General features: G+C 71.8%; 53 protein-coding genes (2 of these 53 only partly in view). 28 read left to right on the top strand and 25 right to left on the bottom strand.

Translation table 11 applies throughout. The features are described from left to right. On the top strand, positions 1–388 hold the 3' portion of the coding sequence (locus tag ACYBSK_RS32920; protein WP_457480912.1) for a SigE family RNA polymerase sigma factor. Its footprint begins 377 nt before the window's first position; 388 of the gene's 765 nt are visible here — the last part of the coding sequence; the start codon falls outside the window, past its left edge; its stop codon occupies positions 386–388. Positions 389–640: 252 nt separating this feature from the next. On the opposite strand, the gene ACYBSK_RS32915 is transcribed toward ACYBSK_RS32920, so the two are convergent. Continuing rightward, positions 641–1,273, bottom strand: a complete 633-nt coding sequence (locus ACYBSK_RS32915) for a uridine kinase family protein (protein ID WP_457480911.1) — start codon at positions 1,271–1,273, stop codon at positions 641–643. A 126-nt stretch (positions 1,274–1,399) separates the two neighbouring features. Here ACYBSK_RS32915 and ACYBSK_RS32910 point away from each other — a divergent pair, with 126 nt between their 5' ends. Next, positions 1,400–1,810 (top strand): hypothetical protein, encoded by a 411-nt coding sequence (locus ACYBSK_RS32910; protein WP_457480910.1) that lies wholly within the window; start codon positions 1,400–1,402, stop codon positions 1,808–1,810. Positions 1,811–2,035: 225 nt separating this feature from the next. On the opposite strand, the gene ACYBSK_RS32905 is transcribed toward ACYBSK_RS32910, so the two are convergent. The 3 genes from ACYBSK_RS32905 to deoC are packed head-to-tail and all read right to left on the bottom strand — an operon-like array spanning position 2,036 to position 5,324. Continuing rightward, positions 2,036–2,935 (bottom strand): aldehyde dehydrogenase family protein, encoded by a 900-nt coding sequence (locus ACYBSK_RS32905; RefSeq protein ID WP_460244285.1) that lies wholly within the window; start codon positions 2,933–2,935, stop codon positions 2,036–2,038. Then, on the bottom strand, positions 2,928–4,364 hold the full coding sequence (locus tag ACYBSK_RS32900) for an aldehyde dehydrogenase family protein (RefSeq protein WP_460244284.1): 1,437 nt from the start codon (positions 4,362–4,364) through the stop codon (positions 2,928–2,930). Before ACYBSK_RS32900 ends, ACYBSK_RS32905 begins: the two co-directional genes overlap by 8 nt. 6 nt (positions 4,365–4,370) lie before the next feature. Continuing rightward, positions 4,371–5,324, bottom strand: coding sequence for a deoxyribose-phosphate aldolase (deoC, locus tag ACYBSK_RS32895; protein ID WP_457480907.1), 954 nt, complete (start codon positions 5,322–5,324; stop codon positions 4,371–4,373). Between the two features lie 165 nt (positions 5,325–5,489). On the opposite strand from deoC, the gene ACYBSK_RS32890 reads away from it, so the two are divergent. Next, on the top strand, positions 5,490–6,113 hold the full coding sequence (locus ACYBSK_RS32890; RefSeq protein WP_457480906.1) for a PH domain-containing protein: 624 nt from the start codon (positions 5,490–5,492) through the stop codon (positions 6,111–6,113). Positions 6,114–6,222: 109 nt separating this feature from the next. On the opposite strand, the gene ACYBSK_RS32885 is transcribed toward ACYBSK_RS32890, so the two are convergent. The 3 genes from ACYBSK_RS32885 to ACYBSK_RS32875 form a co-directional block, all read right to left on the bottom strand. After that, complete coding sequence (locus ACYBSK_RS32885; RefSeq protein WP_460244283.1) at positions 6,223–7,878, bottom strand: phospho-sugar mutase; 1,656 nt, start codon at positions 7,876–7,878, stop codon at positions 6,223–6,225. Positions 7,879–8,110: 232 nt separating this feature from the next. Further along, entirely contained in the window at positions 8,111–8,935 is an 825-nt protein-coding gene (locus ACYBSK_RS32880; RefSeq protein WP_457480904.1) for a purine-nucleoside phosphorylase, read from the bottom strand. A 128-nt stretch (positions 8,936–9,063) separates the two neighbouring features. Next, positions 9,064–9,501: a gamma-glutamylcyclotransferase gene (locus ACYBSK_RS32875; RefSeq protein ID WP_457480903.1), complete on the bottom strand. Its 438-nt coding sequence runs from the start codon at positions 9,499–9,501 to the stop codon at positions 9,064–9,066. A 141-nt stretch (positions 9,502–9,642) separates the two neighbouring features. On the opposite strand from ACYBSK_RS32875, the gene ACYBSK_RS32870 reads away from it, so the two are divergent. Together ACYBSK_RS32870 and ACYBSK_RS32865 are read left to right on the top strand one after the other, a co-directional pair. Further along, positions 9,643–11,091 (top strand): NAD(P)H-quinone dehydrogenase, encoded by a 1,449-nt coding sequence (locus ACYBSK_RS32870; RefSeq protein WP_457480902.1) that lies wholly within the window; start codon positions 9,643–9,645, stop codon positions 11,089–11,091. A 210-nt stretch (positions 11,092–11,301) separates the two neighbouring features. Continuing rightward, entirely contained in the window at positions 11,302–12,216 is a 915-nt protein-coding gene (locus ACYBSK_RS32865) for a DeoR/GlpR family DNA-binding transcription regulator (protein ID WP_460247144.1), read from the top strand. Positions 12,217–12,491: 275 nt separating this feature from the next. On the opposite strand, the gene ACYBSK_RS32860 is transcribed toward ACYBSK_RS32865, so the two are convergent. After that, positions 12,492–13,037: a TetR/AcrR family transcriptional regulator gene (locus ACYBSK_RS32860; protein ID WP_457481934.1), complete on the bottom strand. Its 546-nt coding sequence runs from the start codon at positions 13,035–13,037 to the stop codon at positions 12,492–12,494. Between the two features lie 159 nt (positions 13,038–13,196). On the opposite strand from ACYBSK_RS32860, the gene ACYBSK_RS32855 reads away from it, so the two are divergent. Further along, the gene (locus ACYBSK_RS32855) at positions 13,197–14,189 is read left to right on the top strand and encodes a response regulator transcription factor (RefSeq protein ID WP_460244282.1); all 993 of its coding nucleotides are present in this window, start codon (positions 13,197–13,199) and stop codon (positions 14,187–14,189) included. Between the two features lie 92 nt (positions 14,190–14,281). After that, positions 14,282–15,007 (top strand): hypothetical protein, encoded by a 726-nt coding sequence (locus tag ACYBSK_RS32850; protein ID WP_460244281.1) that lies wholly within the window; start codon positions 14,282–14,284, stop codon positions 15,005–15,007. Between the two features lie 71 nt (positions 15,008–15,078). Here the strand turns inward: ACYBSK_RS32850 and ACYBSK_RS32845 are convergent, their stop codons facing one another. Further along, the gene (locus tag ACYBSK_RS32845) at positions 15,079–16,851 is read right to left on the bottom strand and encodes an acetyl/propionyl/methylcrotonyl-CoA carboxylase subunit alpha (protein ID WP_460244280.1); all 1,773 of its coding nucleotides are present in this window, start codon (positions 16,849–16,851) and stop codon (positions 15,079–15,081) included. Between the two features lie 471 nt (positions 16,852–17,322). Here ACYBSK_RS32845 and ACYBSK_RS32840 point away from each other — a divergent pair, with 471 nt between their 5' ends. Further along, positions 17,323–17,808: a hypothetical protein gene (locus ACYBSK_RS32840; RefSeq protein ID WP_460244279.1), complete on the top strand. Its 486-nt coding sequence runs from the start codon at positions 17,323–17,325 to the stop codon at positions 17,806–17,808. Here the strand turns inward: ACYBSK_RS32840 and ACYBSK_RS32835 are convergent. From ACYBSK_RS32835 to ACYBSK_RS32820, 4 genes are all read right to left on the bottom strand, one after another. Continuing rightward, a complete protein-coding gene (locus ACYBSK_RS32835) occupies positions 17,780–18,391 on the bottom strand; it encodes a nucleoside triphosphate pyrophosphatase (protein WP_460244278.1) in 612 nt (203 codons plus the stop codon). The genes ACYBSK_RS32840 and ACYBSK_RS32835 overlap by 29 nt on opposite strands. Before the next feature lie 25 nt (positions 18,392–18,416). Next, positions 18,417–18,545: a morphogenic membrane protein MmpB gene (gene mmpB, locus ACYBSK_RS32830; RefSeq protein WP_457480896.1), complete on the bottom strand. Its 129-nt coding sequence runs from the start codon at positions 18,543–18,545 to the stop codon at positions 18,417–18,419. A 96-nt stretch (positions 18,546–18,641) separates the two neighbouring features. Next, positions 18,642–18,848 carry an acyl-CoA carboxylase subunit epsilon gene (locus ACYBSK_RS32825; protein ID WP_457480895.1) on the bottom strand — a complete coding sequence of 69 codons (207 nt, stop codon included), beginning with the start codon at positions 18,846–18,848 and terminating at the stop codon, positions 18,642–18,644. An 11-nt stretch (positions 18,849–18,859) separates the two neighbouring features. Then, positions 18,860–20,464, bottom strand: coding sequence for an acyl-CoA carboxylase subunit beta (locus ACYBSK_RS32820; protein ID WP_457480894.1), 1,605 nt, complete (start codon positions 20,462–20,464; stop codon positions 18,860–18,862). A gap of 162 nt (positions 20,465–20,626) precedes the next feature. Between ACYBSK_RS32820 and ACYBSK_RS32815 the strand changes: the two genes are divergently transcribed. The 5 genes from ACYBSK_RS32815 (at position 20,627) to hutH (ending at position 26,719) form a co-directional block, all read left to right on the top strand. After that, on the top strand, positions 20,627–21,499 hold the full coding sequence (locus ACYBSK_RS32815) for a biotin--[acetyl-CoA-carboxylase] ligase (protein ID WP_460244277.1): 873 nt from the start codon (positions 20,627–20,629) through the stop codon (positions 21,497–21,499). A 329-nt stretch (positions 21,500–21,828) separates the two neighbouring features. After that, complete coding sequence (locus ACYBSK_RS32810; protein WP_457480892.1) at positions 21,829–22,950, top strand: adenylate/guanylate cyclase domain-containing protein; 1,122 nt, start codon at positions 21,829–21,831, stop codon at positions 22,948–22,950. 38 nt (positions 22,951–22,988) lie between these two features. After that, complete coding sequence (locus ACYBSK_RS32805) at positions 22,989–23,798, top strand: enoyl-CoA hydratase/isomerase family protein (protein WP_460244276.1); 810 nt, start codon at positions 22,989–22,991, stop codon at positions 23,796–23,798. 149 nt (positions 23,799–23,947) lie between these two features. Continuing rightward, a complete protein-coding gene (locus ACYBSK_RS32800) occupies positions 23,948–25,099 on the top strand; it encodes a GGDEF domain-containing protein (RefSeq protein ID WP_460244275.1) in 1,152 nt (383 codons plus the stop codon). An 81-nt stretch (positions 25,100–25,180) separates the two neighbouring features. Beyond that, on the top strand, positions 25,181–26,719 hold the full coding sequence (gene hutH / locus ACYBSK_RS32795; protein ID WP_457481933.1) for a histidine ammonia-lyase: 1,539 nt from the start codon (positions 25,181–25,183) through the stop codon (positions 26,717–26,719). 27 nt (positions 26,720–26,746) lie between these two features. On the opposite strand, the gene ACYBSK_RS32790 is transcribed toward hutH, so the two are convergent. Beyond that, positions 26,747–27,031: a hypothetical protein gene (locus ACYBSK_RS32790; protein ID WP_457480889.1), complete on the bottom strand. Its 285-nt coding sequence runs from the start codon at positions 27,029–27,031 to the stop codon at positions 26,747–26,749. 109 nt (positions 27,032–27,140) lie between these two features. On the opposite strand from ACYBSK_RS32790, the gene ACYBSK_RS32785 reads away from it, so the two are divergent. The 7 genes from ACYBSK_RS32785 (at position 27,141) to ACYBSK_RS32755 (ending at position 35,866) form a co-directional block, all read left to right on the top strand. After that, on the top strand, positions 27,141–27,497 hold the full coding sequence (locus ACYBSK_RS32785; protein WP_457480888.1) for a hypothetical protein: 357 nt from the start codon (positions 27,141–27,143) through the stop codon (positions 27,495–27,497). Between the two features lie 249 nt (positions 27,498–27,746). Then, positions 27,747–29,006, top strand: coding sequence for a L,D-transpeptidase (locus ACYBSK_RS32780; protein WP_457480887.1), 1,260 nt, complete (start codon positions 27,747–27,749; stop codon positions 29,004–29,006). 178 nt (positions 29,007–29,184) lie between these two features. After that, complete coding sequence (locus ACYBSK_RS32775; RefSeq protein WP_460244274.1) at positions 29,185–30,693, top strand: ABC transporter permease; 1,509 nt, start codon at positions 29,185–29,187, stop codon at positions 30,691–30,693. A gap of 46 nt (positions 30,694–30,739) precedes the next feature. Beyond that, positions 30,740–31,423: an ABC transporter ATP-binding protein gene (locus ACYBSK_RS32770; protein WP_460244273.1), complete on the top strand. Its 684-nt coding sequence runs from the start codon at positions 30,740–30,742 to the stop codon at positions 31,421–31,423. A gap of 281 nt (positions 31,424–31,704) precedes the next feature. Then, entirely contained in the window at positions 31,705–33,810 is a 2,106-nt protein-coding gene (locus ACYBSK_RS32765) for a bifunctional polysaccharide deacetylase/glycosyltransferase family 2 protein (RefSeq protein ID WP_460244272.1), read from the top strand. After that, complete coding sequence (locus ACYBSK_RS32760; protein ID WP_460244271.1) at positions 33,807–35,024, top strand: LCP family protein; 1,218 nt, start codon at positions 33,807–33,809, stop codon at positions 35,022–35,024. The genes ACYBSK_RS32765 and ACYBSK_RS32760 overlap by 4 nt, the downstream gene beginning before the upstream one ends. Before the next feature lie 65 nt (positions 35,025–35,089). Then, complete coding sequence (locus ACYBSK_RS32755) at positions 35,090–35,866, top strand: globin domain-containing protein (RefSeq protein ID WP_460244270.1); 777 nt, start codon at positions 35,090–35,092, stop codon at positions 35,864–35,866. Between the two features lie 48 nt (positions 35,867–35,914). On the opposite strand, the gene ACYBSK_RS32750 is transcribed toward ACYBSK_RS32755, so the two are convergent. Continuing rightward, positions 35,915–36,820, bottom strand: coding sequence for a helix-turn-helix domain-containing protein (locus ACYBSK_RS32750; RefSeq protein ID WP_457480882.1), 906 nt, complete (start codon positions 36,818–36,820; stop codon positions 35,915–35,917). 129 nt (positions 36,821–36,949) lie between these two features. Here ACYBSK_RS32750 and ACYBSK_RS32745 point away from each other — a divergent pair, with 129 nt between their 5' ends. After that, entirely contained in the window at positions 36,950–37,993 is a 1,044-nt protein-coding gene (locus tag ACYBSK_RS32745; protein ID WP_460244269.1) for an NAD(P)-dependent alcohol dehydrogenase, read from the top strand. A 110-nt stretch (positions 37,994–38,103) separates the two neighbouring features. Then, entirely contained in the window at positions 38,104–38,475 is a 372-nt protein-coding gene (locus ACYBSK_RS32740; RefSeq protein WP_457480880.1) for a DUF1330 domain-containing protein, read from the top strand. On the opposite strand, the gene ACYBSK_RS32735 is transcribed toward ACYBSK_RS32740, so the two are convergent. From ACYBSK_RS32735 to ACYBSK_RS32720, 4 genes are all read right to left on the bottom strand, one after another. Beyond that, positions 38,432–41,290: a family 43 glycosylhydrolase gene (locus ACYBSK_RS32735; RefSeq protein WP_460244268.1), complete on the bottom strand. Its 2,859-nt coding sequence runs from the start codon at positions 41,288–41,290 to the stop codon at positions 38,432–38,434. The genes ACYBSK_RS32740 and ACYBSK_RS32735 overlap by 44 nt on opposite strands. 132 nt (positions 41,291–41,422) lie before the next feature. After that, positions 41,423–42,244 (bottom strand): helix-turn-helix domain-containing protein, encoded by an 822-nt coding sequence (locus tag ACYBSK_RS32730; RefSeq protein ID WP_460244267.1) that lies wholly within the window; start codon positions 42,242–42,244, stop codon positions 41,423–41,425. Positions 42,245–42,261: 17 nt separating this feature from the next. After that, on the bottom strand, positions 42,262–43,143 hold the full coding sequence (locus ACYBSK_RS32725) for an alpha/beta fold hydrolase (protein WP_460244266.1): 882 nt from the start codon (positions 43,141–43,143) through the stop codon (positions 42,262–42,264). A gap of 165 nt (positions 43,144–43,308) precedes the next feature. After that, a complete protein-coding gene (locus tag ACYBSK_RS32720; protein WP_460244265.1) occupies positions 43,309–44,406 on the bottom strand; it encodes a hypothetical protein in 1,098 nt (365 codons plus the stop codon). 123 nt (positions 44,407–44,529) lie between these two features. Between ACYBSK_RS32720 and ACYBSK_RS32715 the strand changes: the two genes are divergently transcribed. Beyond that, positions 44,530–45,702 carry a cystathionine gamma-synthase gene (locus tag ACYBSK_RS32715; protein WP_460244264.1) on the top strand — a complete coding sequence of 391 codons (1,173 nt, stop codon included), beginning with the start codon at positions 44,530–44,532 and terminating at the stop codon, positions 45,700–45,702. 18 nt (positions 45,703–45,720) lie between these two features. Here ACYBSK_RS32715 and ACYBSK_RS32710 read toward each other — a convergent pair whose 3' ends face one another. From ACYBSK_RS32710 to ACYBSK_RS32700, 3 genes are all read right to left on the bottom strand, one after another. Then, positions 45,721–45,975, bottom strand: a complete 255-nt coding sequence (locus ACYBSK_RS32710; protein WP_457480874.1) for a hypothetical protein — start codon at positions 45,973–45,975, stop codon at positions 45,721–45,723. Beyond that, positions 45,972–46,451 carry a sigma factor-like helix-turn-helix DNA-binding protein gene (locus ACYBSK_RS32705; protein ID WP_457480873.1) on the bottom strand — a complete coding sequence of 160 codons (480 nt, stop codon included), beginning with the start codon at positions 46,449–46,451 and terminating at the stop codon, positions 45,972–45,974. Before ACYBSK_RS32705 ends, ACYBSK_RS32710 begins: the two co-directional genes overlap by 4 nt. A gap of 75 nt (positions 46,452–46,526) precedes the next feature. After that, the gene (locus ACYBSK_RS32700) at positions 46,527–47,012 is read right to left on the bottom strand and encodes a MarR family winged helix-turn-helix transcriptional regulator (RefSeq protein WP_306318011.1); all 486 of its coding nucleotides are present in this window, start codon (positions 47,010–47,012) and stop codon (positions 46,527–46,529) included. A 175-nt stretch (positions 47,013–47,187) separates the two neighbouring features. Between ACYBSK_RS32700 and ilvA the strand changes: the two genes are divergently transcribed. The 3 genes from ilvA to ACYBSK_RS32685 all read left to right on the top strand — a co-directional run bounded on the left by ilvA (position 47,188) and on the right by ACYBSK_RS32685 (position 50,357). Next, the gene (gene ilvA / locus ACYBSK_RS32695; RefSeq protein ID WP_457480872.1) at positions 47,188–48,420 is read left to right on the top strand and encodes a threonine ammonia-lyase; all 1,233 of its coding nucleotides are present in this window, start codon (positions 47,188–47,190) and stop codon (positions 48,418–48,420) included. Between the two features lie 144 nt (positions 48,421–48,564). Further along, positions 48,565–49,554 (top strand): ATP-binding cassette domain-containing protein, encoded by a 990-nt coding sequence (locus tag ACYBSK_RS32690; protein WP_457480871.1) that lies wholly within the window; start codon positions 48,565–48,567, stop codon positions 49,552–49,554. Next, positions 49,551–50,357 carry an ABC transporter permease gene (locus ACYBSK_RS32685; protein ID WP_457480870.1) on the top strand — a complete coding sequence of 269 codons (807 nt, stop codon included), beginning with the start codon at positions 49,551–49,553 and terminating at the stop codon, positions 50,355–50,357. The genes ACYBSK_RS32690 and ACYBSK_RS32685 overlap by 4 nt, the downstream gene beginning before the upstream one ends. Positions 50,358–50,418: 61 nt before the next feature. On the opposite strand, the gene greA is transcribed toward ACYBSK_RS32685, so the two are convergent. Together greA and ACYBSK_RS32675 are read right to left on the bottom strand one after the other, a co-directional pair. Continuing rightward, positions 50,419–50,916, bottom strand: coding sequence for a transcription elongation factor GreA (gene greA, locus ACYBSK_RS32680; protein WP_457480869.1), 498 nt, complete (start codon positions 50,914–50,916; stop codon positions 50,419–50,421). Positions 50,917–51,095: 179 nt separating this feature from the next. Next, positions 51,096–51,500 (bottom strand): DUF4307 domain-containing protein, encoded by a 405-nt coding sequence (locus tag ACYBSK_RS32675; protein ID WP_457480868.1) that lies wholly within the window; start codon positions 51,498–51,500, stop codon positions 51,096–51,098. A 133-nt stretch (positions 51,501–51,633) separates the two neighbouring features. Here ACYBSK_RS32675 and mca point away from each other — a divergent pair, with 133 nt between their 5' ends. Beyond that, positions 51,634–52,515 carry a mycothiol conjugate amidase Mca gene (gene mca / locus ACYBSK_RS32670; protein WP_457480867.1) on the top strand — a complete coding sequence of 294 codons (882 nt, stop codon included), beginning with the start codon at positions 51,634–51,636 and terminating at the stop codon, positions 52,513–52,515. Further along, the gene (locus ACYBSK_RS32665; RefSeq protein WP_457480866.1) at positions 52,508–52,750 is read left to right on the top strand and encodes a hypothetical protein; all 243 of its coding nucleotides are present in this window, start codon (positions 52,508–52,510) and stop codon (positions 52,748–52,750) included. The genes mca and ACYBSK_RS32665 overlap by 8 nt, the downstream gene beginning before the upstream one ends. Before the next feature lie 73 nt (positions 52,751–52,823). On the opposite strand, the gene ACYBSK_RS32660 is transcribed toward ACYBSK_RS32665, so the two are convergent. Continuing rightward, positions 52,824–55,815 carry the 3' portion of a tetratricopeptide repeat protein gene (locus ACYBSK_RS32660; protein WP_460244263.1) on the bottom strand. 221 nt of this gene lie beyond the right edge of the window, so only the last 2,992 of its 3,213 coding nucleotides appear in the window; its start codon lies beyond the right edge, outside the window; it ends in the stop codon at positions 52,824–52,826.

Raw genomic sequence — 55,815 nt, 5'->3', positions numbered from 1 at the left:
GGACCGGATCAGCGACAAGGCGGCGGTCGGGGGCTACCTCCGCCGCACCATGACGAACCTGCACATCAGCGCGTGGCGCCGCCGCAAGCTGAACGAGTACCCGACCGAGGAGCTGCCGGAGACGGCCGGCGACACGGACGCGATGCGCGGCACCGAGCTGCGCGCGGTCCTGTGGCAGGCCCTGGCCCGGCTCCCCGAACTCCAGCGCACGATGCTGGTCCTTCGGTACTACGAGGGCCGCACGGACCCGGAGATCGCGGAGATCCTCGACATCAGCGTGGGCACGGTCAAGTCCAGCATCTGGCGCTCGCTGCGGCGACTGCGCGAGGACGAGGTGCTGAGCTTCGGCCGCGACCAGGAGGAGTCCTTCGGCGAACTCGTCGCCTGAAGGCTGGGGGGAACGGGGGCCCTGTTCGGGGGAACGGGGCGTACCACGGGGGAGCGGTAAAGGGGGGAAGCGAGCGGGACCGGAAGGCCGGGGGGTCTTTCCGGTCCCGTTTTGCATGCACGCCGACCACACTTCGGGCCGGCCATTCGAGCCCCTGCGGCGATTGAGCAGATCCAGCCCCGCCGGCGTTTGAGGCGCGGGGTCCGGGGCGGAGCCCCGTGGCGTCGACCACGGTGCGGCCGAAAAGAACCGTTACGCGGCGCGCGCCTTCACGCAGCGCCCCGCGGCCGCCGCCGCAACCCTCCCCAACGCCTCCTCCTTGCCACACGCATGCGCCCCCAGCGCCACCTGCCGCGCCACAATCCCCCGCTCCGTCCGCATCAACCGCCACCCCCGCCGCAACAAGAACGGCACGGACTTCCGCCCCTCCCGCAGATCCCGCACCAACCGCCGCCGGAACGTCGTCACCGGCCGCCCCCGCAGACACAGCGCATCGGCGAGCACGCCCAACTCCCGGCACCGCTCCACGATGTCCGCCGCGAAGATCCCCTCCGCGACGAACAGCGGCGTCCGCTCGATGTCCAGCGTCTCCTCGCCCACCCGCGAACTGGACGCGATGTCGTAGAGGGGAACACTCGTCCGCCCCGTCGCGCACAGCGCGCCGATCGCGGCGACCGCCGCCTCGGCGTCCCACGACAGCGGCGAGTCCCAGTCGATGTCCGAAGTGCCGGGCACCAGCGGCAGCGTGGGGTCCCCCGCCTCCTTGTAGAAGTCGTCGAGGCAGAGGACGGGCAGCCCGGAGCGGGCGGCGAACGACGACTTGCCGGAGCCCGAGGGGCCCGTCAGCAGGACGACCCGTGTCGGTATCGGAGGATGCGAACTCACGAGACACCAGTGTGAGGCATCGCCGCCGCGCTGCCTCCCCCGCGTGGTGCCGTTGTGGTACGCACCACCCCAACTACCCTGTGTACCTACGTGATTACACAATCGAAGGGTTTCGGGCAGAACGCCATGGCACGACACGCAGACTCCACGACCTCGACCTCTGTGCGGCGCGCCCTCATGCGCGTCGGACTCACTGTGACCGCGGCCGGTGTGGCTGTCGGGGCGGGGGGTGCCGCGGCGAGCGCGGCGCCGATTCCGCTGCCGCAGTCGGCCGGTGACAGCAATGTCGAGGCGGCGGCCGGGGGTGTTTCCACGGCGCTCAACGCCGCCACGGCGAATGGGGTGGGGACGTTGAAGCGGATGCAGTTGGATCCGCTGGCCGGGACGGGGGTGGATCCGTTGGACAACGCGGTGGGGACGCAGGTGGCGGACTTCAAGCCGGTGAGTACGGAGGCGTTGACCGGGCCGGTCACCTCGGGGGCGTCTCTGGAGGAGCTGCCCGTGGTCGGTGCGGTGGCGGGCGTTCTGCCGGGCTGAACCTACGCCACGGGGCTCCGCCCCGGACCCCGCTGCTCAAGCGCCGCAGGGGCTTGAAGGATCGGGGCTCTGCCCCGGACCCCGCTCCTCAAGCGCCGCAGGGGCTTGAAGGATCGGGGCTCTGCCCCGGACCCCGCTGCTCAAGCGCCGGAGGGGCTGGAAAGAGCCGCGGCGCTTGAGAGAGCCGCGGCGCTTGAGAGAGCCGCGGCGCTTGAGGAGCGGGGGTCAGTAGGCGGAGCCGGACGCGCCCAGGGAGCCCGTCGGGTGCCAGACCGTTTTGGTCTCCAGGAACGTCGCCAGACGGTCCGTGCCGGGGTCGGCCGTGAAGTCCTCCACAGGCTGTGGACGGCGGACGCGCTTCAGGTTGTCCGCGGCCGCGATCTCCAGCTCCTTCGCGAGGTCCACGCCGGCCCCGGTCAGGTCGATGCCGTTCACGTCCTGGTGCGCGGCGAGCGACGGCGCGATCTCGGACGCCCTGCCGGACAGGATGTTGACGACGCCGCCGGGGACGTCCGAGGTCGCGAGCACCTCGCCGAGGGAGAGTGCGGGCAGCGGGGACCGCTCGCTCGCGATCACGACGGCCGTGTTGCCGCTCGCGATCACCGGGGCGATCACCGAGACGAGCCCCAGGAACGACGACTCCTGCGGCGCGACGACCGCCACCACACCCGTCGGCTCCGGCGTCGAAAGGTTGAAGAACGGGCCCGCCACCGGGTTCGCCCCGCCGACGACCTGGGCGATCTTGTCGGTCCAGCCCGCGTACCAGACCCAGCGGTCGATCGCCGCGTCGACGACCGCGGCGGCCTTCGACTTGCCGATGCCCTCGGCCTCGGAGACCTCGCGTACGAACTGGTCCCTGCGGCCCTCCAGCATCTCCGCGACGCGGTAGAGGATCTGGCCGCGGTTGTACGCGGTCGCGCCCGACCAGCCGCCGAAGGCCTTGCGGGCGGCGACCACGGCGTCACGGGCGTCCTTGCGGGAGGAGAGCGGCGCGTTGGCCAGCCACTCGCCGCTCTTGCCGTCGGTCACTTCGTACACCCGGCCGCTCTCGGAACGCGGGAACTTCCCGCCGACGTACAGCTTGTAGGTCTTGAAGACGGACAGACGCGTCTGGGAATCAGACATCGAGGTAGGCCTCCAGACCGTGGCGACCGCCCTCGCGGCCGAAGCCCGACTCCTTGTAGCCGCCGAACGGCGAGGTCGGGTCGAACTTGTTGAACGTGTTGGCCCAGACGACCCCGGCCCGCAGCCGGTTCGCGACGGCGAGGATGCGCGAGCCCTTCTCCGTCCAGATGCCGGCCGAGAGCCCGTACTGCGTGTTGTTGGCCTTGGCGACGGCCTCTTCCGGCGTACGGAAGGTGAGCACGGACAGGACCGGGCCGAAGATCTCGTCGCGGGCGACGGTGTGCGCCTGGGTGACGTTGGTGAAGAGCGTCGGGGCGAACCAGTAGCCGGAGGAGGGGAGTTCGCAGGGGGCCGACCAGCGCTCGGCGCCCTCCGCCTCGCCCTGCTCGGTGAGCGCGGTGATGCGGGCCAGCTGCTCGGCGGAGTTGATCGCGCCGATGTCGGTGTTCTTGTCGAGCGGGTCGCCGAGGCGCAGCGTCGTCAGGCGGCGCTTGAGCGAGTCGAGCAGCTCGTCCTGGATCGATTCCTGGACGAGCAGGCGGCTGCCCGCGCAGCAGACCTGGCCCTGGTTGAAGAAGATGCCGGTGACGATGCCCTCGACGGCCTGGTCGATGGGGGCGTCGTCGAAGACGATGTTCGCGCCCTTGCCGCCGAGTTCGAGCGTCAGCTTCTTGTCCGTACCGGCGACGGTGCGGGCGATCTCCTTGCCGACGGCCGTGGAACCGGTGAACGCCACCTTGTTCACGTCCGGGTGCGCGGTGAGCGCCGCGCCCGTGTCGCCGTATCCCGGGAGGATGTTGACGACACCCTTCGGCAGGCCCGCCTGGCGGCAGATGTCCGCGAAGAAGAGCGCGGAGAGCGGGGTCGTCTCGGCGGGCTTCAGCACGACCGTGTTACCGGTCGCGAGCGCCGGGGCGATCTTCCAGGCCAGCATCAGGAGCGGGAAGTTCCACGGGATGACCTGGCCCGCGACGCCGAGCGGGCGGGGGTTCGGGCCCAGGCCCGCGTGGTCGAGTTTGTCCGCCCAGCCCGCGTAGTAGAAGAAGTGCGCGGCGACGAGGGGGAGGTCGGCGTCCCGCGTCTCCTTGATCGGCTTGCCGTTGTCCAGCGTTTCGAGGACCGCGAGTTCGCGGCTGCGCTCCTGGATGATGCGGGCGATGCGGAAGAGGTACTTGCCGCGCTCCGCGCCCGGCAGCGCCGACCACTTCTCGAACGCCTTCCGGGCGGCCCTCACCGCGCGGTCCACGTCGGCCTCGCCGGCCTGCGCGACCTCGGAGAGGACCTCCTCGGTGGCGGGGGAGACCGTCTTGAAGACCTTGCCGTCGGCGGCGTCGGTGAACTCGCCGTCGATGAAGAGGCCGTAGGAGGGGGCGATGTCGACCACCGAGCGGGACTCGGGGGCCGGTGCGTACTCAAATGCAGATGCCATGGGTGATCAGTCCACCGTCACGTAGTCGGGACCGGAGTAGCGGCCGGTGGCCAGCTTCTGACGCTGCATCAACAGGTCGTTCAGCAGGCTGGAGGCGCCGAAGCGGAACCAGTGGTTGTCGAGCCAGTCCTCGCCCGCGGTCTCGTTCACGAGGACCAGGAACTTGACGGCGTCCTTGGAGGTGCGGATGCCGCCCGCGGGCTTCACGCCGACCTGCACCCCGGTCGCGGCGCGGAAGTCGCGAACGGCTTCGAGCATGAGCAGGGTGTTGGCGGGCGTCGCGTTGACGCCCACCTTGCCCGTGGAGGTCTTGATGAAGTCGGCCCCGGCCAGCATGCCGAGCCAGCTCGCGCGGCGGATGTTGTCGTACGTCGAGAGCTCGCCGGTCTCGAAGATGACCTTGAGGCGGGCGGCGCCCGAGGCCTCCTTCACCGCGCGGATCTCGTCGTGGACCTTCAGGTAGTCGCCCGCGAGGAAGGCGCCGCGGTCGATGACCATGTCGATCTCGTCGGCACCCGCCTCGACGGCGTCCTTCACGTCCGCGAGCTTGACGTCGAGGGCGGCGCGGCCGGCCGGGAAGGCGGTGGCGACGGAGGCGACCTTGACGTCCGTGCCCGCGACGGCGGCCTTCGCCGTGGCCACCATGTCGGGGTAGACGCAGACCGCGGCGGTGCGGGGTGCGGTGCGGTCGGTCGGGTCCGGGTTGACCGCCTTCGCGCCGAGGGCCCGGACCTTGCCCGGGGTGTCGGCGCCCTCCAGCGTCGTGAGGTCGATCATCGAGATGGCCAGGTCGATGGCGTACGCCTTCGCCGTCGTCTTGATGGAACGCGTTCCGAGCGACGCGGCGCGCGCCTCCAGGCCGACCGCGTCCACGCCGGGGAGGCCGTGGAGGAAGCGGCGCAGGGAGGCGGTGGACGAGGTGACGTCCTGGTGTGCGGGGGCGGGTGCAGAACTGGGCATGGTCACGAGGGGAGCATATCTACGCGCGTAGCGGCTTGTACAGGGTGGGTTCGCGGTTTCGGGGACCGTGGTTGCACCCCCGGGGCTCCGCCCCGGACCCCGCTCCTCAATCGCCGGAGGGGCTTGGTGGGGGCCGGGGGTTGACGGGTCGGGCACAATCGAGCCATGACGCGCAGTGAGACCACGCCCCCGCAGGTGAAGGACCGGATCTATCGGTCACCGGCCGGTATCGCCGGTGGCGTGGTGCTGCTCCTGATCGGCGCCTGGCTCGGAATCGACGCGATCGTCAACGGAAGCGGCCGCACCCCGTGGACCGCGGTCGCCGGGCTGCTGTTCGTGGCGCCGCTCGTCGTCGCGTTCACCATCCGTCCCGCCGTCTTCGGCAACGACGAGCGGATGCGCGTGCGCAACCCCTTCCGGGACGTCACCCTGCCGTGGTCCGCCGTCGCGGGCTTCAGGTCCGGGTACTCGAACGAGGTCGTCGACCAGGGCGGTGCCAAGTACCAGCTCTGGTCCATCCCCGTCTCCCTGCGCGGCCGCCGCAAGGCGCAGCGCCAGCAGATGCGCGCAGCCAAGGGCGGCCGCCCCGCCCCCGGCGTCTCCGGGCTGCCGGTGGGCGGCCCCCAGCGCTCCACGGGTGACCAGGCCATGGACGAGCTGCGCGAGTTGCACGAGGTGCGGGGTGAGGCCGGGACGGCCCAGGGCGTCGCCGCCGTGCGCTGGGCGTACGAGATCATCGTGCCCGCGGTCGTGGGCGGCGTGCTGCTCGTCGTCCTGCTCGCGCTGTAGCGGCTCCAAGATCGCCGGTAGGGCTGAAGGTGGGTGCATTGAGCCCCTGCGGCGATTGAGCAGCGGGGTCCGGGGCAGAGCCCCGTGGGCGCAACCCCGGACGGGTGGGTCAGATGCCTGCCGCGGAGGAGAGGTCCCGCTTCAGGGCCGTCAGACGATCCCGGGCCTCGGCCCGCGCCGCACCCAGGGACGCCCTGTCGGCCACCGGCACCACGACCTCCAGGTAACACTTGAGCTTCGGCTCCGTGCCCGACGGCCGCACCACCACGCGCGCCCCGTCCAGGACGTACCGGAGTCCGTCCGTGGGCGGCAGTCCGCCCTCCCCCTCGGAGAGGTCGTCCGCTCGGGACACCGCGAGCCCGGCCAGCTCCACCGGCGGCGCCTCGCGCAGCCTCCGCATCGCGTTCGCGATCACGGACAGGTCCTCCACCCGCACGCTCAACTGGTCCGTGGCGTGCAGCCCGTGCGCCAGCGCCAGGTCGTCGAGCGCGTCCAGCAGCGTACGGCCCTGCTCCTTCAGCTCACTCGCCAGTTCGGTCACGAGCAGCGCCGCCGTGATGCCGTCCTTGTCGCGCACCCCCTCGGGGTCGACGCAATAGCCGAGCGCCTCCTCGTAGCCGTACCGCAGGCCCTCGACGCGCGCGATCCACTTGAACCCGGTCAGCGTCTCCTCGTACGGCAGTCCCGCCGCCCCGGCGATCCGGCCGAGCAGCGACGACGACACGATCGACTCGGCGAGCACGCCGGTCACGCCCCGCCGCACGAGGTGCGCCGCGAGCAGCGCCCCCACCTCGTCGCCGCGCAGCATGCGCCACGCGCCACCGTCCGGCACGGCCACCGCGCAGCGGTCCGCGTCCGGGTCGTTGGCGATGATCAGGTCCGGGGCCTCGGACAGCGAGCGGGCCGTCGCGAAGGACAGGTCCATCGCGCCCGGCTCCTCCGGGTTCGGGAACGCCACCGTGGGGAAGTCCGGGTCGGGCTCGGCCTGCTCGGGCACGAGCACCGGCTCGGGGAACCCGGCGCGGGCGAAGGCGGCGAGCAGCGTGTCCTTGCCGACGCCGTGCATCGCCGTGTAGACGGTGCGGGCCGTGCGGGCGGAGCCGGGTGCCAGGACGGCGTCCGTGCGTGCCAGGTACGCCGTCAGGACCTCGTCGCCGAGGGTCTCCCAGCCCGACTCGGGGCGGGGCACGTCGTGCAGCGAGGCCACGGCGTCGATCCGCGCGGCGATCTCCGCGTCCGCGGGCGGCACGATCTGCGAGCCGTCGCCGAGGTACACCTTGTAGCCGTTGTCCCGCGGCGGGTTGTGCGAGGCGGTCACCTCGACGCCCGCGACGGCGCCCAGGTGCCGTATGGCGAAGGCGAGTACGGGGGTGGGCAGCGGGCGGGGGAGGAGGGCGGCGCGCAGGCCGGCGCCGACCATCACCGCGGCGGTGTCGCGGGCGAAGTCGGCGGACTTGTGGCGGGCGTCGTAGCCGATGACGACGACGCCGTCGGTGTGGCCCTGTGCCTTCAGGTACGCGGCGAGGCCGGCGGCCGCGCGGATCACCACCGAGCGGTTCATGCGCATGGGGCCCGCGCCGAGTTCGCCGCGGAGGCCGGCGGTGCCGAACTGGAGGGTGCCGGAGAAGCGCTCGGCGAGTGCGTCCAGGTCGGTGGCCTCGATGAGCTTGGCCAGTTCCTCGCGGGTTTCCGGGTCCGGGTCCTCAGCGAGCCAGGTCTTCGCCCGGTCGAGCGGTGTGCTGCCAGAGTCGGTCACGGTTCGCATTCCTTCGGGAGTTCTTGGCCCGCGGCGGGGTCGACGCCTCGGGGCTCTGCCCCGGACCCCGCTGCTCAATCGCCGCAGGGGCTCAATGTGGCCCGGACCGCGCTGTTCAGCCCTCGCAAGGGCTGAAAATTGGCCCGGACCCCGCTGCTCGGTCGCCGCAGGAGCTCGAGCGGGAGCTCGGATCGCCCCGGGCCCCGCCGATCGGTCGCCGCGGGGGCTCGGACGGCTTGGGTCAGATCTTGGCGAGGACCTTGGTCAGGAGGTCGCCCATGGCCGTGGCCGAGTCGCGGCCGGCCTGGAGGACCTCCTCGTGGTTGAGGGGTTCGCCGGACAGGCCCGCCGCCAGGTTCGTGACGAGGGAGATGCCGAGGACCTCGGCGCCCGCCTCCCGGGCCGCGATGGCCTCCAGGGTGGTGGACATGCCGACGAGGTCCGCGCCGAGGATGCCGGCCATCCGGACCTCCGCGGGCGTCTCGTAGTGCGGGCCCGTGAACTGGGCGTACACGCCCTCCTCCAGGCTCGGGTCGATCTCCTTGCAGAGGGCGCGGAGCCGGGGGGAGTACAGGTCGGTGAGGTCGACGAAGTTGGCGCCGACGATCGGCGAGGCCGCCGTCAGGTTGATGTGGTCCGAGATCAGGACCGGCTGCCCCGGGCGCATGCCCTGGCGCAGACCGCCGCAGCCGTTGGTGAGCACGATGGTCTTGCAGCCCGCGGCGGCGGCGGTGCGTACGCCGTGCGCGACGGCGGCGACGCCCCGGCCCTCGTAGAAGTGCGTACGGCCCAGGTAGACCAGGGCGCGCTTCTCGCCGACCTGGTACGAGCGGACCGTGCCGCCGTGGCCGGCCACGGCCGCGCCGGTGAAGCCGGGCAGCTCGGTGAAGGGGAACTCGGCGGCGGGCTCGCCCAGCGCCTCGGCGGCCGGCGCCCAGCCGGAGCCCATCACGAGGGCGACGTCGTGGGTCTCGGCGCCCGTCAGCTCGCGCAGCCGCGCGGCTGCGGCGTCGGCGGCGGCGTACGGGTCTGCCAGGACGTGGTCCGGAGTAAGAGAAGCGTTCACGCCGACGAGAGTAGCCTGTCGTTGCCTACGCGCGTAGATGTCGGAGGTCACGTCCTTGTGATCGTTGCCTTGTCGTTTCCGACGAAAGACCGCCCACGGGACCGCCCCCGGGGCCGGCGCGGAGCGCCTCAGCAGGGCCTTTTGCGCAGTTCCATCGAGTAGTCGTGCGGCGCGCCCGCCGACTCCGCCGCGTCCGCGATCTCACCCAGGTACCGCGCGGAGGGCAGCCCGCCCTCGTAACCGTTCAGTACGTACACCCACGCGGGTTCCTCGCCCTCCAGGGTGTCCACGCGGACCCGCATCCGCCGGTAGATGTCGAGACCGACGCCCTCCCAGCGGTCCATCGAGTCCTCGTCCATCGGGGCGATGTCGTACAGCGCGACGAAGACCTGCGAGCGCGGCGCCTCGACGATGGTCGCGAGCGCGCCCTCCCAGCCCATGTGCTCGCCCCCGAACGTGAGCCGCCAGCCGTTCAGCCAGCCGGTCGCGCGCAGCGGCGAGTGCGGGGCGCGGCGCGTCATGAGCCGCGCGTCGAGATTGCCGGCGTACGCGGCGTAGAGCGACATGGGACCGAGCGTACGTCAGACGGCCCACGAGTCCCGTGAGTAACCGAAGCACCCCTCTTAAGAGGGGATACGCGTTTTTCCGCTCCGCGCGGGGGCCGCACGGGGGCCCCGGCTCGGTGCGTACTTGAAGCGTGCGGGACAATGGGGCATGTGACTCGGATCGTGATCATCGGTGGCGGACCTGGCGGATACGAGGCGGCGTTGGTGGCCGCGTCCCTCGGCGCGGAGGTGACCGTCGTCGACTGCGACGGTCTGGGCGGGGCGTCGGTGCTCACCGACTGCGTGCCGTCCAAGACTCTGATCGCCACGGCCGAGGTGATGACCACCTTCGACTCCTCGTACGAAGAGCTCGGCATCATCGTCGAGGACGACACCCCCGACCCGGACTCCCCGGCCCGCGTCGTCGGCGTGGACCTCGGCAAGGTCAACCGCCGGGTGAAGCGCCTCGCGCTCGCCCAGTCCCACGACATCACCGCTTCCGTCACCCGCGCGGGCGCGCGCGTGCTGCGCGGCAAGGGCCGCCTCGACGGCCAGCAGGCGCTCGACGGCTCCCGCAAGGTGATCGTCACCGCCGCCGACGGCAGCGAGGAGACCCTCGTCGCCGACGCGGTGCTCATCTGTACGGGCGGCCACCCGCGCGAGGTGCCGGACGCGCAGCCCGACGGCGAGCGCATCTTCAACTGGACGCAGGTGTACGACCTGGACGAGCTCCCCGAGGAGCTCATCGTGGTCGGCTCCGGTGTCACCGGTGCCGAGTTCGCCGGCGCCTACCAGGCGCTCGGTTCCAAGGTCACCCTCGTCTCGTCCCGCGACCGCGTGCTGCCCGGCGAGGACCCGGACGCCGCGGCCGTCCTGGAGGACGTGTTCCGGCGCCGCGGCATGAACGTCATGGCCCGCTCGCGCGCCGCGTCCGCCAAGCGCGTCGGCGACCGCGTCGAGGTGACGCTCTCCGACGGCCGGGTCATCTCCGGTACGCACTGCCTGATGGCGGTCGGCGCGATCCCCAACAGCGCGGACCTCGGCCTGGAGGAGGCGGGCGTCAAGCTGAAGGAGTCGGGCCACATCTGGACCGACAAGGTCAGCCGTACCACCGCTCCCGGCGTGTACGCGGCCGGTGACGTGACCGGTGTCTTCGCGCTCGCGTCCGTCGCCGCGATGCAGGGCCGCATCGCGATGTACCACTTCCTGGGCGACGCGGTGACGCCGCTGAACCTCAAGACGGTCTCGTCGAACGTCTTCACCGACCCCGAGATCGCGACCGTCGGCTACACGCAGGCCGACGTCGACGCCGGGAAGATCGACGCCCGCGTCGTCAAGCTGCCGCTGCTGCGCAACCCGCGCGCGAAGATGCAGGGCATCCGGGACGGCTTCGTCAAGATCTTCTGCCGGCCGGGCACCGGCATCGTGGTCGGCGGTGTGGTCGTCGCGCCGCGCGCTTCGGAACTGATCCATCCCATCTCGATCGCGGTCGACAACAATCTGACCGTCGAGCAGATCGCGAACACGTTCACCGTGTACCCCTCGCTGTCGGGCTCGATCGCCGAAGTCGCGCGTCAGCTCCACACGCGGAAGATCGCCGAAGAGGGCTGATCATCCCCAACGGGCCGCAGGTCACGGTGAGTTGCGGCCCATGCGCGGGGCATAGGCGCGGTGGATAGGCGGTCGTTCGCGCCTATACCACTTCAGCCCTTCCTGTGCGAACAGAATCTGTAATTCGGCGCAAACTGCTGAAAGCAGACGGTCGTTGGGGTTACTGTCAGTTTCGTGTTCGCTGCAGAACGTCGTCAACTGATCCTCGAAATGGTGCGAGCCAACGGAGCCGTTTCGCTCCGTGAGCTCGCCCGCGTCGTCCAGACCTCTGAAGTGACCGTACGGCGGGACGTGCGCGCACTGGAGGCAGAAGGACTCCTCGACCGCCGGCACGGCGGTGCGGTATTGCCGGGCGGATTCACGCGGGAGTCCGGCTTTCCGCAGAAGTCACATCTCGCGACCGCAGAGAAGACGGCCATCGCCGATCTCGCCGCGGGTCTCGTCGAAGAGGGCGAGGCCATCGTGGTGGGCGCGGGGACGACCACGCAGGAGCTGGCCCGCCGGCTCGCGCGTGTGCCGGGCCTGACCGTCGTCACCAACTCGCTCCTGGTGGCGCAGGCGCTCGCGCACGCCAACCGGGTCGAGGTCGTCATGACCGGTGGCACGCTGCGGGGTTCCAACTACGCGCTGGTGGGCAGCGGTGCGGAGCAGTCCTTGCAGGGGCTGAGAGTCTCGCGCGCCTTCCTGTCCGGCAGCGGGCTGACCGCCGAGCGCGGGCTGTCCACGTCCAACATGCTGTCGGCGTCCGTCGACCGGGCGCTCGTGCAGGCCGCGTCCGAGGTCGTCGTGCTCGCGGACCACTCCAAGCTCGGTACGGACACGATGTTCCAGACCGTGCCGACGGATGTGATCACGCGGCTCGTGACCGATGAGCCGCCGGCGCATGACGACCGGGCCGCGACGGAGCTTCAGGCGCTCGCCGATCAGGGGGTGCAGGTCGCGGTCGCGGGGGCGGAGGACCCTTCCGGGGGCGGTGAGGCCGTTGCCGCGCGGCAGCAGAGGCGGGATGTGCCGTTGCCGGGGCAGCGGAGGACCCTTCCGGGGGGTGGGCATCCCTTGCGTTCGACGGCCCTCGAAGCGCCGCCGGAGCGTACGGCCCGCGTGGCGGATCTCCGCCGCCGATGACCCCACCCGGCGTCACACCCACGGGGCTCCGCCCCGGACCCCGCTGCTCAATCGCCGCAGGGGCTCAAAAACCGGGGCTCTGCCCCGCACCCCGCTCCTCAATCGCCGGAGGGGCTCAATCCCTCAAGCCCGGCGGCGATTGAGCCCCTCAAGCCCGGCGGCGGTTGAGCCCTTCAACCCCGGCGGCGGTTGGGCCTTTCGAGCCCGGCGGCGGTTGAGCCTTTTAAGCCCCTCCGGCGATTGAGGAGCGGGGTCTGGGGCGGAGCCCCAGGGGGTTATGCCGTGATGCCGCGCAGGGTGAGGCGCAGGAGGCGGTCCGCCAGTGCCGGGTCCGACGGAGTCTCCTCCGCCGCGAGGGCAATCGCATTGGTCAACTGCAGGAGGTCCGTGATGGAGATGTCCTGCCGCACCGTCCCCGCCCCCTGCGCCCGCGCCAACAACGCCTGCCCCGCCTCCCGCATGGGATCACTGCACCGCGCGAGCGCCGAACTCGCGTCCTGCGACGCCGACATGAGGGCCCGCGACAGCCCCCGGTACTCACTCGCGTGCGTGATGATCTCGCGCAGCCAGGTGACCAGCGCCGCGCACGGCTGCGGAGCGTCGAGCAGCGCCCGCGACCGGGCCAGCAGATCGTTCACCGCTTCCTCGAAGACGGCGCTCATCAACGCGTGCCGGTTCGGGAAGTGCCGGTACAGCGTGCCGATACCGACCCCGGCCGCCCGCGCCACCTCCTCCAGGGACGCCCCCGTGCCGTGCTCGGCGAACGCGATCCGGGCCTGCGCGAGCAGCCGCTCGTAGTTGCGGCGCGCGTCCGCACGCATCCGGCGCGAGCGGTCGTGCTCGGCTGTCGTCATCGGGCCTCCCTTGGCGGCTCGGGCCTTCAAGGATGCCCGATGGTCCCGCCGGGGCGGTGCGGAGGGATCGCCACCGCAGTAGCGTCGACGAAGAGGGCGCGGGCAGCAGACGTCCTGGAGCACCGCATGGACATCAGTGACACGGACCGGCGAGGAGTACGGCAGCTCCTCGGGGAGCTCGAAGAGGCCGGGGACATGGCCGAGTTGCGCGCCCGCGCCGTCAGGGGGCTCGCCCGGCTGATCCCGGCGGACGGCGCCCAGTGGTACCACTTCGCCGCCCGCGACGGCTCCGTACGGGCCCTCGCGCTGCCCGCCGAGTCCTTCCACGCCGATCCCGCCGTCATCTACGACCACCCCGTGGACCACCCGCTGACCGAACCCATGCTCGTCCTCGGCACGGGCGGCGCCTGGCGGGTCAGCGATGTCGCGGCCGACCGCGACTGGCGCCGCACCCACTGCTACAACCTGGACTTCCGCCCCTTCGGCATGCGCCGCCACCTCGTCGCCGCCGGCCGCGACGGCACCGGAGTCTCCGGGTACGCGCTGGTGCGCGGCGGCGCCGACTTCACCGAGGAGCAGCGGGACCTGCTCGCCTACGTCCAGCCCCGCATCGCCGCGGCGGAAGACCTGTTGGCCGAGCGGCAGCGGATGTACGCGCTGGTCTCCGCCGCCCTCGCGGCCGTCGGCAGACCGGGGCAGGGCGTCGCCGCGCTGGCCCCCGACGGGGCCGTGCGGGCGCTGGACGCCGTCGCGGCGGAGCTGCTGCCGCGCCTCGTCGACGACCCGCGGATCACCCACGCCGCCCGCGGCGCCTTCCGGACCCACGACGTCGACGTACGGGTGGTGGAGTGCGCCGTGCCCGACGTGCCGTGGCTCCTGCTGCTGCGCGATCTCGCGCCGGGCCGGGCCGCCGCCCGCGCGCTGGGCCTGACCGAACGCGAACACCGCACCCTGGAGCACATCGACGCCGGCCGCACCCCCGCCGAGGCGGCCCGCGCGATGGGGATCTCGCTGACGACCGTACGCGGCTACGTGGCGTCCCTGCACCGCAAGTTGAACGCCGGGCACACGGCGGCGCTGCTGCGCACGGGACGCGAGACGGGGCTCCTGCGGGAGTGAGCGCCCCTCAGAATTGACGGATGGCCCGGCCGGGGCCCGCCCCGCTTCACTGGTGGCATCCAGTGGCATTTACGGGCATCAGGGGGAACGCCATGACCGCCACACCGTCACCCGCGCACGTACCCGCCGCCTCCGCTCCGGGCGCCGCCGCCGAACGCGTCCGCCCGCTGCGGGGCCTGATGGCCGCCGTCCTCGTGCTCGGGCCGCTGCTCTTCATCGTCGCCTCGCTGCTGTCCCCGTACGACATGACGGAGGACAGGACGGCGCGGCTCGTCGCCGACATCGCCGCCAACGAGGGCCGGGAGAAGGCGGCCGCCTGGGTGTGGCTGGCCATGGGGTTCCTGATGGTCGCCGCGATCCTGCTGGCCTGCGTGTACGTGATGGCGCGCTCCCCGAAGCTGGGACTCGCCGGGCTGCTGCTCTTCGGGGGCGGCGTCATCGCCGTCAACGGCACACCCTCGTACGACTTCATCACCCTGGCCGGTCTCGACAAGGGCGTCGAGCAGAGCGCGATCGTGCGGATCATCGACGGCACCGACGGCCTGCCGATGCTGGCGGTCGCCGGGGGCTGGTTCATCGGCGGCATCGTCATCGGGGCTGTCGTCCTCGGCATCGGACTGCTGCGCAGCCACGCCGTGCCCGCGTGGGCGGCCTGGGTGCTGATCGCCTCCATGCCGGTGAACGTCGTCGGCTGGATGACGGGCGTCCCGGCCCTCGCGTACGCCGGGTTCGCGCTGCTGACCCTCGCCTTCGCCGTGCTCGCCCTGGACATCGCACGGCACGGCACCGGGTGGGTACGGCAGGTGCCCCAGGGGTGAGTCCAGGAACGGCCGAGGGCCCGTCGACCGGTGCGGTCGACGGGCCCTCGGCGGATGCCGTTGGTGCGGCGTCAGTCCTTGATCTCGCAGATCGCGGCGCCCGACGTGAGGGACGCGCCGATCTCGGCGGACAGGCCCTTGATGGTGCCCGACTTGTGGGCGTTCAGGGGCTGTTCCATCTTCATGGCCTCCAGGACGACGATCAGGTCGCCCTCCTTGACCTCCTGGCCCTCCTCGACCGCGATCTTGACGATCGTGCCCTGCATCGGGGAGGCGAGGGTGTCGCCGGAGACCGCCGAGCCGGACTTCTTCGCGGCGCGGCGCTTGGGCTTGGCACCGGCGTTGAGGCCGGTGCGGGCCAGGGACATGCCCATGCCCGCCGGGAGGGAGACCTCCAGGCGCTTGCCGCCGACCTCGACCACGATGTTCTCGCGGCCCGCCTCGTCCTCGTCCTCACCGGCCGCCGGGGCGGCGAACGGCGGAATGTCGTTGACGAACTCGGTCTCGATCCAGCGCGTGTAGACCGTGAACGGGTCCTCGCTGCCGGTCAGTTCGGGCGCGAACGCCGGGTCGGTGACGACCTTGCGGTGGAACGGGATGGCGGTGGCCATGCCCTCGACCTCGAACTCGGCGAGCGCGCGGGCGGCCCGCTGGAGGGCCTCCTTGCGGGTGCGGCCGGTGACGATCAGCTTGGCGAGCAGCGAGTCCCACGCCGGGCCGATGACCGAGCCGGACTCGACGCCCGCGTCCAGGCGGACACCCGGACCGGCCGGGCCCTCGAACTTGGTGACGGTGCCGGGGGCGGGGAGGAAGTTGCGGCCCGGGTCCTCGCCGTTGATGCGGAACTCGAAGGAGTGGCCGCGCAGTTCGGGGTCGCCGTAGCCGAGCTCCTCGCCGTCGGCGATCCGGAACATCTCGCGCACGAGGTCGATGCCGGCGACCTCCTCGGTGACCGGGTGCTCGACCTGGAGCCGGGTGTTGACCTCCAGGAAGGAGATCGTGCCGTCGGCGCCGACGAGGAACTCGACGGTGCCCGCGCCGACGTAGCCGGCCTCCTTGAGGATCGCCTTCGACGACGCGTACAGCTGCTCCAGCTGCGCGTCGTTGAGGAACGGCGCCGGGGCCTCCTCGACGAGCTTCTGGTGGCGGCGCTGGAGCGAGCAGTCACGGGTGGAGACGACGACCACGTTGCCGTGGGTGTCGGCCAGGCACTGCGTCTCGACGTGGCGCGGCTTGTCGAGGTAGCGCTCGACGAAGCACTCGCCGCGGCCGAACGCGGCGACGGCCTCGCGCACCGCGGAGTCGTACAGCTCGGGAACCTCTTCGAGGGTGCGGGCGACCTTCAGGCCGCGACCGCCGCCACCGAAGGCGGCCTTGATCGCGATCGGCAGGCCGTGCTCCTCGGCGAACGCCACGACCTCGTCGGAGCCCGAGACCGGGTCCGGGGTGCCGGCGACCAGCGGGGCGCCGGCGCGCTGCGCGATGTGCCGGGCGGCGACCTTGTCGCCGAGGTCGCGGATGGCGTGCGGCGGCGGGCCGATCCAGATCAGGTCCGCGTCGAGGACGGCCTGGGCGAACTCGGCGTTCTCCGACAGGAATCCGTAGCCGGGGTGGATCGCGTCCGCGCCGGAGTCCTTCGCGGCCTGGAGCACCTTGGCGATGTCCAGGTAGCTGGTGGCCGGGGTGTCCCCGCCAAGGGCGAAGGCCTCGTCGGCCGCGCGGACGTGCAGAGCGTCCCGGTCCGGATCGGCGTAGACGGCAACGCTCGCGATCCCGGCGTCCCGGCACGCCCGGGCCACGCGGACAGCGATTTCGCCACGGTTGGCGATGAGCACCTTGCGCACGATGGCTCCCTCCTTGCTGTGTCTTCCCGGGGACTTTCCCCATGTGCGGCGAAGCCGCGGGCCCCGGACCCCCGGCCGTGCTCGCCCGAGCCGGGGCGGTCGGCGGGTCACCATGAAGCTTGACTCACTGAAACAAGCTGAGTTTAGGGACTGCCGACACGGCGCCACGACCCGCCCTCAAGGGTGAGCTTGCCCACACGGAGTGTCACTCGGGGGTCGCTCGACCCGTGGAATCCCTTGTCGCGCCTGGATACGCGCGACCGCTCACGGCAACCCTAGCCCGCCTCTGTGGCCAAGGTCTCTGTGAGACCGCGCTGCGCCCCGTCGGCTTTCTTTGTGGAGTCCCTACGAATGGCCCAACGAATCTTTGCCTTCGCCTGAACCTCGACAGAACCCTTGTACGGAGGTTTACCCGTTAGTAGCCTCCGGGATGTCTTGACCGTACTAGCGGTAACAGTGGGCGGAAGCGGGGTGGGACCGGTGGCACGCAGGCCGGTGGCGTGGGTGGCCGCGATCGTGTTGTTCGCGGAGGCGTTGGGCATCGCCCTTCTGAACTGGTTCCTCGGCCTGGTGGTGGACCGTCAGGACATGTCGCTGGCCGGGCTGGACCCGCGGGCGATGTCGGTGGGCGCGTGGATCGCGGGCGGCCTGTTCGGGCTCTACCTGGCGCTGTGCGGGTTCGTCCTGGTGCGCGTCGCGGTCGCCGACCGGGCGCCCGCCGGGTTCGGGCGGATCCTGCTGATCAGCGCGGCCGTGGTGCACGGGCTGCTCGGCGCGTTCACGATCGGCCTCGTGGGCTGGCTCAGCTTCGTGTTCATGATGGTCGTGCTCGCCCTGCTCGTGCTGACCCTCGTCGCGTACGACCGGCACGAGCACGAGCAGGGGGAGCGGCGGCCGGAGCCGGACGCTCCCGCGCCGGGCGGGCCCGCTACTCCGCCGGCGCCCACAACTCCGTGATGCCCACGCCCAGTTCGCCCAGCAGGCGGCGCAGCAGCGGCAGCGACAGGCCGATCACGTTGCCGTGGTCGCCGTCGATGCCGTCGATGAACGGGGCGGAGCGGCCGTCCAGGGTGAACGCGCCCGCCACGTAGAGGGGTTCGCCCGTCGCCACGTACGCGGCGATCTCCGCGTCGCTCGGCTCGCCGAAGCGGACGACGGTGGAGGCGGTGGCGGAGACGTACCGGCCGGACGTCGTGTCGTACACGCAGTGGCCGGTCTGGAGCGTGCCGGCGCGGCCGCGCATCGACTTCCAGCGGGCGGTGGCCTCCTCGGCGTCGGCCGGCTTGCCGAGCGCCTCGCCGTCGAGGTCGAGCACGGAGTCGCAGCCGATGACGACGGCGCCGCCCGCCTCGGGCCGGGCCGCGACCACGGAGGCCTTGGCCTCGGCGAGGGCGAGGGCGAGTTCGGCGGGCGTCGGGGCCGTCACGGCGTCCTCGTCGACCCCGCTGACGATCACCTCGGGGGCGAACCCGGCCTGCCGCAGCAGACCGAGACGGGCGGGGGACTGGGAGGCCAGGATCAGGCGGCGTGGAGCAGTCATGCGGCTCAGGTTATCCACGGTGCCGCTACCCGAATCCCAGCATCAGGAACAGCGCGACCATGGCGAGAGCCACGACCAGCCCCGCGCGCCGCAGCATCGCCTGCGTTTCGCGGAGCTCCTCTGGGGGCTCGTCATGGGGGTCGGACCACAGCACATGTCCGATGGTGCGGCGTGCGCGAGCGGGGCGCCTGAGTACGCGTACTCAGGCGCCCCGCTGCGAAAGGACTAATTCACTCCGGCCGGTACGCGCTCACGCGGGCCAGTACGTCCGCGACCAGCTCGACGCCCCCGGCGCCGGCAGCCGGTGCCGGGCGATGCGGGAGGGGTCCGACCACGCGTCCCGGCCCGTCGCCGCGGCCGGGGCGTCCGGGACCGCCGCGGCGCGCGCCTGGACCACCGCCAGTGCGGCGGCCAGCTCCTCGGGGGTCGGATTGCCCCGTACGACCTTGATCATCACAGCGGCGCTCCTTACAGCGGGATGTTGCCGTGCTTCTTCGGGGGCAGTGATTCCCGCTTCGTGCGCAGCTGACGCAGGCCGCGCACGACGTGCGAGCGGGTGTCGGAGGGCATGACGACCGCGTCGATGTAGCCGCGCTCGGCCGCCGTGTACGGGTTGAGGAGGGTGTCCTCGTAGTCCTGGATGAGGCGCGCCCGCGTCTCCTCGACGTTCCCGTCGGCCTCGGCCGCGGCGATCGTCTTGCGGTGCAGGATGTTGACCGCGCCCTGCGCGCCCATCACGGCGATCTGGGCGGTCGGCCAGGCCAGGTTGAGGTCGGCGCCCAGGTGCTTGGAGCCCATGACGTCGTACGCGCCGCCGAAGGCCTTGCGCGTGATGATCGTGATGAGCGGGACGGTGGCCTCGGCGTACGCGTAGATCAGCTTGGCGCCGCGCCGGATGATGCCCTCGTGCTCCTGCTCGACGCCGGGCAGGAAGCCGGGGACGTCGACGAAGGTCAGCACCGGGACGTTGAACGCGTCGCACGTGCGGACGAACCGCGCGGCCTTCTCGCTCGCGTGGATGTCGAGGCAGCCGGCGAACTGCATCGGCTGGTTGGCGACGATGCCGACCGGGTGGCCCTCGACCCGGCCGAAGCCGGTGATGATGTTCGGCGCGAACAGCGCCTGCGTCTCGAAGAAGTCGGCGTCGTCCAGGACGTGCTCGACGACCGTGCGCATGTCGTACGGCTGGTTCGCGCTGTCCGGGATGAGCGTGTCGAGCTCGCGGTCCTCGTCGGTGAGCTCCAGGTCCGCCTCCTCGGGGAAGGCGGGCGGCTCGCTCAGGTTGTTCGACGGCAGGTAGGACAGCAGCGACTTGACGTACTCGATGGCGTCCTTCTCGTCGCCCGCCATGTGGTGCGCGACACCGGAGCGCGAGTTGTGCGCGCGGGCGCCGCCCAGCTCCTCGAAGCCGACGTCCTCACCGGTGACCGTCTTGATGACGTCCGGTCCGGTGATGAACATGTGCGAGGTCTGGTCGACCATGACCGTGAAGTCGGTGATGGCGGGCGAGTACACGGCGCCGCCGGCACACGGGCCGACGACCAGGCTGATCTGCGGGATCACGCCCGACGCGTGCGTGTTGCGGCGGAAGATCTCGCCGTACATGCCGAGGGCCATGACGCCCTCCTGGATGCGGGCGCCGCCGGAGTCGTTGATGCCGATGACCGGGCAGCCGGTCTTCAGCGCGAAGTCCATCACCTTCATGATCTTCTGCCCGAAGACCTCGCCGAGGGCCCCGCCGAAGACGGTGAAGTCCTGCGAGAACACGGCCACCGGGCGGCCGTCGACCGTGCCGTATCCGGTCACGACGCCGTCGCCGTACGGCTTGTTGGCGTCCAGGCCGAAGTCCGTGGAGCGGTGCCGGGCGAACTCGTCCAGCTCCACGAAGGAGTCCTCGTCGAGCAGCAGCTCGATCCGCTCACGTGCGGTCAACTTGCCTTTGGCGTGCTGCTTCTCGACCGCGCGGGCCGACCCGGCGTGGGTCGCCTCGTCGATCCGGCGCCGCAGATCCTCGATCTTGCCTGCGGTGGTGTGGATGTCGATCTGCGCTGTCGGCTGTTCCAACTCGGACATCGGGACGCGGCTCCCTGCCTGCTTCGACGCTGCTCAAGGGGGGCGGATTCGGGGACGGTTCGGGGGACGGATCACTGAAGGGGAGTGGGGCTACTGATTCGTAGCGTAGTGGCCTGAATACCGTTCAGCAGTGCGGTCTTTGCCACACCTAGGCTGGGTTGCATGACGCCGCGAGATGGTTCAGACGTACCCGCCAACCCCTGGTCCGACCTGGACCGACCCCCGCTGGGGGTGACGGGGCTGCGGAGGTCCCTCGTACGGGAAGGGGGACTGTGGTCGTCCGTGGAGGTGGTGGGGAGTACGGGGTCCACCAACACGGATCTGGTGCGGCGGGCCACGGACGGGCCCGTCGCGGAGGGCACCGTGCTCGTCGCCGAGGAGCAGAGCGCGGCACGCGGGCGGCTCGACCGGCGCTGGTCGGCTCCGCCGCGGTCCGGGCTGTTCTTCTCGGTGCTGCTCAAGCCCGGGGAACACGAGGTGCCGGTGGCGCGGTGGGGGTGGCTGCCGCTGCTCACGGGGGTCGCGGTCGCCACGGCGCTGTCCACGTCGGCCGGGGTCGACACGGGGCTGAAGTGGCCGAACGACGTGCTGCTGACGGTCGACGGCGAGGAGCGCAAGGCCGGGGGCATCCTGCTGGAGCGGGCCGGGGCCGACGCGGTGGTGCTCGGGGTCGGGCTCAACGTGTCGCTGCGCCAGGACGAGCTGCCGGTCCCCACGGCGGGGTCGCTGGCGCTGGCCGGGGCGAAGGTGACGGACCGGGAGCCGATTCTGCGGGCGGTGCTGAGGTCGCTGGAGCGGTGGTACGTGGAGTGGTGTGCGGCGGAGGGGGATCCGGGGTTGTCGCGGTTGCAGGAGACGTACGCGGCGGGGTGCGTGACGCTGGGCCGCGAGGTGCGGGCGATTCTGCCGGGGGACCGGGAGCTGGTGGGGGAGGCGGTCGCCGTGGACGGTGACGGTCGTCTCGTGATCTCCGCGGAGGGTGGGGTGCGGGAGGCGGTCGGGGCGGGCGACATCGTGCACCTGCGTCCGGCGTAGGCCGTTCCGGCCCCTCGTCGGGTTGCGGTCTCCCGTGGTTGCGCGCGCAGTTCCCCGCGCCCCTTACGCATGCGGCTGCGCCGCTGCTCCAGGGCGCCCCGGGGATGGCGCACGGAGTGCGCCTTTCAGGGGCGCGGGGAACTGCGCACCCCGGCCACGGGTGGCTCGCACCGGTATCGGCCTGGGGCGCGGCTCCCGGGCACCCGCACTCGCGCCGCCGCAACGCACGGCTCCCCGAGGGCGTGGACGGAGTGACGTGGGGCACAGGGGCTGCCGTAGAGTTGAGCGCGGTCGATACCTGACCGCGGCAGATCGGAAGGGCAGCAGGCGTGACCGTCGACGACTCGGGCTCCGGCACGGGCTCCCCCACCGACCCCGATGAGCCGGAGGGAGCCGAAGAGGAGACCGATGACCCTCTCGCCCTGCGGCTCGAAGGGCTGATCCTCGGGGCCGAGCGCAGATACACCCCGTTCCAGGCGGCCCGCAGCGCGGGCGTCTCCATGGAACTGGCCTCCCGGTTCTGGCGGGCCATGGGCTTCGCCGACATCGGCCAGGCCAAGGCCCTCACCGAGGCCGACGTCCTCGCCCTGCGCCGCCTCGCCGGACTCGTGGAGGCGGGGCTGCTGAGTGAAGCCATGGCCGTGCAGGTCGCCCGGTCCACCGGACAGACCACCGCCCGCCTCGCCGAATGGCAGATCGACTCGTTCCTGGAGGGCCTCACCGAGCCCCCGGAACCGGGCATGACCCGCACCGAGGTCACGTACCCCCTGATGGAACTGCTCCTGCCGGAGCTGGAGGAGTTCCTCGTCTACGTGTGGCGGCGCCAGCTCGCCGCGGCCACCGGACGCGTCGTCCAGGCCGGTGACGACGAGGAGATGGTCGACCGTCGGCTCGCCGTCGGCTTCGCCGACCTCGTCGGCTTCACGCGGCTGACCCGCCGCATGGAGGAGGAGGAGCTCGGCGAACTCGTCGAGGCCTTCGAGACCACCGCCGCCGACCTCGTCGCCGCGCACGGCGGCCGCCTCATCAAGACCCTCGGCGACGAGGTCCTGTACGCCGCCGACGACGCGGGCATCGCCAGCGAGATCGCGCTGCGCCTGATCGAGACGATGAGCAACGACGAGACGATGCCGGAACTCCGCGTCGGCCTCGCGTTCGGCACGGTCACCACCCGCATGGGCGATGTCTTCGGTTCGACCGTGAACCTCGCGAGCCGCCTCACGTCGATAGCGCCCCGGGACAACGTGCTGGTCGACGGCGCCTTCGCCGAGGAGCTGATCCGGATCGGCGAGGCCCCCACCTCGGAGGCGGAGGCCGCCGCCGAGGCGCAGAAGGCGAAGGAGGACGGCGAGGAACCGCCGTCGTACCGGTTCGCCCTCCAGCCCATGTGGCAGCGCCCCGTCCGCGGCCTCGGCGTCGTCGAGCCCTGGACGCTGACCCGCCGCACCTGAGACCCTTCCGTTAACCATCGTTAACGGAAGGGCGGGTCATGGGTGACGAGCGGCGGTTCGGGGAGTTCGTGGCGGTGCGGTCCCACGAGGAGGGCGCGGTCGCCGAGATGGTGCTCGACCGTCCCAAGGCCATGAACGCCGTGTCGACCGACATGGCCCGCTCGCTCACCGAGGCGTGCGACTGGCTGGCGGGGGCCGAGGGGCGCGGTGTCCGGGCCGTCGTCCTCACCTCCAGCGCCGAGCGCGCCTTCTGCGTCGGCGCCGACCTCAAGGAGCGCAACTCCCTCTCCGACGCCGAACTGCTGCGCCAGCGGCCCGTCACCCGCGCCGCGTACACCGGCGTCCTGGAGCTGCCGATGCCGACGGTCGCGGCCGTGCACGGGTTCGCGCTCGGCGGCGGCTTCGAGCTGGCGCTCGCCTGCGACCTGATCGTGGCCGACGCGACCGCCGTGGTCGGCCTGCCCGAGGTGTCGGTCGGCGTGCTCCCCGGCGGCGGGGGCACGCAGCTGCTGCCGCGCCGCGTCGGGGCGGCGCGGGCCGCCGAGCTGATCTTCACGGCGCGCCGTGTGGAGGCGGCCGAGGCGGGGGAGCTGGGGCTGGTCGACCAGGTCGTCGCGGCGGGTGCGGACCGGGCCGAGGCGTTGGCGCTGGCCGCGCGGATCGCCGTGAACTCCCCGGTGGGCCTGCGTGCCTCGAAGAAGGCCCTCCGCCTCGGACACGGTCTCGACCTGCGCACCGGTCTTGAGGTCGAGGACGCGGCCTGGCGCTCCGTGGCCTTCTCCGCCGATCGCGCCGAGGGCGTCACCGCCTTCAACGAGAAGCGCGCCCCGCGCTGGCCCGCGGAGTGAAACCCCGGGGCTCCGCCCCGGACCCCGCGCCTCAAACGCCGGCGGGGCTGTGAACAGCCCTGCCTCCGCCTCACGGAGCGTGACCGGAGGCCACCCGAAGGGGTGTGCGTAATTCACCGAAATGCCGGAATCATCCTTACGCTGGACCCGTGGCAGAGGACATCCGGCTACGCGCCGTGGTGACGCTCGCGCAGGGCATGGCCGCTGCGCGGACCCCGCGCGACTCCTGGCGGGCCGCCGCACTCGGCGCCTGCCGCGCCCTGTCCGGCAACTTCGCCGCCCTCTCCATGTGGGAACGCGAACGCGGCCGTCTCCGCGTCCTCGTCAACGTGGGAGACCTCGCGGCGGGCGAGGAGGAGTTCCCCGAGGCGGAGGCCTACCCCGTGCACCGGTTCCCGGAGATCACCGAGTTCCTGCACGAGCGGTGGGCCAAGGGCGGCGAGCCGGACGCCTGGGTCGAGACGGCCGAGGGTCCCGTGGACGGCGCCGGCTACTGCCACCAGCGGGTCGCCGCCCTGCGCCGCAGGGGCCGCGGCTGCTGTGTCGTCGCGCCGATCGTGCTGCACGGCCGGGCCTGGGGCGAGCTGTACGTCGCCCGCCCGGCCGGCGCCGCGGTCTTCGGCCGGGACGACGCCGACTTCGCCACGGTGCTCGCCGCGGTCGTCGCCGCCGGCATCGCGCAGACCGAGCGCCTGGAGGAGGCGCGGCGGCTCGCCTTCACCGACGCCCTGACCGGCCTCGCCAACCGGCGCGCGGTCGACATACGCCTCGACGAGGCCGTGGAGCGGCACCGCGCCGACGGCTCCGTGGTCAGCCTCGTCGTCTGCGACGTCAACGGCCTGAAGCGGGTCAACGACACCCTCGGGCACGCGGCCGGGGACCGGCTCCTCGAACGGTTCGGCTCCGTGCTCTCGCTGTGCGGGGCGATGCTGCCGGGGGCGCTCTCGGCACGGCTCGGCGGCGACGAGTTCTCGCTGGTCGCCGTGGGTCCGTCGGCCGACGACGTGGTGCGGGTCGGCGGCGAGATCTGCTCCCGCGCCGCCGAGCTGGACCACGGCGAGGGGGTCGCCTGCGGGATCGCGTCGACCGGGGACCCGATCGGCGAGGTCACCAGCGCGCGGCGGCTGTTCCGGCTCGCGGACGCGGCCCAGTACAAGGCGAAGGCGCAGCGCGCGGCGGAGCCGGTGGTGGCCGGGCGGGACGGCGGCCTCGACGACCCGGTGGTCCGGCTCGCGGACTCCCCGCCGCCCACGGGCGAGGGGGAGCGGCGGCGGATCAGGGGCCGGGAGCCGCGGACGTGACGGTCGCGCGGCGGTAAGGGGCCGTCCCGGAACTCGGTCGTGACATCCAGAGATTCACTGCGTACGCTCCTGAATATGGATATGCACACTGTGGTGGTGGGGACCACCGGGGTCACCGCAGCCGATGTCGTCGCCGTCGCGCGCCAGGGCGCCCGTGTCGAACTCTCCGACGAGGCCGTGGCCGCGCTCGCCGCGGCCCGCGAGATCGTCGACGCGCTCGCCGCCAAACCGGAACCCGTCTACGGCGTCTCCACCGGATTCGGCGCGCTCGCCACCCGGCACATCAGCCACGAGCTGCGCGCCCAGCTCCAGCGCAACATCGTGCGCTCGCACGCCGCCGGGATGGGCCCGCGCGTGGAGCGCGAGGTGGTGCGCGCGCTGATGTTCCTGCGCCTGAAGACGGTCTGCTCCGGCCACACCGGCGTACGCCCCCAGGTCGCGCAGACCATGGCCGACGTGCTGAACGCGGGCATCACCCCGGTCGTCCACGAGTACGGCTCCCTCGGCTGCTCCGGCGACCTCGCCCCGCTCTCGCACTGCGCGCTCGCGCTGATGGGCGAGGGCGACGCGGAGGGCCCCGACGGTACGGTGCGGCCCGCGGGCGAACTGCTCGCCGAGCACGGCATCGCCCCCGTCGAACTGCGCGAGAAGGAGGGCCTCGCCCTCCTCAACGGCACCGACGGCATGCTCGGCATGCTGGTCATGGCGCTCGCCGACCTCGACAACCTCTACAAGGCCGCCGACATCACCGCGGCCCTCTCCCTGGAGGCGCTGCTCGGCACGGACAAGGTGCTGCGGCCCGAGCTGCATGCCATCCGCCCGCACCCGGGCCAGGCCGCCTCCGCCGCCAACATGCTGGCGGTGCTCGCGGGTTCCGGCCTCACCGGCCACCACCAGGACGACGCGCCGCGCGTGCAGGACGCGTACTCGGTGCGGTGCGCCCCGCAGGTCGCGGGCGCCGGCCGGGACACCATGGCGCACGCCCGCCTGGTCGCCGACCGGGAGCTGGCGTCGGCCGTCGACAACCCGGTCGTCCTGCCCGACGGCCGCGTCGAGTCCAACGGCAACTTCCACGGCGCCCCGGTCGCCTACGTCCTCGACTTCCTCGCCATCGCCGCGGCGGACCTCGGCTCGATCGCCGAACGGCGCACGGACCGGCTCCTCGACAAGAACCGCTCGCACGGGCTGCCGCCGTTCCTCGCGGACGACGCGGGCGTGGACTCCGGCCTGATGATCGCCCAGTACACGCAGGCGGCGCTGGTCAGCGAGTTGAAGCGGCTCGCGGTCCCGGCGTCGGCGGACTCCATCCCGTCCTCGGCGATGCAGGAGGACCACGTCTCGATGGGCTGGTCCGCGGCCCGCAAGCTGCGTACGGCGGTCGACAACCTGACCCGGGTCGTAGCGGTCGAGTTCTACGCGGCGTCCCGCGGCATCGAACTCCGCGAGGGCCTCACCCCGGCCCCCGCCTCCGCCGCCGCCCTCACGGCGGCCCGCGCGGCGGGCGTCCAGGGCCCCGGCCCGGACCGCTTCCTGGCCCCGGACCTGGCGGCCGCGGACGCGTTCGTACGAACCGGTGCGCTCGTCGCGGCAGTTGAGAAGGTCACCGGCCCGCTGGGCTAGCCCTCAGGAGCGGCAAGGGGGGCGGCGCTACATCTCGTACGCCCGCCCCCTGCGGACCGAGAACGCGACGAATCCGACGCCCACGCCGAGGAACACCGAGCCGCCGACCACGTACGGCGTCGTGTCCACCTGACCCGTGTCGGCAAGCCGGAGTTGGCGGTCGGACTGCTCGGACACCACCGTCGCGGTGCGCTGCTCGTCTGCATGCGCGAAGTGCTCGGGGGTAGCCGTGGCCGTGGGAACGAACCACAGGGCGCCGAGGACGGCCGCGGCGGCGGTGGCGGTGAACAGTGATCGACGTGCGGCTGACACGGAAGCGATCCCCCCTGTGGCGCTGGCGAATTGGCCGTGTGCCACTGATGTTAGTGAAAGACGCGGGTCACAGGAAAGTCACGGGTCGGATGGGCCGTACGCTCCGGCCATGAGTACTGATGAGACGTCACGCTTTGTTCGGCTGAAGGTGGAATTGATCCTGGAGGTCGAGGACGCGGAGGCGTTGACCGGGGCCGCGTTGCAGCGGATCGCGCAGGACGAGGGGCCCGCGGAGGGCGCCGGCGACGGGGGCGAGGAGCGGGCCCGCGCGGTGAGCGCCGTGGAGGAGGACGAGGCCGAGGCGGTCGCGTATCTCGTGGATCCCTTCGATCTCGTCGCCGACGTTCCGGGGGCCGAGCTGGTGCAGGCCTCCTGGTCCAGCGAGCAGGTCGACTACGACCCCGACTCGCCGGATTGGGATCTCGACGAGGATGATGGGGACAGGGATGTGGCGGGGGACGACTGAGGGCGGCGTGTAACGGGTCCTGAATCGGGAACCCTGGGCGGCAACCGTTGTCCGGGGTTTCGTCGTCCCTGGTGAGGGGAGTTCCGGAAGTGGTCTCGCCCACATCGGCGGTTCCGTGGGAACGGGACGAACCGGTCATGGCGTTGAGTGGGGTACGGGGAGACCTGTGTGTCCTCCCGGGCCCGCTGTCGACCGTACTCGGGGCGGTCGAGGGCCGGTCATCCGGCGAAGTCGGGAAATTCGGCGACTATGGAGAAGCGTGTGATAACGGACGGTAAGCGGCGCAAGGGCCTGATGGCCGCGTCCGCCCTGCTCGGCGGAGTGCTCGTGCTGACGGCCTGTGGCGGCGGCGACAGCGAGGGCGGCTCGGGCAAGAAGGAGTCGCAGGCGCAGGCCGACGAGGCCGCGGCGAAGAAGACCTCTGAGGCCGACATCAAGATCGCGCCGAAGGACGGCTCCGACAACGCGAGCATCAACAACGCCGCGAAGGTCACCGTGAGCAAGGGCACGCTCACCGACGTCGCCATGACCACGTCGGACGGCACCGAGGTCGCGGGCCAGCTCTCGGCCGACAAGAAGAGCTGGAAGCCCACCAACCAGCTGGAGCGCGCGACGACGTACAAGATCGCCGCGGAGGCGAAGGACTCGGACGGCCGCGCGGCCCACGAGAACTCGCAGTTCACGACGGTGTCGCCGGCGAACAGCTTCATCGGCAACTTCACGCCGGAGGACGGTTCGACCGTCGGCGTGGGCATGCCCGTGTCGATCAACTTCGACAAGGCGATCAGCAACAAGGCCGACGTGCAGAGCCACATCACCGTGTCCTCCAGCAGCGGCCAGGAGGTCGTCGGCCACTGGTTCAACGACACCCGGCTCGACTTCCGCCCCGAGGACTACTGGAAGGGCGGCTCCACCGTCACGCTGAAGCTCGCCCTGGACGGGGTCGAGGGCGCGGACGGCGTGACCGGTGTCCAGCAGAAGACGGTCTCGTTCAAGATCGGGCGCAACCAGGTCTCCACGGTCGACGCCAAGACCAAGATGATGACCGTCACGCGGGACGGGAAGACGGTCAAGACCATCCCGATCTCCGCCGGCTCGCCCGAGAACAAGACGTACGAGGGTCAGATGGTGATCTCCGAGAAGTTCAAGGAGACCCGGATGAACGGTGCGACGGTCGGCTTCACGGACGACGACGGCAAGGGCGAGTACGACATCAAGGACGTGCCGCACGCGATGCGTCTGTCGAACTCCGGCACGTTCATCCACGGCAACTACTGGGGCGCGAAGTCGATCTTCGGTTCCACGAACACCAGCCACGGCTGTGTCGGCCTCCAGGACGCCAAGGGCGCCAATGACAGCAGCACGCCGGGCGCCTGGTTCTACGACAACTCGATGGTCGGCGACGTGGTCGTCGTCAAGAACACCGGCGACAAGACCGTCCAGCCGGACAACGGGCTGAACGGCTGGAACATGAGCTGGTCGCAGTGGACGGCGGGGTCCGCCGAGTAACCACGGGCCCCACCCGGCAGCGGGTCTCATTCCGTTCTCATCGAGACCTCACGCAACCCTTACAACGCCGCCATACCGTTTCGCCGCAGCGGGAGCCGGAGCGTCACCGACGCTCCGGCTCCCGCTGATTCCTGATCAAACGCCCTCTTCTGTGTGGGCCGTCATCGGCGAGGCTTCGATGTTCTTCACCTATCTCCGGCGTGAGCTGCGCCGCCGCAGAAAGGCGGCGCTCGTCGTCGCCTCCGGGCTGGCGCTCGGGATCGCGCTCGTCATCGTGGTCAGCTCGGTGTCCTCCGGCATGAGCAGGGCGCAGGACAAGGTCCTGCAGTCGCTGTACGGCCTCGGTACCGACATGACCGTCACCAAGGCGGCGAGCGCGCCGAAGTCCGGCGACGACTCGGGCCGGCCCCGGTTCGAGTTCGACGCCAAGGACAGCGGCGACGACGAGGAGCAGTCCAGCGACCGGGTGATGGTGCAGGGCTTCCAGACCCTCGCCGACTCCACCGTCACGAAGGTCGCCGACCAGAAGGGCGTCGCCGACACGGTCGGCGGGCTCAGCCTCCAGGTGATGAAGGTCAGCGGCCAGTTCACGCGCGGCCAGTTCCAGCAGGGCGGGAGCGGCGGCGGCTCGGGGGGCGGACCCGGCGGCCAGAACGGCGGCGGCGAGGGCGGCCAGTCCCAGGGCCGTGTCCAGGGCGGCGGCGCCAACTTCGACGTCAACTCCTACTCGGTCTTCGGCACCGACGTCACCCGGCAGGACCTCGGCCCGCTGACCTCCTCGAAGATCACCAAGGGCCGCACCTTCAAGACCTCCGAGACGAACGCGAAGGTCGCCGTCGTCGACTCCGCGTACGCCAAGGAGAAGAAGCTCGCCGTCGGTGACAAGGTCACCGTCAAGGGCACGAAGTACAAGGTCATCGGCGTCGCGACCGCCGACAGCGGGGACGCCGCCGCCAACGTGTACCTGCCGCTGAAGCAGGCCCAGACGCTCGCGGACAGCAAGAACAAGGTGACGACGGTCTACGTCAAGGCGACCGACTCGCAAGCGATCGACGCCGTGAAGGCGACGATCCAGAAGAACATCAGCGGCACCACCGTCACCACCTCCGCCGACCTCGCCGACACCGTCTCCGGCTCCCTGTCGACCGCCTCGAACCTCGCCTCCAACGTCGGCAAGTGGCTGTCCATCGCCGTCCTCGTCGCCGCCTTCCTGGTGGCGGGCCTGCTCACCTCCTCGGCCGTGTCCCGGCGCGTCCGCGAGTTCGGCACGCTCAAGGCGCTCGGCTGGAAGTCGGGCCGCGTCACCCGGCAGGTCGTCGGCGAGGCCGTCGTCAACGGTCTGATCGGCGGCGTCCTCGGCATCGCCGTCGGCCTCGCGGGCGCCTACGCCGTGACCGCGATCAGCCCCACCCTCTCCGCCCAGCTCGGCGGCGGCACCGGTGGCGGCGGGGGCATGGGCGGCGGCCCCGGTGGCGGCGGATTCGGCGGAGGCGGTGGCGGCGGCATGCGCCAGGCGGCCGGCGGCGGGGCGAAGACCCTCGACATCGCGCTCAGCGCCCCGGTCTCCGCCACGACCATCGCCCTCGCGGTCGGCCTCGCCGTCGCGGGCGGTCTGATCGCCGGTGCCTTCGGCGGCTGGCGGGCCTCCCGGCTGCGCCCGGCCGACGCCCTGCGCCGCGTCGAGTAGCGGCACTGGTCACGCCACCCACCTTCCGTAGTACAGGAGTTGCACCATGTATCAGCTCAAGGGCGTCACCAAGCAGTACCGGCGCGGCAAGGACACCGTCGACGCGCTCGCGGGCGTCGACCTCGCCATCGGCGACGGCGACCGGCTCGTCATCCAGGGGCCGACCGGCGGCGGCAAGTCGACGCTGCTCCAGATGCTCGGCGGGCTCGACCGGCCCACCGCGGGCAGCATCGAGCTCGACGGCACCGACCTGGCGAAGCTGCCGGAGGCGCGGCTCACCAAGGTCCGCGCCGAGTCCATCGGCTTCGTCTTCCAGTCCTTCAACCTCATCCCGACGCTGAACGCGCTGGAGAACGTCGAGACCGCGCTCGTACCGCTCGGCCTCAAGAGCGCCGAGCGGCGCGAGCGGGCCGCCGAGGCGCTGACGTCCGTCGGCCTCGGCGAGCGGCTGCGGCACCTGCCGTCGGAGATGTCCGGCGGCCAGCAGCAGCGCGTCGCCATCGCCCGCGCCCTCGTCAAGAACCCGAAGGTGCTGCTCGCCGACGAGCCCACCGGCAACCTCGACGAGTCGATGCGCGACGAGATCATGGACGTGCTGGAGGAGCGCTGGAAGGAGCACGGTCTGACGTTCGTGATGGTGACCCACGACTCGGCGATCGCGAAGAAGGCCCCGCGCCTCGCGACGATCAAGAGGGGGCGGATCACGGTCACGGAGAACGCCGCCGCCTGACCGCGACAGCCCGCCCAGGGGTGGCCGGACGACGCCGTCCGGCCACCCCTGAGGTGTCCCTGGGGCGCCCCCGAGGTGAATTACGTTCCTCGCGAATGGTTGTGCTCGACGACAAAGGTGTGCCCTTTGTCACGTGCCTCTCCAGTCCCAGATGTTTCCCAATGCCCCAATTCGCAGGCCGCCGCATCAATACACTCGCCTCCCATGTGTGAGTGGAACGTGGAGAACGGGTGCCGAATACGTCCGGCGGGTCGAGGCCGTGACGTCGGCCGCACCCTCTGATGGGGGCTCGGCACAAGCAAGCGAGGGATCCGCGGGCGCACTGGCTGCTGCTCGCCGTCACCCTGCCGGTGCTCTTCGGCGCACTCCTCTTCCAGGGCTGGACCCAGAACGAGGTGGACGGCGCCCGTACGAAGCCCGACTGCACCCGGCCCGTCCCCGCGGCCGCCTCCGGCGCCGGACCCGTCCTGTCCGTCGACGGCGACCGGGTGCGCAGCGCCTCGATGCCGCCCGGCACGGTCGCCCTCACCTATGACGGCGGGCCCAGCCCGAAGACCACACCCAAGATCCTCGCGCTGCTCAAGAAGCACCACGCGCACGCCACGTTCTTCCTCAACGGCGCCAAGGCCGCCCAGTACCCCGACCTGGTCAAGCGGATCAGGGCCGAGGGCCACGACGTCGGCTCCAACACCTACACGGGCGCCGACCTGGGCTCGTCCTCGCCGGTGCGCAGCAAGATGGAGCTCGAACTCACGCAGAGCGCGTTCGCCGGCACCGACGGTTTCCGCACCACGCTGCTGCGGATGCCGATGACCACCACCGTCGCCACGATGTGCGGCGGCGAGTGGCCCGCCGCGCGGGCCGCGTCCGAGGACGGCTACCTGCTGGTCGCCGCCGACCACTCCGGGCAGCGGGTCTCCGACGGCCTGGTGAAGCAGTTCAGCCAGACCTCCCTCGCCTACAAGGAGACCGAGAAGCTCCTCAAGGACCCCGACGCCGAGCGGTTCACCACCGTCACCGAGGGCGTGCGCACCGCGCGGCCGGCGACGAGCGAGGCGTCCGCGCCCGCGCACTGGCTCGGCACCGGCCTCATGTGGTTCCAGACCCTCGGCCGCAGCTTCGTCTCCGCCCTCTCCCTGGTCCTCGTCGCCGCCGCCGCGCTCGGCGTGCTGCGCCTGCTCGTGCTCGTCCTGTTCGCCCGCGCGCACGTCCGGCGCCTGGAGCGGTACCGCCCCGGTTCGCCCTGGCTGCGCGAGATCCGCGACCCGGTGACCGTGCTCGTCCCCGCGTACAACGAGGAGGCGGGGATCGGCGCGACGCTGCGCTCGCTGCTCGCCTCCACGCACCAGCGGCTCCAGATCATCGTCATCGACGACGGGTCGAGCGACCGCACCGTGGAGATCGCGAACGACTACGCGGCCCGCGACCCGCGCGTACAGGTGGTGTGCCAGCCCAACTCGGGCAAGGCCGCGGCCCTCAACCACGGCCTGAAGTACACCCGTTGCCCCTATGTCGTGATGGTCGACTCGGACACCGTCTTCGAGGCCGACGCCATCCAGCGCCTGGTCCAGCCGCTCGCCCACCCGGCCGTCGGCGCGGTCAGTGGCAACACCAAGGTCGGCAACCGCAAGCGTCTGCTGGGCCGCTGGCAGCACCTGGAGTACGTCTTCGGGTTCAACCTCGACCGCCGCATGTTCGAGGTCCTGGAGTGCATGACGACCGTGCCCGGCGCGATCGGCGCCTTCCGGCTCGACGCGCTCATGGGCGTCGGCGGGCTCAGCGAGGACACCCTCGCGGAGGACACCGACCTCACGATGGCGCTGTGGCGGGCCGGCTGGCGGGTGGTCTACGAGGAGACCGCCGTCGCGTGGACCGAAGTGCCCACGTCGCTGCGGCAGTTGTGGCGCCAGCGCTACCGCTGGTGCTACGGCACCCTCCAGGCGATGTGGAAGCACCGGCACGCGGTCGTCGAGGTCGGCCCCGCGGGCCGCTTCGGCCGCCGCGGCCTGTCCTACCTGTTCCTCTTCCAGGTCGTGCTGCCGCTCCTCGCCCCGATGATCGACGTATTCATGCTGTACAGCGCGCTGTTCGCGGGGGAGACCAGTACGTCCGTGGTGACCTGGGTGGGCTTTCTCGCCCTCCAGACGGTCGTCGCGGCGTACGCTCTGAAGCTCGACGGAGAGCGCAGGCGCACGCTCTGGTCACTGCCCTTCCAGCTGTTCGTGTACCGGCAGTTGATGTACCTCGTGGTCATCCAGTCCGTGGTGGCCTTCGTGGGCGGCAGCCGGTTGAAGTGGCAGCGCATGCACCGGTCCGGAACGGCCGCCGCGGCGGCCCAGCACATCGGCAGGCCGGCCGACGGCCGCGGCGTGCCGATCGCGAGGTGACGATCCTGAACCCCAGCGCCCCGACCCCGACCCACGGCGGACACGGCACGTACGACGACGCGTACGGCGGTCCCCACGCCCCCGCCGCCCCCTACGCCCCCGCCCACTCCTACGAACTCGTCGAGCACCACCCGTACGATCCGGTGCCGCCCAACGGACCGAGCGGGCGGGCCGCCGGCGGCTACAAGCGCAGCGAGCGCGAGCCCAAGCGGAAGCGCAAGCGCGGCAGGTTCGGCAAGCTGGTGCGGCTGCTGTGCCTGCTGGTGCTGCTGACAGCGCTGGTGGGAGCGGGTACGTACGTGTGGGCGGGCTCCCGGCTCGACGGCGAGGTGGACCTGGGGGCGATCCCCACCCGGGCGGCGCCCGGCAAGGGCACCAACTACCTGATCGTGGGCTCCGACAGCCGCGAGGGCCTCGGCGAACAGCAGGCCAAGGACCTGCACACGGGTTCCGAGCTGGGCTCCGAGGGCCGCCGCACCGACTCGATGATGGTGCTGCACACCGGCGCCCACGGTGCCACGCTCACCAGCCTGCCCCGCGACTCCTGGGTCACCATCCCCTCGTACGTCGACCCGAGGACCGGCGTCCACCACCGGCCGGCGAAGAACAAGCTCAACGCGGCGTTCGCACTGGGCGGGCCGGAGCTGCTGGTCCGCACGATCGAGTCCAACACCGGCCTGCGGATCAACCACTACACGGAGATCGGTTTCGCCGGGTTCGTCGGCATCGTCGACGCGGTCGGCGGGGTGCCGATGTGCGTGGACCGGCACATCGTCGACGACAAGTCGGGCCTCGACCTCGCCAAGGGCTGCCACACCCTGTCCGGCCGCGAGGCGCTCGGCTTCGTGCGCCAGCGCCACCAGGAGAAGGAGGGCGACCTCGGCCGCTCCCGCAACCAGCAGAAGTTCCTCTCCGCGCTGGCCGAGAAGGCGTCCTCGGCGGGCGTCCTGATGAACCCCTCCGCGCTGTACGGCACGGCGGGCGCGGGCCTGGACACGCTCATCGTCGACGAGTCCACGGGCATCCCCCAGCTCACCGAGCTGTTCAAGGCGATGCAGGCGGTGTCCTCCGGCCAGGGCAGGCAACTGGGCGTCCCCGTCGGCACGTTGGGCCTGGCGACGTCCAAGGGCAGCGCCATCGTCTGGGACAAACAGAAGGCCACCCGCCTGTTCACGGAACTCCGCGAGGACCGCCCCGTGACAGTGACCTCCTAGCGCGGGAGCCCCTCCCGCAGCGACGGACGCTGGCCAGAGCGGCGCGCCAGTGCTTCGCTGAGTGGATGACGACTCGATCCCGCACCATCGAGTACATCCGCTACCGCATCCCCGAGCCCCGCTCCGCCGAGTTCCTCGCCTCCTACACCCGCGCGGCCCGCGCCCTCGCCGCGTCCGAACACTGCGTGGCGTACGAGCTGACCCGCTGCGAGGAGGACTTCGAGCACTTCGTCCTGCGCATCGAGTGGACGTCGACCGAGGACCACGTGGAGGGCTTCCGCACCTCCGACCTGTTCCCCGGCTTCCTCGCCGAGATCCGCCCCTACGTGGGGTACATCGACGAGATGCGCCACTACGCGCCGACCACGGTGCACGGCACGGGTGCGGCGGAGCCGACGCTCTACGCATGGGCGGGCGGCGCGGCGGCGTTCACCCGTCTGACCACGGTCTTCTACGAGAAGGTGCTGAAGGACGACCTGCTCGGCCCGCTCTTCGCCGACCTTCCGGCCGAGCACGCGGAGCACGTCGCCCTGTGGCTCGGCGAGGTCTTCGGCGGCCCGCCGCACTACTCCGAGCGGCACGGCGGCCACAGCCACATGGTGGCGATGCACGTCGGCAAGGCCATCACCGAACCGCAGCGCCGCCGCTGGGTGAACCTCGTCCAGGACGCGGCGGACGAGGCGGACTGGCCCACGGACGCGGAATTCCGCTCCGCGTTCTGCGCCTACGTCGAATGGGGCACCCGCCTGGCCCTCGCCTTCTCGTCCCCGCAAGCGGACCGCCCCGCGGAACAACCGGTCCCCCACTGGACCTGGGGCGCGGCCCCGCCGTACAGGAAATAGCCCCTGCGGCGATTGAACAGCGGGGTCCGGGGCGGAGCCCCGAGGCGTCTACAACGCGGCCCGCAACGACTCGTCCACACCCCAACTGGCAAGCAACCGCAACGCCTCCGCCGACGCCGACCCCGGCTCCGCGTGGTACACGGACAGGAACTGCCCGTCATCGTCCGGCAAGTGCAACGTCTCGTACGCGAGCGTCATCTCCCCCACCAGCGGATGCCGCATCCGCTTCACCCCGTGCCCCTTCTCCTTCACGTCGTGCGTGGCCCACAGCCGCCGGAACTCCTCGCTCTTGACCGACAGTTCACCCACCAGCGCCGACAGCTCCGGGTCCTCCGGGTTCCGCCCCGCGTACAGCCGCAGATAGCTCACCATGTCCGTCGCCTTGGAGTCCCAGTCGATGAACAGCTCCCGGTAGTCCGGGTTGAGGAACGTCAGCCGCGCCCAGTTCCGCTCGGCCCGCGGCAGCTGCCCCCAGTCACCGAACAGCGCCGCCGCCGTCCGGTTCCACGCGAGGATGTCGGAGCGCGCCCCGCCGACGTACGCGGGCACGCCCTCCATCGAGTCGAGCAGATGCCGCAGCGCGGGCCGCACCTGCTTCTGCCGCTTCGGCATCGGCGCCTTCCGCCGCCGCGGCGTGGGCCGCGCGAGGTGGACGAGGTGCGCGTGCTCGGTGTCGCTCAGCCGCAGGGCGCGCGCGATCGCGTCGAGCACCTCCGTCGACACATTGCGCCCGTTGCCCTGCTCCAGCCGTGTGTAGTACGCCACGGAGACCCCGGCGAGCTGCGCCAGCTCCTCGCGCCGCAGCCCCGGCACCCGCCGCCGGTGCCCGGCCGTGGCGAGCCCCACGTCCTCGGGCTGGAGGCGGGCCCGCCGGGTCCGCAGGAACTCGCTCAGCTCGGCCCGCCGGTCCAGGCCGTCCGCCGCGGGTGTCCCGGCCGCATCATTGTCGTCCATAGTGTCCAGTATTCCCGTTCGTACGACGGGGAGCCTGACCCCGCCAGTAGTAGGACCAGCGAACGTACGCAAAGCGGTGACCTGCGGATTCTTTGCGGATCGGGGCGAGCCGGTAGCAGGCTTGAGGACATGACCACGACTGTTGCCGCATACGCCGCTCCGAGCGCCAAGGCCCCGCTGGAGCGCACCACCATCGAGCGCCGCACCGTCGGCGAGCACGACGTACTGATCGACATCAAGTTCGCGGGCATCTGCCACTCGGACATCCACCAGGCCCGCGAGGGCTGGGGCGAGGCCATCTTCCCGATGGTCCCGGGCCACGAGATCGCCGGTGTCGTGGAGGCCGTCGGTTCCGGTGTCACCAAGTTCAAGGTCGGCGACCGCGTCGGCGTCGGCTGCATGGTCGACTCCTGTGGCACCTGCGAGCCCTGCACCTCCGGGTTCGAGCAGCACTGCGTCCAGGGCAACGTCCAGACGTACAACGGCGTCGGCAAGGACGGCGAGCCCACCTACGGCGGCTACTCCCAGAAGGTCGTCGTCACCGAGGGCTTCGTCCTCGGCATCCCCGACGGGCTCTCCCTCGACGTGGCCGCGCCGCTGCTCTGCGCCGGCATCACCACGTACTCCCCGCTGAAGCACTGGGGCGCGGGCCCCGGCAAGAAGGTCGCGGTCGTCGGTCTCGGCGGCCTCGGCCACATGGGCGTCAAGATCGCGCACGCGCTCGGCGCGGAGGTCACCGTCCTGTCGCAGTCGCTGCGCAAGAAGGACGACGGCCTGAAGCTGGGCGCCGACCACTACTACGCGACCAGCGACCCGAAGACCTTCGAGGAGCTCGCGGGCACCTTCGACGTCATCCTCTCCACGGTCTCCGCGCAGGTCGACTTCGGCGCCTACCTGGGCCTGCTGAAGACGGGCGGCGCCCTGGTGAACGTCGGCGCCCCCGAGGAGCCGATCTCCCTCAACCTGTTCTCGCTCATCGGCGGCAACAAGGTGCTCGCCGGCTCCATGATCGGCGGCATCGCCGAGACCCAGGAGATGCTGGACTTCTGCGCCGAGCACAACCTGGGCGCCGAGATCGAGCTCATCGAGGCGAGCCAGGTCAACGAGGCGTACGAGCGGGTCCTGAACTCGGACGTGCGCTACCGCTTCGTGATCGACGCGGCGACCATCTGAGCGCCCGCACCGCTTTCATGACCTGAGAGGTCATGGCCGCCCTCCCCGGATCCCGGCAGGATCTGATCCGTACCCAGCAGATCCTGCCGGACCCGAGGGAGGGCTCTTCCATGACCGCCTACGCCATCGCCGTACTCGGCACCGCACCCGGCGCACCGCACCCCGACGTCCTCACGTACATCGAGCGCGTCCAGTCCACCTTCGCTCCCTACGGCGGCCGCTTCCTGGTGCACGGCAAGCCGGGGGAGTGGGTGGAGGGCGAGCGGCTCGGCGACATCGTGATGGTCGAGTTCCCCGACCTGGAGGCGGTCCACGCCTGGTACGCGTCCCCCGCCTACCAGGAGATCCTCCCGCTGCGCACCGAGCACCTGCCGGGCAGCCTGGTGGTCCTGGAGGGCGTCCCGGAGCAGTACGACGCGGCGCGCACGGCGGCGCTGCTCAGGGAATCCGCCGCGGCCGCACCCCCGTCAGCGTCGGAGTGACGGGCCGCAGCAGCCCGTCCGCACCGAACGAGACCCGGTCGAGGGTGGTCTCGCGGTGGGTGCCGTCCCCGTCCGGGAGCGCGAAGCGGTGGTAGGCGATGTACCAGTCGTCGGTCCCCGGCACCTGGAGCAGCGAGTTGTGGCCGGTGCCGAGGATGCCCTGCGCGGGGTCCTTCTCCAGGACGACACCGCGGTTCGTGAACGGCCCGTACGGGGAGTCGGAGGTGGCGTACCCGACGCGGTAGTTCTCGCTGCGGGTGTCGTCGATGGAGTACGTGAGGTGGTAGACGCCCTTGCGCTTGACGACGAACAGGCCCTCCCGGAAGTCCGCGAGCCCCTTGATCTGCCGCACCTTCGCGGAGTCGAAGGACACCATGTCGGCGTTCAGTGGCACCACCCACGCCGACCCGTTGCCCCAGTACAGGTACGTCTGCCCGTCGTCGTCGGTGAACGCGGCCGGGTCGATGGCCTGGCCCGCGCCGTCGGGGTTGGCGGTGATCAGCGCCTTGCCGCTGTCCTTGAACGGGCCCGTGGGGGAGTCGGCCGTCGCGACGCCGATCTTCGCCTCGGCGCAGTAGTAGAAGAAGTACCGGCCGTCCTTCTCGGCGATCGTCGGCGCCCAGGCCCGGGTCTCGGCCCAGCCCACGTCTTTGCCGAGGTCGAGGATCACGCCGTGGTCGGTCCAGTCGACCAGGTTCTTCGACGACCAGACGCCGAACGTCGTCCCGCCCCACCCGGCGAACCCGTCGGTGGTGCAGTACAGGTAGTACGTCCCGCCGAACGCCGCGATGTTGGGGTCGGCGTGGAACTTCGGCAGCACCGGCGTGCGCATCTCGACGGCCGACACCTTCCAGGCCCGCTTCTCGCCCCGGGCCGAGGTGACCGTGTACGTGACGGGGGAGCGCAGGTCGACGCGCCTGCCGCTCGCCGGGCTGATCCGGGCGCCCGGCGCGAGCGTGAACTCCGGCTTCAGAGAGCGCAGTTGCGTACCCGGCTCGACGGGCAGGACCACCGTCCCGCCCTCGCCCTCGACGACCGCGGGCACCTTCAGCGCGTCGAGCTCGACCGCGCGGATCCGGGTCGCGTTGGACGGCAGCGCGGCGATGTCGTCGGCGGACAGGGCACGGTTGTAGAGCCGTACGTCGCGCAGCCGGCCCTTGAGGGTGTGGTCGGCGGTGTACGGGGAGCGGCCGAGGAAGTTGGCGGTGGTGCGGCCGCCGCCGATGTCGCCGGGAGTGAGGTCCGCGGTGGTGTTCGTCGCCACTTCCACGCCGTCCAGGTAGAGGCGCGAGGTGGCGCCGTCGACGGTGAACGTGACGTTGGCCCAGCGCCCGCGCGGCAGGCCGGTGCCCGCGTTCGCCTCCTCCTCGCGCTTCCAGTCGCCGTCGGAGAGCCCGGCACGGAACCCCGAGTCGGTGCCGCCGCCGGTCGCGAACAGGTAGCCGTTGCCGTGGCCGGTCGAGGCGGCCGTGTTCCCGAACCCGTACAGGAAGTACGGCGTCGCCTGGTCCTCGTCGACCCACACGTCGGCGGTGACGGTGCCCGCGTCGAGCCCGGCGAGGAGGTCGTCGGGCAGCTTCACGTGCCCGCCGGCGCCGCCGAGCACCAGCGCTCCGTCGGACCAGGCGGCGTCACCGGAGGCGGTGCCGTGGTGGCCGTGACCGGAGGTGTCCTGGGCGTCGGTGGTCAGCGGCCAGTGCGCGACGAGCCCGTGTTCGTCGGCGAGCACCGGCGCGACGCCCCACTTCTCCTGGATCCGCCCGAACTCGGCCGCGGTGACCGGCAGTACGGTCCCGTGCCGCGGCGCGGCGGGCAGTCGGCGCCGCTCGACCTCGGTCCACTTCCCGGCCGCGAGGTCGTCGGAGACGAACGGGATGTAGCCGCTGCCCGTGTAGTCGTCGATGAACAGGTACCACCGGGACCCGCTGTTGGACGGGAAGACCAGCGGCCCCTCGCCCTGCGCCATCGAGCCCATGCCGATGCCCTCGGCGACCGTGTCCCAGTCCGTGTCGAGCAGGTCGGCCGCCTTCTCCTCCAGGATGAACTTGCCGTACGGCGACTGGGACGCCGACCGCTCGTCCTTCGTGAACCGGTAGTACGTCCCGCCGTCCCCGATGACCGTGGAGTCGATGACGGAGTAGCCGGGGTCGTTCCACACCCTGGCCTCGCTGAAGGTCCGGAAGTCCTTCGTCGTGGTGTACAGCATCCGGTTGTACGTGTCCGCGGTGTGCTCCGGGTCGTTCTCGGCGTACAGCTTCGACGCCCAGAACACGACGTACTCGCCGAGCTCCTCGCTCCAGTACGCCTCCGGGGCCCAGGTGTTGCCCGCGGTCTCCGGTGACACTTGTACGGACCGGGGGCCGTCCCAGGTCACGAGGTCGGTCGACTCCCACACGATGATCGACCGGCTGCCGTGCCGCTGTACGTGGTCCCAGCCCGGACCGCCGTTGATCTTCAGGTCGGTGGCGATGAGGAAGAAGCGGTCGCCTTCGGGGGAGCGGATGACGAACGGATCGCGCACGCCCTTGTCACCGATGTCGGAGGTGAGCACGGCGGCGGCGCCGTTCAGCTCCCGGAACCGCACCGGGTCGTCGCCGCGGCTGAGCGCCATGTGGATCTGCTCGCCGTTCGCGGTGCCCTCGCCGGTGAAGTAGACGAAGAGGTAGCCCTCGTACTCCCCGTCCCGGGACCGCGCGTGCGCGGCGGGGGCGGGCAGCGCGACCGCCGCGAGGGCGAGGGAACCGGCGGCCAGCAGATGACGTCGCGTCAAGGTGGCTGCGGACAGGGGGTATTGGTGGTTTCTGGTGGGCGGCATGTGTGTCAGTGAAGAGTTCTGTGGCAGGTGGGTCAAGAATTCCGACGCAGATCGGTACGAGAAATCGAAGGCCGTTCGGCATGCCGGACGGATGGAGTGAGGGCCGGGTCGGTTGCCGCGCCCGCGCCCGCGTCAGCGGCCGTCGTCCGCCCACGCCACGTCGTCCACCGCCAGGAACGGCGTCCCCGCCACCGCCGAGGGCGTCGCCCCGGTGAACGCCCGGACGTCGCGGTGCAGATGGGACTGGTCGGCGTACCCGCTCTCCGCGGCGACACGGGACGGCGGTGCGCCCGCGGCGAGGCGGTGAGCGGCGCGGTCGAAGCGGACGAGTCGGGCGGCGTGCTGCGGGGTCAGCCCCACCTGGTCGCGGAACCGGGACCACAGGCGCTTGCGGCTCCAGCCGGTCTCGGCCGCGAGCCGGTCGACCCGGACGCGACCGTGGCGGGACTCCAACAGCCTCCAGGCGTACGCCACTTCGGGGTCGGCGAAGGGGCCGTCCTGCGCCCTGAGCGCCAGCGCCCGCTCGGCGATCGCGAACCGCTCGGGCCAGGACCGCGCCGCGCGCAGCCGCTCCTGCAAGCGCTCGGCGGCGGGCCGCCCCCACAGCGCGTCGAGGTCGACCGCCTTGCCGTACGGGCCGCCGGGCGCCCCGAGCACCGCGTGCGCGAGCATCGGGGACAGGCGCACCTGGAGGCAGGCGAAGCCGCGCTCGCCCATGGCCCGCACGGTGTCGGGCGCGAGCCCGACGACCGTCCGCTCGCAGTCGCGCCGGCCGGCGCCGTCCTCGACGGACAGGGGCGTGCCCCCGAGGTTGAACACGAGGGTGACCGACGGGTGCGGAATCAGTTGCAGGTTGCGCAGCTCCGTCGCCCGGTCGCTGAACCCGGCCATGCGCAGCCCCGCGAGCCGACCGGGCCCGGCCGGTACGGCGATGTCCCACGAGGGCCGAGGCATACGATCCCCTTCTCACGTCACCGGTGGCCGGGTTCGGTCGGTGCCTGCGCGGCGGCCGCCGCGATGAACTCCCGCAGCAGCGCCCCGGTCTCCTCCGGCGCTTCCAGCATGACCAGGTGCCCCACCCCCGGCAACAGTTCGATCCGGGCTCCCGGCACGGCGCGGTACGCCTGGGCCGACGCGGGGCGCCAGCGTGGGTCGTCGGCGCCGAAGAGGACGAGCAGCGGCAGCCCCAGCGGGGCGTGGCGGTCCGGGAGGGGGCGCTGCCCCAGGTACTCCCGGTTGCCGCGCATCGTCCCGACGAAGGCGCGGTGCGTCATGGCCAGCGTCGCCTCGACGTAGGAGTCGGGGATCCCGACCGGCCGCTCGGCCGCCGCGCTCGCCGCCCTGCGCAGCGCGTCCGGTGTCCGCAGCCGCCACAGCAGCGGCCCGACGAGCGGAGCCAACAGCAGGCGTACGAGCGGGAGTTCGGCTGTCTGCGCGTGCAGGTCGGGGCCCATGGCGATGAGCGCCACGGCCGCCACCGTCCCCGGCCGCCGCTCGGCCAGCGCCGTCGCGACCATGCACCCCGACGAGTGCCCGACGACGGTCACCCGGCCCACCCCGAGCCCGTCGAGGACGGCCTCGACCCGGCGCGCCTGCTCCGGCACCCCGCAGCCGCCGGTCCGCGGCGCGGGGGAGCGCCCGCACCCCGGCAGATCGACCCGGATCACCCGGAAGGCCTCCGCGAGCGCGGGGACCACGGGGTCCCAGTGTTCGAGGGAACCCGCGCTGCCGTGGATCAGCAGCACGGCGGGCGCCTGCGAGGGCCCCGCCACCTCCACGTGAACGTCTGCCGCGTAGACCTCTGCCATGCCGCTGCCCGCCTCCCGCTGCCGTACCGCCTGGGGGACGAGCATCGCGCCGGAGGGCGCCGCCGGTATTGGACGGATGTTCCCACGCGGACAGATCCAGCCCCGCCGACCATCAAGCCCTGTCGGCGATGGGTGAGCACTATTGAGCCCCGCCGGCGATTGAGGCGCGGGGTCCGGGGCGGAGCCCCGAGGCGCAGGAACGGCACCCGGTCAATGCCGAAGCGTCGCCGGGCTCCCGCCATTCGCCTCGTACCCGGCGACGGCCAGCGCCCGGTACACGGCGTACGACGCCGCCGGATCGGGCTCGGCGGTCCACGGGATCGCCCCCACGTGCCCGTCGACGTGCACCAGCTGGTGCATCGCCTCCGACCACCGCTCGCCGCGCACCAGGAAGAACACCAGCAGGTGCCGGACGTGCGCGAGCATCGGGTCGTCGGGACGCGCCGCGGTCACCGCGAACAGGGCGCCGTGCAGCGCCTTCGTGACGACCTCGCTCTCGTAGAAGCCGCGCACCAGGTTCACGTCCGGCACGTGCTCGTACAGCGCGAACAGCGGCAGCGCCGCGAGCAGTGAGCCGCGCGGGGCGCGCGCGGCGGCCGCCTCGGCGAACGAGAAGGCCTCCTCGCGGGAGCCGTGCCACTTCTCCGTCCAGTAGCGAAGTCCGGCCAGATGCGCGCCGAAGTGCCCCGGCGCGGTGTCGAGGATCTTCAGCCACAGTTGCTCGAACTCGCTCCGGGAGTAGCCGAGTCCGCGCGCGACGGCGAGGTGCGTGATGTGGGGGACGGGGTCGCCGGGGGCGAGCAGCGCCGCCTGGTCACAGGCGTCGCGCGCCTCCTCCAGGACGATCCGCTGCTCCTCGGGGGTGCCGCCGCCGCGCCACGCCTGCTGCACCAGGAACTCGGCGAAGACCTGCGCCCCGCCCGCGTCCTTCGGCTGCTGCGCCCGCCACGCGTGCAGCCACCCGGCGCCGAGCCGCGGCGTCGCCTGCGCCTCCAGGGCGGCCGCCCCGGCGATCGCCTGCACGCGCTCCCAGCGGGTCTCGGTCTCCTTGCCGGTCCCGGCCAGGAGCTGGGCCGCCGCCGTGTAGTCCTGGCCCCGCTGCACGACCGCCATCACGTCGAGCAGGTCCTGGTCCGGCCCCGGGAGCCGGACGTCCAGGTCCTCCTGGAGCATGAACCCGTAGTCGGCCGGGTCCGCGGCGTCCGGGGAGCCCGGCGCGACCTGCCGAATCCCGCCGCGGCGGCGCATCAACTGCGTCACCACGAGCCCGATCATGACCGCGGCCATCAGCCCCCAGAGAATTCCCATATCAACAACGCTAACGTGCCGGTCCGGGCCGGGGTTCCCGACGACCTGGCGCCGGACCCGACGTGGCGACAAAAGCGCGCTGCGCGTCACCTGAGCGCCGCCGAGCGCCTACGCTCGGCCCCCATGAGCGACACGCACAGCCACAGCGGCGACGCCCCGCGCGGCTTCGAGACCACCGCCATCCACGCCGGCAACACGGCCGACCCCGTGACCGGCGCCGTCGTCCCACCGATCTACCAGGTCTCCACGTACAAGCAGGACGGCGTGGGCGGCCTGCGCGGCGGCTACGAGTACAGCCGCAGCGCCAACCCCACCCGTACCGCCCTGGAGGAGAACCTCGCGGCGCTGGAGGGCGGCCGCCGCGGCCTCGCCTTCGCCTCCGGTCTCGCCGCCGAGGACTGCCTGCTGCGTACGCTGCTCAGCCCCGGTGACCACGTGGTCATCCCGAACGACGCGTACGGCGGCACGTTCCGGCTGTTCGCGAAGGTCGTCTCGCGGTGGGGCGTCGAGTGGTCGGTGGCCGACACCAGCGACGTCGACGCGCTGCGCGCCGCGATCACCCCGCTGACCAAGGCCGTGTGGGTCGAGACGCCGTCCAACCCGCTCCTCGGCATCACCGACATCGCCGCCGTCGCGCAGGTCGCCCGCGAGGCGGGCGCCAAGCTGGTCGTCGACAACACCTTCGCGAGCCCCTACCTCCAGCAGCCGCTGGCGCTCGGCGCCGACGTCGTCGTGCACTCGATGACGAAGTACATGGGCGGCCACTCCGACGTCGTCGGCGGCGCCCTCGTCGTGGGCGACGACGCGCTCGCCGAGGACCTCGCGTTCCACCAGAACGCGATGGGCGCGGTCGCCGGGCCGTTCGACTCCTGGCTGGTGCTGCGCGGCATCAAGACGCTGCCCGTGCGCATGGACCGGCACAGCGAGAACGCCACCCGCGTCGCCGACATGCTCACCCGCCACCCGCGGGTCACGAAGGTGCTCTACCCGGGCCTGCCCGAGCACCCCGGGCACGAGATCGCGGCGAAGCAGATGAAGGCGTTCGGCGGCATGGTGTCGTTCCAGGTCGAGGGCGGCGAGGAGGCGGCCGTCGAGGTCTGCAACCGGGCGAGGCTCTTCACGCTGGGCGAGTCCCTCGGCGGCGTCGAGTCCCTCCTGGAGCACCCGGGCCGGATGACGCACGCCTCCGCCGCGGGCTCCGCCCTGGAGGTCCCCGCCGACCTCGTACGCCTCTCCGTGGGCATCGAGTCCGTCGACGACCTGCTCGCCGACCTCCAGCAGGCGCTCGACGCGTAGCGCCCGCCCCGGGGCGGTTCACCACCCCGTCAGCGGTGGAGTCGTCTTCGACGGCGGCTCCACCCACGGCCGCTGCGCCGTCGCCCACACCACGAACACGACCACGGCGACGACCAGCGCGCACCACAGCAGCCGGCTCGCCGCCCGCCGGCGCCGCAGGGCCCGGCCGCCCCTGCGCATCGCGTCCGCGCACAGCTCGGCGGGGACGACGGGCGCGGGTTCCGCGTCCAGCACGGCGCGTGCGGCCGCCTCGTTGCGCTCCTGGAGGCTCATGCGGGGGCCGCTCCCCGCAGCTCGGCGGGCGCGGGGCCGCGCGGCGGGTGCAGCACGAGCGCCAGGGCCCGCGCGTGCACGGCACGCACCCGCTCCACGGGCAGCCCGAGCAGTGAGGCCGTCTGCTCCTCGCCGACCCCTTCGAAGAGCCGCAGCACGAGGATCAGCCGCTCCTGCGGGGTGAGCCCGCCCAGCGCCCCGCCCCGCGCGCGGTGGTGGCGCCACGCGCCGCGCGCGAACCGGACGGCCAGCTCCTTGCGCGCGCAGTCGTAGGGATCCTCGCCCCGGAGCCGGTCCCAGGAGGCGTACGTTCGGCCGAGGGCGGCCGTGAGCAGCTTCCGCGCGCGCGGGTTGGTGTCCGGTGGCTCACCGGTCAGGAGTGTCGCGGCACGCAGCAGCCGCCCGGCCGCGCCCGCGACGAACGCCTCGAACTCACGGGCCCGGCGGGCGTCCCGCGACGCCTGCCGTTCTCGCACCCTTCATATGAGGCCGACCGCGGCTCCCTGGTCAAGAGGTCGGGAGCCGCTCGTGCCGTACGGGGCCGGGCCCGCTCAGCTGTCGGCGGGCGGCGTCGGCTGGCCGTGGCGCGCGGAGAGGGCTGAATTGAAGCGCGCGAGGAGCGCGCAGAACTGTTCGCGCTCCTCCGGCTCCCACTCCTGCGTCAACTGAGCCATCAGCTCTCGCCTGGATGTGCGTACCTCGTCGAGCCGGGCGGCGCCGCGCGGCGACAGCTGCAACACCACCGCACGCCCGTCCTCGGGGTGCGAGGTCCGCTTGACGAGACCCGTGTCGACGAGCGGGGCGACCTGCCGGGTCACCGTCGAGGAGTCGATCCCCATGCTCGACGCGAGCGCCTTGACGCCCATCGGGCCTTCCTTGTCGAGGCGGTTGAGCAGCAGATAGGCGGCTCGGTCCATCGAATTGCGCACCTGCCCGACCCCGCCGAGCCGGGTCTGTTCGGCGCGACGGGCGAAGACCGCCACCTCGTGCTGGAGCGTTTCGAGGAGGCCGGGGTCACCAGCGGTCGTCATGTCCATCGTTTCCTGTGGTGTGGGCATGGCCGGGGGCTCACTTCATGCGTGGGTGGTGGATTGCACTGGAATGGCCCACAGGGTACGCGGCGAAAGCGCTGGCCGTACCGGCCGTGCGCAATCCGGTCTCGGTGCGTGAGCATCCCGGGAGGCGCCCGCCGTGAGCTGCGAGACTTCCGTCATGAGCAACAACGCGTCTCACTCCTTGCCGGCCGCGGTGACCCTCGACGACGTCCGCGGCGCCCAGAAGATGCTCTCCGGGGTGGCGCGCGTGACGTCGATGGCGCACAGCCACCACCTGTCCCAGCTGGTCGGGACGCCCGTCCACCTCAAGTGCGAGAACCTCCAGCGCACCGGCTCCTTCAAGCTGCGCGGCGCGTACGTACGGATCGCGGGCCTGCTGCCCGAGGAGCGGGCCGCCGGGGTGGTGGCCGCCAGCGCGGGCAATCACGCGCAGGGCGTGGCCCTCGCCTCCTCGCTCCTCGGCGTGCGCTCCACGGTGTTCATGCCGGTCGGCGCGCCCCTGCCGAAGGTCGCCGCGACCCGCGAGTACGGGGCCGAGGTGCGGCTGCACGGCCAGGTCGTCGACGAGACGCTCGCCGCGGCGCAGCGCTACGCGGAGGAGACCGGCGCCGTCTTCATCCACCCCTTCGACCACCCGGACATCGTCGCGGGCCAGGGCACGCTCGGCCTGGAGATCCTGGAGCAGTGCCCGGAGGTGCGCACGATCCTGGTCGGCGTCGGCGGCGGCGGACTCGCGGCCGGCATCGCGGTCGCGGTGAAGGCGCTGCGGCCCGACGTGCGGGTGATCGGCGTGCAGGCGGCGGGCGCGGCCGCGTACCCGCCCTCGCTGGCCGCCGGGCGTCCGGTCGCGATCGAGGCGCCCGCGACGATGGCCGACGGCATCAAGGTGGGGCGGCCCGGCGACGTGCCGTTCGAACTGGTCTCGCACCTCGTCGACGAGGTCCGCACCGTCTCGGAGGACGCGCTCTCCAGCGCCCTGCTGCTCTGCCTGGAGCGCGCCAAGCTGGTCGTCGAACCGGCCGGGGCGAGCCCGGTGGCGGCGCTCCTGAGCGAACCCGACGCCTTCGAGGGCCCGGTCGTCGCCCTGCTCTCCGGCGGCAACGTCGACCCGCTCCTGATGCAGCGCGTGCTCACCCACGGCCTGGCCGCCGCGGGCCGCTACCTCTCGCTGCGGCTGCGCCTGACCGACCGCCCCGGCGCCCTCGCCACGCTCCTCCAGGTGCTGTCGGTGGCCGACGCCAACGTCACCGACGTGAGCCACGTCCGCACCGATCCGCGGCTCGGGCTCACGGAGGCGGAGGTGGAGCTGCACCTGGAGACGAAGGGTCCCGCGCACCGCGCCGAGGTGGAGGCGGCACTGCGGGCGGCGGGCTACACCGTCATCGACTAATTCCGTGGCGGTACGCGATACATCGCGTTAGTGTGTGGCGCGCCTCACTCCTTGCCGGGCGCGGGGAAACCGGCAAATTTACACTTTCCTCACATAGGCAGTCAGAGGTAGTCAGACGCAGTACCCACACACTGGGGGAACCGCATGCCAGGCGCCATCTACGCCGAAGGTCTCGTGAAGACCTTCGGCGACGTAAAAGCTCTGGACGGCGTCGATCTCGACGTCCCGGAGGGCACGGTCCTCGGCCTCCTCGGGCCGAACGGGGCGGGCAAGACGACCGCCGTGCGCTGCTTGACGACGCTGCTCACACCGGACAGCGGCAGGGCCGTCGTCGCGGGCATCGACGTACTGAAGCGCCCGAACGAAGTCCGGCGGTCCATCGGCCTGTCCGGCCAGTTCGCCGCGGTCGACGAATACCTGACGGGGCGGGAGAACCTGCAGATGGTCGGGCAGCTCTACCAGCTGTCCAAGAAGGCCGCCAAGCAGCGGGCCGGCGAGCTCCTGGAGCGCTTCCACCTCGCGGACGCCGCCGACCGCCCCTCGAAGACGTACTCCGGCGGCATGCGCCGCAGGCTCGACCTCGCCGCCGCGCTCGTCGTGTCCCCGCCGGTGATGTTCATGGACGAGCCGACGACCGGCCTCGACCCGTACAACCGGCAGCAACTGTGGGACGTGATCCAGGAGCTGGTCGCCGGTGGTACGACGCTGCTGCTCACCACCCAGTACCTCGAAGAGGCCGACCATCTGGCGCACGACATCTGCGTCGTGGACCACGGCCGCGTCATCGCCCGCGGCACCGCCGACCAGCTCAAGGCGCAGACCGGCGGCGAGCGCGTCGAGGTCGTCGTGCACGAGCGGGAGCACATCGCGGCCGCCCGGGAGATCCTGAGCGGCTACGGCAAGGGCGAGACCACCGTCGCCGAGCACACCCGCAAGCTGACCGTCCCGGTCACCGGCGGCGCGAAGCTCCTCGCGGAGGTCATCCGCGACCTGGACGCGCGCGGCATCGAGATCGACGACATCGGCCTGCGCCGCCCGACCCTGGACGACGTGTTCATCTCGCTGACCGGTCACATGGCGGAGCAGGCCGACGCCGACGAGCCGGTCGAGGACTCGAAGGGGGCGAGGAAATGAGCGCCTGGAGCGACTCCCTGGTCGTCGGCAAGCGGAACCTGATCCGGATGACCCGGATCCCCGAGATGATCCTGTTCGGGATCATCCAGCCGGTGATGTTCGTGGTCCTGTTCACGTACGTCTTCGGCGGCTCGATCGCCATCCCGGGCGCCGGGGTCAGTGCCGACGCCTACAAGGAATTCCTGATGGCGGGCATCTTCGCCCAGACGGTCACCTTCGCCACGGCGGGCGCGGGCGCGGGCATCGCGGACGACATGCACAAGGGCCTCATCGACCGGTTCCGCTCACTGCCCATGGCGCGCGGCGCCGTGCTCACCGGCCGCACCCTCGCCGACCTGGTGCAGACGGCGGTGACGCTGGCCGTGCTCGCGGTGGTGGCGCTGCTCGTCGGCTGGCGCACGCACGAGAACCTCGGCAAGGTCCTGGCCGGCTTCGGGCTGCTCCTGCTGCTGGGCTACGCGTTCACGTGGATCGGCGCGCTGATCGGCCTGTCGGTGCGCACCCCGGAGGCGGCGACCTCGGGCGGGCTGATCTGGCTGTTTCCGCTGACGTTCATCTCGAACGCGTTCGTGCCGGTCAACGGCATGCCGAAGGCCCTCCAGTACATCGCGGAGTGGAACCCGTTCAGTGCCACGGTGGCGGCGGCCCGCGAGCTGTTCGGCAACACGATCGAGGGCGTGCCCAAGTCGGTGACCGGTGCCTGGCCGATGGAGCACCCGGTCTGGGCCTCGCTGATCTGGTCCGTCCTGATCATCCTGGTCTTCCGCACCCTCGCGGTCCGCAAGTACCGCAAGGCGGCCTGACGCACATGAGCCGGGCCCCGCAGCATGCGCGCTGCGGGGCCCGGCTCATGTGTGGTGCGCGTCAGCCGTTGTACGGCTCCGCCTTGAGGATGCGGACCGCGGCCTTCTTGCCGTTCGGCAGCTCGTACTCGACGTCCTCGCCGACCTTGTGGCCGTTGACGCCCGTGCCGAGCGGCGACTGCGGCGAGTAGGTCTCGAAGTCGCTGCTCGCGTACTCGCGGGAGGCGAGCAGGAACTCCAGGGTGTCGTCCTCGTCGCCGTCGAACGCGATCGTGACGACCATGCCGGGCGCGACCACGCCGGTCGCCGCCGGGGCCTCGCCGACCTTGGCCTTCTCCAGGAGCTGGGTCAGCTGGCGGATGCGGAGCTCCTGCTTGCCCTGCTCCTCCTTGGCCGCGTGGTACCCGCCGTTCTCGCGCAGGTCCCCTTCCTCGCGCGCAGCAGCGATCTTCTGCGTGACTTCCTCGCGCGCGGGACCAGACAGGTACGCCAGCTCGTCCCTGAGCTTGGTGTACGCCTCCTGCGTCAGCCAGGTGACGTCTTCGCTGGTCTGGGTCACAGGTCGCTCCTCGTAGGTACTGGGAATACAAAGCATCGCCCTACCCAGAAGGATGTTCCCTACTGAGTGGGCGAAACCACGAGCCTAACAATTCAGGCGTCAAAGGGGGAGGACAAAAGGCATCAGTGTTGCGTCGGCGCAGGTCAGCCCCGCGCGACGGCCCTGCCGCGTATCGACAATCAGTCGGCGTGGCAGCCGATGAGCTCCGCCGACGTGGGCTTGCCGGTGGTGCGCAGCGTGACGACCTCGTCGATCCGGTCGGTCTTCTGGTCGAAGCGGAAGTCCGCGCGGCCCACCTCGGCGCCGTCCTCGCTCTGCGAGCGGATCGTGCAGTAGCCGCTGGTGTCGGGGTCCTTGTGGATCTCCATGTGGACCTTGACGTCGCTCTTGTTCGTGTCGAACGCGATGAGCTCGCCGCTGAACTTGCTGCCGCCGACCACGTAGTACCAGCCGAACCAGACGAGGAGCGCCGCGAAGAGGACGCCGAGCACGGTTCCCGTGATCTTCAGCTTGCGGTCGGCGCGGGCATCGGCGGAGCGCGAGGTTCCGTACCGGCCCTCGGGCAGCTGCTGCGCGGTGCTCATCCGCCAGTTCCTCTCGCGTGGCCCGATACGTGGACGGGCACCGGAATTTTCCGCCCCCCGGTTCCGTCACTATAGAAGCCGCCCACTGCATCCCTGGAACCCGGGCGCCCCATTTCTCACCGAGGAACTTGTCTTGACTGAGCAGCTGCGACTGATGGCCGTTCACGCCCACCCCGACGACGAGTCGTCGAAGGGCGCGGCCACCATGGCCAAGTACGTGTCCGAGGGGGTGGACGTGCACGTCGTGACCTGCACGGGCGGCGAGCGCGGCTCCATCCTCAACCCCAAGCTCCAGGGGGACAAGTACGTCGAGGAGAACATCCGGGAGGTCCGCCGCAAGGAGATGGACGAGGCGCGCGAGATCCTCGGCGTCAAGCAGGACTGGCTGGGCTTCGTCGACTCGGGGCTGCCCGAGGGCGACCCGCTGCCGCCGCTGCCGGAGGGCTGCTTCGCCCTGGAGGACGTCGACCACGCGGCCGGCGCCCTGGTCAAGCAGATCCGCCGGTTCCGTCCGCAGGTCATCACGACGTACGACGAGAACGGCGGCTACCCGCACCCCGACCACATCATGACCCACAAGATCACGATGGTGGCCTTCGACGGAGCGGCCGACGCCGAGAAGTACCCCGAGGACGAGTTCGGGCCCGTCTACCAGCCGAAGAAGCTCTACTACAACCAGGGCTTCAACCGGCCGCGCACCGAGGCGCTGCACAACGCGCTCCTGGAGCGCGGCATGGAGTCGCCGTACGGGGACTGGCTCAAGCGCTGGGACGACATGGCGCGGACCGAGCGCACGCTGACCACGCACGTCCCGTGCGCCGACTTCTTCGGGATCCGGGACAAGGCGCTGATCGCGCACGCCACGCAGATCGACCCCGACGGCGGCTGGTTCCGCGTGCCGATGGACATCCAGCAGGAGGTCTGGCCGACCGAGGAGTACGAGCTCGCGAAGTCGCTCGTCGAGACTTCCATCCCCGAGGACGACCTCTTCGCGGGCATCCGACACAATGCCTGATGTGAACGCGAATCTGGCATTGACCCATCTCGTCCCCCTTGCCGCCAAGGAGGTCGACGAGAACAAGGTGACTCCGGGTGTGCTCGGCTTCATCGTCTTCGCCGTGATGGCCGTCGCGGTCTGGGGCCTGATGAAGTCGATGAACAAGCACATGGGCAAGGTCGACTTCAAGGAGAAGTCCGACGAGCCCGCCGGTGCGGCGAGCGGCGAGGACTCCGGCAAGTCCGCCGCCTGAACGACGTCGGCCCCGCGCCCGAGCGGACGCGGGGCCGTCACGCGGTGCGCCGCGCGACCCCGACGTGTCATGTTCAGGTCGAGCGGCGCGCGCCCTCGGTGATCCCCATCACGTCCCGGGCGTGCCGGTTCGGCACCATGCCCAGACGCCACGCCTGCCACCCGGCGTCCAGGTCCACCCCCCGCTCCAGCAGCAGCTGGAACGCCTCCACGTAGTTCTCCAGCTTGTCGTCGCGGGCCGGATGCGAGGCCCCGGCCAGCTGGGACAGCTCCTCCTGGGCCACCGCCGTGCCCACCTCCGAACCGCCCGGCGAGGCGTACGGCAGGAGCGTGCAGCGCAGGAACGTCGCCCAGTCCTCGCCCCTGCGGTCCCCGTACCCGGCGAACAGCCGCGCCGCCTCCTCGCACAGCTCCATCGCCTGCCCGAGCCGCGCGTTGCCCGCGTCGACCACCGCCAGCTCCAGACACGTCCACGCCTCGCCGTGCGGCACGCCGATGCGCTGGAAGTCGGCGCGCGCGTCGACCAGCAGCTGCCGCGCGAACCCGGAGTTGCGCAGCGAACCCGTCTGCGCCGCCCGCTCGTCCCGGGTCACGCGCGCCGAATGGTGCCGGGCGCAGGCCAGCCCGTACACGTCGCGCATCCGGGAGAACATCGTGCGCGAACGCTCCAGCTCCCGCACCGCCTGATCGAGGCGCCCGGACTCCTCCAGGGCCTGGCCCAGGTAGTAGTACGACCACGCCTCGCCGCGCGCGTCCTCGTTCTCGCGGTGCCGCGACGCCGCCTGACGCAGCCCGTCGACCGCCGCGGACGCCTCGCCGTCGATGAGCCGGGCACGGGCCAGCTGGGTCAGCGCCCAGGCCTGGCCGCGGCCGTCACGGGTGCGCCCGTACAGGTCGAGCGCGGCCCGCAGCTCCTCCTCGGCGCGCGCCACGTCGCCCATCCGCAGGCACAGCTGCCCGAGCTGGAAGTGCGCCCAGGCCTCGCCGTGCAGCGACTCGTTCTCCCGGTGCAGGGCGAACGCGTCGGTGAGCAGGGCCAGGGACTCGCGCGGGTGGGCGCGGTCCCGCTCGACCGCCGCGAGGGCGTGCAGCGTCCAGCCGCGGTCGCCCTTCGTCTCCGGCGTCGTCTGGAGGTCCAGCGCCTCCCGCAACCGCCGCGCCGCCTCCGTGAGCTGGCCCTGGTGGTGCAGCGTGATGCCGAGGGAGCACAGCGCGCGGGCCTCGCCCGCCCGGTGGTGCGCCTCGCGGTACAGGTCGACGACCGAGGCCAGCGTCGTCCGTGCCTTGTCGAGCTCACCGAGCTGACGGGCCGCGATACCCGTGCGCCACTGGACCGAGCGCATGAGCAGACCCTGGTCGATGGAGTGCGTCAGCTCCTGGATCTCGCCGAGGCGGTAGAGATCGCCGCGCAGCAGGCAGTAGTCGCACAGCGCGCCGAGCAGGCCGAGCACCGCGTCCTGGTTGACGCCCTCCGCGTGCCGCAGCGCCGCCGTGATGAAGCTCGACTCGTCGTCCAGCCAGCGCAGCGCCGCGTCCAGCGACGTGAAGCCGTGCGGCCCGGTCTGGCCCGCGCGCGTCGACATGTTGCCGTCGACCAGGCGGATCACCGAGTCGGCCAGGTCCGCGTAGTTCTGGATCAGGCGCTCCTGCGCGGCCGTGCGCTCGGCGGGCTCCTCCTCGTCGGCGAGGCGGGCCTGCGCGAAGACGCGGACGACGTCGTGCAGCCGGTAGCGGTTGCCGCGCACGTGGTCGACGAGCCCGGCCCCGGCGAGCGTCGTCAGGTGCCGCTTCGCCTCCGTGGTGTCCGTGGCGAGCAGCGCCGCGGCCGCCGCCGCGCCGAGCGAGGCGCGGCCGGCCAGCGCGAGCCGCCGCAACAGCCGCCTGCCCTGCTCGGACTGGTCGGAGTAGCGCAGCCACAGCACCCGCTCGACCGGGTCCACCGGCCCGTACGCGGCGAGGTCGGCGGCCAGCTGACGCGTCGTACGGGGCCCGATCGCCGAGCCCGCGATCCGCAGCGCCAGCGGCAGACCACCGCACAACTCCCGTACCTCGTCGGAGGATTCGGCGTCGTACGGCCCGGCCGGGTCCTCGGCAGCCTCCCGCAGCAGCTCCTCCGCGCCCGCCGCGTCCAGCGCCCGGACCGGCAGGTGGTGGACCCAGGCGGGCGTGTCGTCACCGAGTTCGAGCGGTTCGCGGGAGGTGACGACGACGAGGCTGTCGGAGCGCTCGGGCACCAGCGTGCGCACCTGCTCGGCGCTCGCCGCGTCGTCGAGGACGATCGTCACGGGCAGCCCCGTCAGATGCTGGTGGTACAGCTCGCTGAGCCGCTTGACCTGCTGCTCCTGCGAGGACCGCTCACGGAACAGCAGCTGCTCGCGCGGCGCGCCGAGCCGGTTCAGGAGGTGCAGCAGCGCGTCCCGCGTCGGCAGCGGCGGCGTGTCCGGGCGGTCGCCCCGCAGGTCCACCACGCACGCCCCGCGGAACTGGTCGCGCAGCTCGTGCGCCGCCCGCACCGCGAGCGTCGTGCGCCCGGAGCCCGGTTCCCCGTGCAGCACCACCACGGTCGGCCGGGTCTCGGTGCTGGCGCGCGCCGCGTGCACCCACTGCGCGATCTGCGACATCGCGGCGCGACGCCCGGCGAACGGCCCCTCGGGCTCCGGCAGTTGACCGAACGACTGCTCAAGGACGCTGCGCCGCCGCGCCGCCGCGCTCTTGTCGGTCCGCCGCAGCTGCGGGCCCACCGTCTTCTTCGACGTGCCGGTGCTCGCGGCGAGCACCCGCTGCTGGTCGATGAATGGGCGGATGCCCCGCACCTCCAGCGCCGTCAGCCACTGCAACCGCAACTGCTCGGGGCCGCCCGGCTGGTTCCGCGCCCCGGCGCTGCGGCTCGCGGCGGGCAGGTGCGAGGCGGTCACCTTGACCACCGTCATCGTGGCGCCGAGCACCGCGACCGCGGCCCCCGCGCCCAGGGCCACGCCCGCCCCCGTCCCGAGGATCAGGTCGGCCAGCGAGGCGGTGACCGCGCCGACCCCCGCCACCATCAGGGGAGTGCCGCCGCGTTCCTTG

The sequence above is a fragment of the Streptomyces sp. BYX5S genome, assembly GCF_054724165.1.
This window is presented reverse-complemented; position numbering and strand designations above follow the sequence as displayed.

Coding starts and splice junctions, on each gene's coding strand:
- ACYBSK_RS32910 (WP_457480910.1), top strand. CDS start 1,400: ATGGCACGACACGCAGACTCCACGACCTCGACCTCTGTGCGGCGCGCC.
- ACYBSK_RS32905 (WP_460244285.1), bottom strand. CDS start 2,935: ATGTCTGATTCCCAGACGCGTCTGTCCGTCTTCAAGACCTACAAGCTG.
- ACYBSK_RS32900 (WP_460244284.1), bottom strand. CDS start 4,364: ATGGCATCTGCATTTGAGTACGCACCGGCCCCCGAGTCCCGCTCGGTG.
- deoC (WP_457480907.1), bottom strand. CDS start 5,324: ATGCCCAGTTCTGCACCCGCCCCCGCACACCAGGACGTCACCTCGTCC.
- ACYBSK_RS32890 (WP_457480906.1), top strand. CDS start 5,490: ATGACGCGCAGTGAGACCACGCCCCCGCAGGTGAAGGACCGGATCTAT.
- ACYBSK_RS32885 (WP_460244283.1), bottom strand. CDS start 7,878: ATGCGAACCGTGACCGACTCTGGCAGCACACCGCTCGACCGGGCGAAG.
- ACYBSK_RS32875 (WP_457480903.1), bottom strand. CDS start 9,501: ATGTCGCTCTACGCCGCGTACGCCGGCAATCTCGACGCGCGGCTCATG.
- ACYBSK_RS32870 (WP_457480902.1), top strand. CDS start 9,643: ATGGGGCATGTGACTCGGATCGTGATCATCGGTGGCGGACCTGGCGGA.
- ACYBSK_RS32865 (WP_460247144.1), top strand. CDS start 11,302: ATGGTGCGAGCCAACGGAGCCGTTTCGCTCCGTGAGCTCGCCCGCGTC.
- ACYBSK_RS32860 (WP_457481934.1), bottom strand. CDS start 13,037: ATGCGTGCGGACGCGCGCCGCAACTACGAGCGGCTGCTCGCGCAGGCC.
- ACYBSK_RS32855 (WP_460244282.1), top strand. CDS start 13,197: ATGGACATCAGTGACACGGACCGGCGAGGAGTACGGCAGCTCCTCGGG.
- ACYBSK_RS32850 (WP_460244281.1), top strand. CDS start 14,282: ATGACCGCCACACCGTCACCCGCGCACGTACCCGCCGCCTCCGCTCCG.
- ACYBSK_RS32835 (WP_460244278.1), bottom strand. CDS start 18,391: ATGACTGCTCCACGCCGCCTGATCCTGGCCTCCCAGTCCCCCGCCCGT.
- ACYBSK_RS32820 (WP_457480894.1), bottom strand. CDS start 20,464: ATGTCCGAGTTGGAACAGCCGACAGCGCAGATCGACATCCACACCACC.
- ACYBSK_RS32815 (WP_460244277.1), top strand. CDS start 20,627: ATGACGCCGCGAGATGGTTCAGACGTACCCGCCAACCCCTGGTCCGAC.
- ACYBSK_RS32805 (WP_460244276.1), top strand. CDS start 22,989: ATGGGTGACGAGCGGCGGTTCGGGGAGTTCGTGGCGGTGCGGTCCCAC.
- hutH (WP_457481933.1), top strand. CDS start 25,181: ATGCACACTGTGGTGGTGGGGACCACCGGGGTCACCGCAGCCGATGTC.
- ACYBSK_RS32785 (WP_457480888.1), top strand. CDS start 27,141: ATGAGTACTGATGAGACGTCACGCTTTGTTCGGCTGAAGGTGGAATTG.
- ACYBSK_RS32780 (WP_457480887.1), top strand. CDS start 27,747: ATGGAGAAGCGTGTGATAACGGACGGTAAGCGGCGCAAGGGCCTGATG.
- ACYBSK_RS32775 (WP_460244274.1), top strand. CDS start 29,185: ATGTTCTTCACCTATCTCCGGCGTGAGCTGCGCCGCCGCAGAAAGGCG.
- ACYBSK_RS32770 (WP_460244273.1), top strand. CDS start 30,740: ATGTATCAGCTCAAGGGCGTCACCAAGCAGTACCGGCGCGGCAAGGAC.
- ACYBSK_RS32765 (WP_460244272.1), top strand. CDS start 31,705: ATGGGGGCTCGGCACAAGCAAGCGAGGGATCCGCGGGCGCACTGGCTG.
- ACYBSK_RS32755 (WP_460244270.1), top strand. CDS start 35,090: ATGACGACTCGATCCCGCACCATCGAGTACATCCGCTACCGCATCCCC.
- ACYBSK_RS32750 (WP_457480882.1), bottom strand. CDS start 36,820: ATGGACGACAATGATGCGGCCGGGACACCCGCGGCGGACGGCCTGGAC.
- ACYBSK_RS32745 (WP_460244269.1), top strand. CDS start 36,950: ATGACCACGACTGTTGCCGCATACGCCGCTCCGAGCGCCAAGGCCCCG.
- ACYBSK_RS32740 (WP_457480880.1), top strand. CDS start 38,104: ATGACCGCCTACGCCATCGCCGTACTCGGCACCGCACCCGGCGCACCG.
- ACYBSK_RS32735 (WP_460244268.1), bottom strand. CDS start 41,290: ATGCCGCCCACCAGAAACCACCAATACCCCCTGTCCGCAGCCACCTTG.
- ACYBSK_RS32730 (WP_460244267.1), bottom strand. CDS start 42,244: ATGCCTCGGCCCTCGTGGGACATCGCCGTACCGGCCGGGCCCGGTCGG.
- ACYBSK_RS32725 (WP_460244266.1), bottom strand. CDS start 43,143: ATGCTCGTCCCCCAGGCGGTACGGCAGCGGGAGGCGGGCAGCGGCATG.
- ACYBSK_RS32720 (WP_460244265.1), bottom strand. CDS start 44,406: ATGGGAATTCTCTGGGGGCTGATGGCCGCGGTCATGATCGGGCTCGTG.
- ACYBSK_RS32715 (WP_460244264.1), top strand. CDS start 44,530: ATGAGCGACACGCACAGCCACAGCGGCGACGCCCCGCGCGGCTTCGAG.
- ACYBSK_RS32710 (WP_457480874.1), bottom strand. CDS start 45,975: ATGAGCCTCCAGGAGCGCAACGAGGCGGCCGCACGCGCCGTGCTGGAC.
- ACYBSK_RS32700 (WP_306318011.1), bottom strand. CDS start 47,012: ATGGACATGACGACCGCTGGTGACCCCGGCCTCCTCGAAACGCTCCAG.
- ilvA (WP_457480872.1), top strand. CDS start 47,188: ATGAGCAACAACGCGTCTCACTCCTTGCCGGCCGCGGTGACCCTCGAC.
- ACYBSK_RS32690 (WP_457480871.1), top strand. CDS start 48,565: ATGCCAGGCGCCATCTACGCCGAAGGTCTCGTGAAGACCTTCGGCGAC.
- ACYBSK_RS32685 (WP_457480870.1), top strand. CDS start 49,551: ATGAGCGCCTGGAGCGACTCCCTGGTCGTCGGCAAGCGGAACCTGATC.
- ACYBSK_RS32675 (WP_457480868.1), bottom strand. CDS start 51,500: ATGAGCACCGCGCAGCAGCTGCCCGAGGGCCGGTACGGAACCTCGCGC.
- ACYBSK_RS32665 (WP_457480866.1), top strand. CDS start 52,508: ATGCCTGATGTGAACGCGAATCTGGCATTGACCCATCTCGTCCCCCTT.